Raw genomic sequence first — 55,754 nt, 5'->3', positions numbered from 1 at the left:
ACGCCTGGCTGACGATCGGCCTGCGCGAGGGCAAGAACCGTGAGGTCAAGAACATCCTCGGCGCCCTCGGCCTCGACGTGACGCGGCTGATCCGCATTTCCTACGGGCCGTTCCAGCTCGACGACTTGCCCGAGGGCCATGTGCTGGAGATCAAGGGCCGCGTGCTGCGCGACCAGCTCGGCGAGCGTCTGGTCGAGGAGTCCGGCGCCAATTTCGACGCCGAGATCACCAAGCCGTTTTCCAACAAGCCGGTGCGGCGGACGGAACCGCGCCCGGAGGAAACCGAGCGGCCGAAATTCACCCGCGACGGAGAGCGTCGGCCGATCGGCGAGGGCGGCCTGATCAAGAATCGCAAGCGCCGCGAGGGCACACGCGACGAGGCGCTGGGCAAGCTGTCGACAAGGCCCGACAGAAGCTTTGGGCCGGAAAAGAGCTTCGGCGATCGCGGCCCCAAGCCGGAGCGCGGCGGCTTCGGCGATCGCGGGCCGAGGCCGGGTGGCTTCGGCGGCAAACCGGGCGGGAAGAAATCCGAACGCGAGCAGCGGGCGATCGAGCCGCCGGGCCAGCGCAAGGCCAATGTCTGGATGGCGCCGGGCGCGCGGCCGATCGGCAAGGGCAGGGCGGAAGCCGATGCCGCCAAGGCAGCTGAAACCAAGGCGCGCAAGGCCTCGTTCAAACCCCACGGCAAATCAGGTGCAAAGCCGTTCGGCAAGCCGCGTAATGATCGTCCAAATTCCGTCAACAGCGACGGCAAGGGCGGCGAGCGGCCGCGCGGCGGCCCGAAGGGTCCAAGGGGAAGCAATGCGGATCGTCGGCGGTGAGTTTCGCGGGCGTCCGCTGGCGACGCCGCGCAGCAATGCCATCCGCCCGACCACCGACCGCACCCGCGAGGCCGTCTTCAACGTGCTGGCGCATCGCTTTCCGAAAAACCTCGAAGGCGCGCGCGTACTCGACCTGTTCGCCGGCACCGGCGCGCTCGGCCTCGAAGCACTGTCGCGCGGTGCATCCTATGGCGTCTTCATCGAGGAATCGGCGGAAGGGCGCGGCCTGATCCGCACCAATGTCGAGGCCTTCGGCCTGACCGGACGCACCAAGATATTCCGCCGCGACGCGACCCAGCTCGGCGACGCCGGCACGCTCGCCGCCTTCGGCCTGGTCTTTGCCGATCCGCCTTACGGCAAGGGCCTGGGCGAACGCGCTCTGCGCTCGGCCAGCGCCGGCGGCTGGCTCTCGCCCGGTGCGCTCTGCGTTATCGAGGAAGCAGCAGTGGCGCCTTTCGACGCAGGGCCTGGCTTTTCGGTCGTCGACGAGCGCGGCTATGGCGAGACGGTCATCCGGTTTATCGAGGTTGCCTGAGTTCTGATTTTGCGATTCCGGCGCGCTTCGCGGCCACCTCTCTCCCCACTTCGCGGGGGCGAGGAAAAAGCGGCTGCGGCGATTTCGCCTCTCCAGGTTAGGCCAGCGCCATCATTTGTCCGAAACGATCGCCCAGAATGACCAACAAATCACTTTGCCTCGACCAAGAACCTTGCCTATCGTCCAGCCATGACAACCGGAGCCATCGATGAAACTTCAGTCTGACTGGCTGCGCGGGACACTTGCTGCGATTGCGCTGGCCCTGGTGACAACGGCTCCGGTTCTGGCCGCCACGGACGACGGCCATGTGGCGGATTTCCTGCTTGACAACGGCATGGAGGTCGTCGTCATCCCCGATCACCGTGCCCCGATCGTCACCCATATGGTGTGGTACAAGATCGGCAACGCCGACGAGCCGCCCGGAAAGTCCGGCATTGCCCATTTCTTCGAACATCTGATGTTCAAGGCGACCACCAACCATGCGGCCGGCGAGTTCGACCGCGCCGTCTCCGCCATCGGCGGCTCCAACAACGCCTTCACCTCCTATGACTACACTGCCTTCCACGAAACGGTGGTGCCGTCGGCGCTCGGAGAGATGATGGGCTTCGAGGCCGATCGCATGCGCAATCTCATTCTCAACGACGATGTCATCAAAACCGAGCGCGACGTGATCCTCGAGGAGCGCCGCTCGCGCATCGACAGCGATCCGCAGGCAGTGCTCGACGAGGAGGTCGACGCCACGCTCTGGCAGAACCAGCCCTACCGCATTCCGGTGATCGGCTGGATGCAGGAGATGGAGAAACTGAACCGCACCGACGCCAAGGCCTTCTACGACAAATATTACACGCCCAACAACGCCGTGCTGGTGGTTGCCGGCGACGTCGAGCCGGAGACGGTGAAGGCGCTGGCCGAGAAAACCTATGGCAAGGTCGCTCGTGGTCCGGACCTGCCGCCGCGCATCCGCCCGGTCGAGCCGGAGCAGAACACCAGGCGCACGGTGACGCTCACCGATGCCCGCGTCAGCGTGCCGGGTTTTTCGACGCAGTGGGTGGTTCCGTCCTATCACACGGCAAAGCCGGGCGAGGCCGAGGCGTTGGACCTGCTGGCCGAGATCCTCGGCGGTGGCAACCGCAGCCGGCTCTACCAGGAGCTTGTGGTCAAGCAGGGCATTGCCGCCGAGGCCGGCGCCGTCTTCCAGGGAACCATGCTCGACGCAACCAACTTTACCGTCTATGCCGCGCCGCGCGGCGAGGCCAGGCTGGCCGATGTCGAGGCGGCGGTCGATGCCGAGGTCGCCCGTATAGCTAAGGACGGCGTCACCAGCGACGAGTTGGAGAAGGCCAAGGACCGTTACGTCCGCTCGGTGATCTTCGCCCGCGACAAGCAGGACGACATGGCCAACATGTACGGCTCGACGCTGGCCACCGGCGGCAGCGTGCAAGATGTCCTGGAATGGCCGGACCGCATCCGCAAGGTCACCGTCGACGAGGTCAGGGACGTCGCCGCGCGCTATCTCGATCTCGACCATTCGACGACTGGCTATTTGCTGCCGCAAACCCAGGCGGAGAATTGATGATGACGAGCTTCATGCGCCGCCCGATCTTGCCTTCTCCCACGGGGGGAGAAGGGAGAGCCGCGCCAGGCTCCCTGCTGATGATCCTGTTCCTCTCCATCCTCTTCCTGATCCTGCCGGCGCTTTCCGCCCGCGCGGCGATGAACATCCAGGAGGTGACCTCGCCAAAGGGCATCACCGCCTGGCTGGTGGAGGATTATTCGGTGCCGGTCATTGCCATCCGCTTCGTCTTCGACGGCGGCACGACGCAGGACCCGCCCGGCAAGGAAGGGCTTGCCAACCTGATGACCGGCCTGTTCGACGAAGGCGCCGGCGATTTCGACAGCGAGGCCTTCCAGATCAAGCTCGACGACGCCGGCGCCGAGATGAGCTTCGATGCGGCGCGCGACGGCACCTACGGTTCGATGCGCATGCTGGCCGAGCAGAAGGACGCGGCGTTCGACCTGTTGCGGCTGGCGGTCACGCATCCGCGCTTCGACCAAGCACCGATCGATCGCATCCGTGCCCAGGTGCTGTCCGGCATCATCTCCAACGAGCGCGACCCCAACACCGTCGCCCAGCGCAAATGGCTGCGAGCGATCTATGGCACGCACCCCTATTCCAGGCCCGACCAGGGCACCAGGCAGAGCATCGCAACGATCACGCCGGCCGATCTCAGCGCCTTCCACAAGGCGAACTTCGCCCGCGACGGCCTGCATGTGGCGGTGGTCGGCGCTATCGATGCCGAAACTTTGAAACAGAAGCTTGACGCGGTCTTCGGCGGCCTGCCTGAAAAGCAGGCGCTCATCCCGGTCGCCGATGTCGAGCCGAAACTGGGCCAGCAGCTCGAGGTCAATTACGACCTGCCGCAAACCTCGCTGCAGCTCGCCTATCCCGGCGTCAAGCGCAGCGCGCCGGATTTCTTCGCCGCGGTGCTGATGAACGAGATCCTCGGCGGCAGCACCTTCACCTCGCGCCTCTATGACGAAGTGCGCGAAAAGCGCGGCCTGGCCTACGGGGTCAGTTCCGATCTGGTCGACCACCAGCACGCCGACGCTCTCGTCGTCACCACGGCGACACGCTCTGATCGGGCCGCCGAGACGCTGGCCCTGGTACGCCAGGTGGTGAAGCAGATGGCCGAGGAGGGACCCACCGAAGCCGAACTGGCGGCGACAAAGAGATACATGATCGGCGCCTACGCCATCAACAATCTGAATTCCTCGGGCGCGATTGCAGCGACGCTGGTCGAGCTGCAGCTCGACAGGCTCGGCATCGACTACATGCAGCGCCGCGCCGCCCTCATCAACGGCGTGACGCTGGACCAGGTCAAGGCGGCTGCGAAAAAGCTGCTCTCCGTCGAGCCGGCCGTCATGGTCGTAGGGCCGGCGGCGGGAGGCAAGGGATGAGCCCGACCTTCGGTATCGCCTTTGGCGGCGGCGGTGCCCGCGGGCTGGCGCATATCCATGCCATCGAGGCGCTGGACGAGCTGGGCATCAAGCCCGTCGCCATTGCCGGTTCGTCGATCGGCGCCATCATGGGCGCCGGCATGGCGTCGGGCATGACCGGCAAGAACATCCACGCCTATGCCCGCTCGATCCTTGGCCGCCCCGCCGAAGTGGCGACGCGCATGTGGCGGGCGCGGCCCGGCACCTTCACCGAGGCGCTGCAGGGCGGGCTGAGGGTCAGCCAGTTCAATGTCGAGCGCATCCTCAGGGCGTTCCTGCCCGATGCCATCCCCGAAAGCTTCGCCGAATTGAAGATACCGCTGAAGGTGACGGCGACGGATTTCTTCGGCCACAAGCTCGCCGTGTTCGCCGACGGCGACCTGCATTCGGCGCTGGCCGCCTCGGCGGCGATCCCGGCGGTGTTCCGCCCGGTGATGCGCGACGGCAGGCTGCTGATCGACGGTGGCATCTACAACCCGGTGCCCTTCGACCTGATCGAGACGGACGCCGACATCATCATTGCCGTCGATGTGGTCGGCGCGCCGACCGAGGCCGAGCGCAAGCACCCGACCTCCGTCGACCTGATGTTCGGCGCCACGCAGCTGATGATGCAGTCGATCATCGCCAACAAGCTGAACCAGTGCCAGCCCGACATCCTGATCCGTCCAGCGGTATCGAAATACCGCGTGCTCGACTTCATGAAGATCGACGCCTTGCTGGCCGAAACGGCCGACATCAAGGACGAGCTGAAGCGGGAGATCGACAGGGCGATCGAGGCGTATATCGGCGCCGCCAAAGCCAAACGAAGCAAGCAGTTGAGTGGGTGAGGGTGGTTGGATTTCCGCTGGTGCGCTGAAGACTGAGGTTGCGTTATCTGCGTTGTCAAACAGTCCAGACGCGGCTGAAGCGTCGAATTGACAGATCACCGCTTGCAAATTGGCCGCTGCTGTCTTTTGCTCGCGCGACAGTTGTCCCTGACTTTCAACGGTTGGCGAACGGATGAACAAAATCGATCGGCGACGGCCAGAGTCCGAAATGGACGCCACCGTAAATGCCGCCCGGCTTGGAACGCGCTTGCGCCTTGCCCGCCAGACACGTGGCATGACGCTGAAGATGCTGGCCACTGCTGCGAACTGCTCTGAAAGCCTTTTGTCCAAGATCGAGAACGGCAAGGCTTCACCGTCGTTGCCTACGCTGCACCGTCTGGTCGAGGTTCTGAATACCAATATTGGCTGGATGTTCGAGGAGGTCGACGACGACGAGGCGATCGTGTTTCGCGCCGGCGAGCGGCCGTTGATCACGCTCGACGCGTTGAGGCGCGGCGAGGGTATTTCGCTCGAGCGCGTTATTCCGTATTCGCCTGGCCACCTGCTGCAGTGCAATATCCACCATATCGAGACAGACGGCGAAAGTGAAGGTCCCATCCAGCATGTCGGCGAGGAGGTCGGCTATGTGCTGGCTGGCCGGATCGAGTTGATTGTCGACGGGAAGAGCCATGATCTCGCCACTGGCGATGCGTTTGTGTTCAGGTCGGAACTGCCGCATCATTACCGCAACATCGGCAAGGAACGAGCCAGCATTTTCTGGGTCAATACGCCGGCGACTTTCTGATCGATGTTCTGTTTTCAAACGCATTGACAAATATTCAAGTGTCTTGAATTGTGCCTCGTGCCTGTAGCACCAATGGGACCAGCCGAACGAGGTTTGGCCCGCAAGCAAGGGGAACCGAAATGCGTCTGTTCAAACTTCTCGTCGGTTGCGCCGCTGTCGTTGCCATGTGCTCGACAGCCCTGGGGTCAGCGCTCGCCGATACGTTCGCTCTCGTCAACATCAACCAGCAGGCCCTTTTCTTCAACCAGATCAACGAGGGCGCGCAGAAGGCGGCCGATGCCGCCGGCGCCAAGCTGGTCATCTTCAATGCCAACAACGTGCCGAGCGCGCAAAATGACGCGATCGAGAACTACATCACCCAGAAAGTCGACGGCATCATTTTGGTCGCTATTGATGTGAACGGCGTCAAGCCTGCAATCACCGCCGCCAAGGCGGCCGGCATTCCCGTCATCGCCATCGACGCGCAGATTCCCGACGGCGACAACGTTGCGTTCATCGGTGTCGACAACACCAAGGCCGGCGAGGATATTGGCAAATTCTACGCCGACTATGTGAAATCCGAGATGGGCGGCACTGCCAAGATCGGCATCGTCGGCGCGCTCAATTCGTTCATCCAGAACCAGCGGCTCGACGGCTTCAAGAAGGCGGTCACTGACAGCGGCCAGGCGATCACTTTCCTCGATACGGTCGACGGCCAGAATGTTCAGGAGACCGCGTTGAGCGCTTCGGAGAATTTGATGACCGCCAATCCGGACATGACGACGCTGTATGCGACTGGCGAGCCGGCATTGCTCGGCGCTGTTTCGGCTGTAACCAGCCAAGGCCGCACCGGCGACGTCAAGGTGTTCGGCTGGGACCTGACCAAGCAGGCGATTCAGGGCATCGACGATGGTTGGGTGGTGGCGGTCGTCCAGCAGGATCCGGCCGGCGAGGGCAAGGCCGCGGTCGAAGCGCTGGCCAAGCTCAAGAAGGGCGAAAAGGTCGAGCCGATCATCAACATTCCGGTGACGATCGTGACCAAGGAGAATGTCGACCAATACCGCGCGATGTTCAAGTAAACTGCGCCGATGACCGATCCGCGGCGCCGCTCGAGGCCGTGCCGCGGACGCTTTGCACACCCCGTGGGATCCAATGATGAGCAGTGGCGAGACCTATCGGGTGCGGATGAGCGGCATCTCGAAGCACTACAACGCCATCCAGTCGCTCGATGACGTGTCCCTGACGCTGAAGCCTGGCGAGGTCCTGGGGCTGGTCGGCGACAATGGTGCGGGAAAGTCGACGTTGAGCAAGGTGCTGTCGGGAGCGGTAATCCCAGACGCCGGCACAATCGAGATTGACGGAACGCCGGTGACCTTCAGCTCGCCGGCAGACTCGCGTGCAGCGCGCATCGAGATGGTCTATCAGGACCTGTCGCTCTGCGACACGATCGATGTCGCCGGCAATCTCTTTCTCGGCCGCGAGCCGCGCCGGCACATCGCCGGCATCTCCTTTCTCGACAAGAAGCGTATGCACGAGCAAACGCGCCAGATGCTCGACCGCCTCGGCATCGTTATCGCCGACACGCGGCTCAAGGTCGAAAACCTGTCCGGCGGGCAGCGACAGTCGATCGCGATCGGCCGCGCCGCCTCTTTCGAGCCGTCGGTGCTGATTATGGATGAGCCGACAGCAGCGCTTGCCGTCACCGAGGTCGAGGCTGTGCTGGACCTGATCCGCACCGTGAGCGCGCGCGGCGTCAGCGTCATTCTGATCACCCACCGCCTCCAGGATCTGTTCCTCGTATGCGACCGTATTCAGGTCATGTATGAAGGACGCAACGTCGCCGAGCGGCTGATCGGCGAAACCAATATCGAGGACGTAGTCAACCTGATCGTGGGCCGCAAGTTCAGCGCTCGTTCCGCCGCTAGTCGATATCGCGATGGAGCGCTGTCATGAGCGAAGCGACTTCAAACCACTCGGCTCAGTCGCGAAAGGTGCGGAAAGGCACATGGCGCGATGCGATGCTCGCCAATGGCAGCGTCGTGTCTATTGCGCTGTTCTTTCTTGTCGTTTGCATCGTCTTTTCGGTGGCGACGAACGCCTTTCTGACATCGCCCAATCTCTTGAACATCCTGCGGCAGTCGGCGCCGCTGCTGATTGTCGCCGCGGCGATGACGTTCGTCATCACCACAGGCGGCATCGATCTTTCGGTCGGGTCCGTGCTGGCGCTGGTGGCAACGCTGTCGGCGACACTGCTGCAGCTCGGCCTGCCGTGGCCAGCGGTCCTCCTCGCCATGCTCGCGCTGGGTGCCCTGCTCGGCGCGGTCCAAGGCTATTTCGTAGCCTATGAGGGCATCCCGGCCTTCATCGTCACGCTTGCCGGGCTTTCGGTGATCCGTGGCGTGGCGCTGCTGATCACCGGCGGCTACTCCATCCCCGTCGAGCCGGGAAGCCCTTTCACGGTGATAGGCCGCGCCTGGTTCCTTGGCGTGCCGGTGCCGGCGCTGATCGCGCTGGCGATCCTGGCGATCGCTTATCTGGCCTTCAATGGGACGCCGTTCGGCCGCTATGTGACCGGCATCGGCGCCAACGCCGAGGCGGTCAGACGCGCCGGCGTGAACACGCGGCTGATGACACTTTTCGTTTATGTGATTTCCGCCACCGCGGCGGCGCTTGCGGGGATTATCATTGCTGCCCGGCTCGGGTCCGGCTCCTCGAATGCAGGGCAAGGCTTCGAGCTTGAAGTGATCGCTGCCGTGGTGCTTGGCGGCACCAGCCTCTTCGGCGGCCGCGGAACAATCATCGGCACGGCGCTCGGCGCGCTTACCGTGGCCGTCATCGGCAACGGCCTGATCCTGGCGCATCTGTCGCCTTTCCTGACGCCGATCGTGACCGGAACGATCATCCTGATTGCCATCTGGCTGAACTTCCGCCTGTTCCGCGGCGCCGTGCGGAGCCGTTGAGCCCATGAGCAACCTCTTTGATGACACGCCTCCCAGGCAGCGGCTGGAGATCGGGGTTGAAACCGGCCATGTGATGACCGTGCTCGGCCCCGTTCCGGTCGAGGAAATGGGAATTACCCTGATGCACGAGCACATCTTGCTCGACGGCGCGCGCACCTGGAAATGTCCCTGTCATCCGGACGATATGGCGCTCGCCGAACAGCCGGTGAACATCGAGATCATCGGCGAACTGCGCATGAACCCTTACGTGAATCGCGACAACGTTTCGCTCGACGACACTGACCTGGCGCTGTCGGAGCTGCAACGCTATCGCGCTCTGGGTGGCCACACCGTCGTCGACGCGACCAATATCGGTATCGGCCGCGAGCCGGAAAAGCTCGCCCGCATCAGCCGCATGTCCGGCCTGAAGATCGTCATGGGCACCGGCTTCTATCTCGAGCACACCCATCCCGAATGGCTGAAGGCGATGGATGTCGATGCGGTGACCGAGTTCATCGTCAACGATGTCGGCGGTGGCGAGACGCAGCCGCCGATCCTGGCCGGCCTGATCGGCGAGGTTGGCATCAGTAGGGACTTCACTCCCGAGGAGCGAAAGTCACTGAAAGCTTCCGCGCGAGCCTCACGCATCACCGGTGTGCCGCTGTCGATCCATCTGCCAGGCTGGGAGCGCCTGGCGCACGAGGTGCTCGATGTCGTGGAGGCCGAGGGCGCCGATCTCCGGCACACCGTGCTCTGCCACATGAATCCCAGCCATAACGATCCCGACTATCAGACAAGCCTCGCCCGGCGCGGCGCGTTCCTCGAATACGACATGATCGGCATGGACTATTATTATGCCGATCAGGACGCGCAATCACCCTCCGATGAAGAGAATGCGCGAGCAATCGCGGCACTTGTCGAAGCGGGCTTCGGCGACTGCTTGCTGCTCTCGCAGGATGTCTTCCTCAAGATCATGCTGACCCGCTTCGGCGGCTTCGGCTACGGCTATATCCTGAAGCATTTCGTACCGCGTCTGAAACGGCATGGCGTCGACCAGCCGGCCATCGACAGCATGCTGATCGCCAATCCGAAGGCCGTGTTCTCGCGGCAGACATGAGCAGCCCAGACTTGCTGCGGCCTAGACCTACGACGGAGTTCAAATGTCTAAGAAAAAGATCCTGCTGGCCGGTGAATCCTGGGTGTCGACCGCGACCCATATCAAGGGTTTCGACCAGTTTCCGACGGTCACTTACCACACCGGTGCGGACGAATTGCTGAACGCGCTGAAGGCGACCGAGTTCGACGTTACCTTCATGCCGGCGCATGAGGCGCAGCGCACCTTTCCGCAAACGATTGAGGCCCTTTCGGCATATGACGCGGTAGTGCTCTCCGACATCGGCGCCAACACGCTGCTTCTGCATCCCGACACCTGGGTTCACTCGAAGAGAACGCCGAATCGCTTGCGCCTGCTGCGCGACTATGTGAGCGCCGGCGGCGGGCTTTTGATGTTCGGCGGCTATTACAGCTTTCAAGGCATCAATGGCGGCGCGCGCTACCGCAAGACGCCGGTCGAGGAGGTGCTGCCGGTGAACTGCCTTGCGGTCGACGACCGCATCGAGGTTCCGGAAGGCTTTGCGCCGGTGCTGAAAGGCTCGTCCAGCCATCCCATCCTGAAGGGTCTCGGGTCGGACTGGCCGATCCTGCTTGGCTTCAACGAGGTGACCCTGAAAGAGGGGTCGGAAGTTCTGGCCACCGTGTCGTCGGAATACGGATCACTGCCGCTGCTCGTCACCGGCCACTACGGCAAGGGCCGCACCGTGGCCTGGACATCCGACGTCGGGCCGCATTGGCTGCCACCGGAGTTCATCGCCTGGAAAGGTTACAAGACTCTGTTCGAGCAGATGCTTGGCTGGGCCACCGGTGAGAACTGAGCGATGCACGTCCACGTCGTCGGCAATGCCTGTGTCGACACGACGTTTCGCCTTGCCCGCTTCCCTGCCGTAGGCGAGACTTTGAACGCTACGACCTATGCTGACGGCCTCGGTGGCAAGGGTGCAAACCAGGCCGTCGCGGCCGCTCGCACGGGCGCGGCGGTGACGCTATGGACGGCGCTCGGCAAAGACGCCGCAGGCGCATGGATCAGGAGCCGCCTCGACATGGAGTTGTCCGACGTCCAAGCGAACGAATTCGACCTGCCGAGCGATCGCTCGACCATCGTCATCGATGCTGGCGGCGAGAACTTCATCGTCAGCGGCGTCGCTTGCAGCGATGCATTCGATCCGATTGCGCAAACCGCGCTTGCGCGCCGGATTGCGCCGGGCGACATCCTTGTCTGCCAAGGAAACCTGCGAGGCGCCGTGACAAATGCTTGCTTGCGGGCAGCACGGGAAAATGGCGCGCGCACCGTTCTGAACGCCAGCCCTATCGATGCGGCGGCTTTGCCTGACTTCGGTCTGGCGGAGGTGTTGGTGGTGAATCAATCCGAGGCGAAAGCATTGACCGGCCTGGACGATATGGCGGCTGCGGCCGGCGCACTCGCGGTTAAAGGCACCGCAACGGTCGTGATCACGCTCGGCGCCGAGGGGTGTCTCGTGCTTGGCCCGGACCGGGCAGGAACACTTCGTTTGCCGGCGCCACATGTCGAGGCGCTCGACACCAGCGGCGCCGGCGACGTGTTCTGCGGCTGTCTGGCCGGCGGGCTCGCCAGGGGAATGCCGGTTACATCGGCGCTGAAGCTCGCGCTGGCGGCCGCAGCAATGGCGGTGACACGGCCGGGCACATTGGCATCCTGTCCTTCCGCGCCTGAAATGGCGGCGCTCATCGATCAAACGGAGCTCTCATGACCCAGCCCTCGATCGGTCAATCAGGCGGCGACGCACTCGTCCAGCTTTTCGGCCGCACCAAGGTAGTGATCGGCGTCGTGCACCTTGCACCGCTTCCTGGCGCGCCGCGCTATGGCGGCGAGGCAATAGAGGCGATCTATCAGCGCGGGCTCGACGATGCGAGGGCCTATCTCGACGGCGGATGCGACGGCGTGATCGTCGAGAACCACGGCGACATCCCCTTCGCCAAACCAGACGACGTCGGACCGGAGACTGCGGCCTACATGGCGGTTGTCTCCGACCGTATTCGCCGCGAGTTCGGCAAGCCGATCGGCATCAACGTGCTCGCAAACGCCGCGATTCCGGCGCTTGCGATCGCCAGTGCCGCTGGCGCGGGGTTCGTGCGCGTCAATCAATGGGCGAATGCCTATGTCGCCAATGAGGGCTTTGTCGAGGGCGAGGCGGGCCGCGCAGCACGCTACCGCGCCAGACTGCGCGCCAATGGCATCCGCGTTTTCGCCGATGCGCATGTCAAGCATGGCGCGCACGCCATCGTTGCCGACCGCCCGGTGGAGGAACTGGTCAAGGATCTGGTCTTCTTCGACGCTGACGCCATCATCGCGACGGGTCAGCGCACCGGCCACGCCGCGGATCTGAGCTACATCCGCATGATCAAGGAGGCCGCCGGCCTGCCGACGCTGGTCGGCAGCGGTGTCACCCCCGACAACGCCAACGACATCCTTGGCATCGTCGATGGCGTCATCATCGCCAGCGCGCTGAAGCATGACGGCGTCTGGTGGAACCAGGTCGACCCCGCGCGGGTAAAGACGTTCATGGCCGGGCTGAGGCGATGACCTAGCCGGCAATAAATGCCGAACGCATCGAGGTCGCCAATGCCGGGAAAGCGCTCAGGGAGAAGGCTGTCCTGCGGGCGGAACGATCTGCATGACGAGGCGCATCAGATCGGCCTGGCGGGAGACGCCGGTCTTCTGGAAGATATTGTCGAGGTGCGTCTTCGTCGTTGTGGTGGCGATGTGGAGGCTGGCGGCGGTCTCGGCCAGGGTGTGCCCGGCGAGGAGGCTGGCGAGCACGCGGGTTTCGGCCAAGGTAAGCCCGAAGGCAGTCGCCAGCATGTCGGCGGCGTCGTGCTCATCCGGCGCATTGCCGATGAACACTGCGGCAACCGCCGCGGGTTCCATGCCGGCGCGCAACTCGCCGCCGGCCATCGGCAGCACGCGGGCGAAGACCGGCGGCAGGTTGGGTTCGGTGAGGCGGACGGCAAGCCCTGTCTTGCCGATGCTTGCCTCATCCTGAGCCGCAAGCATGATGGCGCTGTGAAGCTCCTTGGAAGCCGACGGAATTGTCGCCTGCAGAATGTCATGCACATCCTGGATCGGGCCGCCGCTCTGCAGCATGTGCGTGGCCGAGCGGTTGGCGTGCAGGATGGCGCCACGGTCGTTTGTGAGGACCACGGCGCATGTGAGTGCATCGAGCGCCTCGGCCATCCGTGCGCGTTCGATCGTGCTGATGTCGAGCATGTTGCTGATCATCACCGAACGGCGCACATGCGGCAGCAACAGTCGGCCAAGCTCGATTTCGCGCTCGGTGATAATGCCTTGCCGCTCGTGTCGGGCAACGGCGAAGCCGGCAAGGCGGGTAGGAGTGTGGATGAGGAAAAACGACATGACATCGACCAGGCCCTGCGGCTTCAGGCACTCCTGAAAATATCGGGAGGTTTCCAGATAGCCTGGAGGTATGTGGCGTGAGACCACATGCGGCACTTCGAGCGATGGCCAAGCCGCCAGATCCTCGATCAGCCGGGCATGGATCTCGGGGATATGTTTCGCCTGCTGTTCCAGCCAGTACGGCTCTATTCCCACGGTCCTGTAGATTAGCAGCCGATCGTGACTGAGGTCGTCCAGGTGCAGCACGGCTGTCTGGGCATTGAGCGCATCCCTGATCCCGGCAAGCGCGTCCTCCCACCGCTCCGGGTCGAGTGCGCAATCGTAGATCGAGCCGATCAGCTTCGACAGTCTATGTCGCGACAATGCCTCGGCCATGAATGGACCCCCGCATGTCAGCAGCGCGTGTGGTGCGGAAAGTTGTGCGCTCCCAGAGGTGCTCTCGCTTCGGCAGATTACGCGCGGACAGTCGACCAGCGACGCAGCGGACCTGCACCATAACCAGCCCTCCAACATTAGCGATCGCTCAATTTTCGAGTATCTCCCCCAAACAGGGGATGCGCAAGCACCCGGGCGGTGAAATGCTCGCTCTAGAAGAAAAGGGTCGCGCTTGGTTGTGACGACCGGTGGGGCTCAGCGCGTTCCCGGCTCGCGGGCTTTCGCCGATGTGAAGAAGCCGGGGGGCTTATCCTGAATTCTTCCTGTGTGCGCCGATTGTTTCGGCGCGCGATTGTCTATTGGTGAAATCCTAAGCCGGGCTCGACCCCGGACAATCCGAGAGGGAGCAGCATAATGCGTAGGTACATTACTCTTGTAGCACTTTGCATAGCGGCGATCCCCGCGCATGCCGGCGAGCTTGGAGCCATGAAGGCTGAAAGCATCGATCTCGGCGGCTTCCTGGGTGTCGTCTATTACACGCCCGAGGAGGACGGTTATCGGGTGGTCACTACAATCGCGCAAGGCGAGGCTGGCTTGCCCGTGCGTTTCGTGGCGATACTGACCGAAAACCAGACGGTCGCAGTTTCCGTGCCAGGCAAGCTGGGAGAGTCTGACCAGATCGTCGAGATATCGCGTGTCGGCGGCAAGCTGGTCGTCAGCTCGAATCCAGATATAGACGGAATCATAGTTGCTTCTCCGGCGGCAGCCGTCGAGTGATCCAAGGGCATGCACGTTGTGGCGGCGCTGGATGAGCCTGCAGCGTGGGCGACAGACGATGTCTCCCTGGCTGCAACTCATCCTGCCGTCTGTCGTCGTCTTTACCCTCGCCTCCGGATTCGGCGCGTCTTCGCAAGATGACCTGACCACGGGCAAGTTCTACAAGGTCGTCAACGGCAAGGTCGATGCGCGAACCTATAACGGCTTTCGCCGCTACCACGGCGGCTGCAGCCACTGCCACGGCCCCGACGGCGTCGGCTCGACATTCGCCTCGGCGCTTGTCGACCGATTGCCCAGCATAGAGCTGTTCCGGCTCACCGTTCTCGGCGGCCAGCGCAGCGGCGCTTCAGTCATGCAGGGCTTCGCCGACGATCCCAACGTCGCTCCTTACATCGATGACATCTACGCCTACCTGCAGGCCCGCGCCGACGGTGCGCTTGGCCGGGGCCGGCCTGGGAGGCTTGAGCGTTAATGCATGCGCCCAAAAGTGCGCAGCGCCGGGATAACGACATGCATAAAAACAAGGACTTGCTGCAGGTTGTTGAACTGGCGGCTTCACCAATGGACAGCGAGACGGCTATCGTTCCCGAGCGCGATATGAGTGCCGAAAGGCGAGCTCTCGCGCTCGAGCATGGCCGCGAGCCAGGCGGCATCTTCGGGCGAGGCGCGGTTTAGCCGGAACTTGCGGAGCTGGAACGGCACGAGCTCAAGCGAGACAAGCCTGCCCTCCGGCATGGTGAGCCGTGGCAGATACATCAGCGCAAGCTCACCGCGAAAGAGTTCGTGCCCCGTGATTCCTTCATAGTCGGTGAGGAAGTCGCCGCATCCATAGAGGATCAGCCGGCCGTCATGGATTTCGATCGGCTTGGGATGGTGGGAGGAGTGCCCATGCACGAGGTCGAAACCTGCGACGTCGATGAGGGCGTGGGCAAGCGCGCGTTCTTCCGCGCTGACTTGGTAGCCCCAGTTGCCGCCCCAGTGGACCGAGGCCACCGCGAGATCGCCAGGCTCTCTCATGGCCTCCACGGATCGGGCGATACGCTCGAGCGACCGCGCCGAGGCATCCGCCAACAGATTGACCCCTGGCTTGTGAGCTCCGGCTGCCCATGAAGGCGGAACGCCGCTGGTCTTGAGCGCGAACCCGAAGACGAGCACGCGGCCTCCGCCGGCCAGTTCGATGACGGCAGGCGCCGCTGCCTCATCCGCGTCACGCCCGGCCCCGGTATAGGCGAGGCCGGCATGCCGGAGCGTATCGAGGGTTTCGACGAGCCCAGGCTCATCCCAATCGAGCACGTGGTTGTTGGCGAGCACGCAGCAGCTCACCCGCGCCGCCGCCAGGCAGCCGATGTTTGCCGGGTTCATCTTGTAATTGATCCCCTTGGGCGCCAAGGAACGGCTGGTGGTAATGCTGGTCTCGAGATTGATGATCCGCAAATCGGGAGCTTCGCGGTCCAATTCGGCAAGCGCATCGCCCCAGACATATTGATCGTCGGCCTTTCTCGGGATCGGCCCATGGATGCGTTCGGCAAGCTCGACATAGGTCGTCGCGGATTTGACATAGCGCTCGTAGAGGTGCGGATCGCCCGGATTGGCGAGGATCTGGTCGATCCCGCGCCCGAGCATGACATCGCCGCACAGGAACAGCTTTGCGCTGCTTCGGACGGGCCGCCCTGCGGCGGCATTGTTCGCGAGCTGCGGCATCGGTCCTGGAACTCCTCCGTGCCAACACCCTGTGACGCCGAGGGTTCCAGCCCCAATTTGTGCATGGATCAGATCGCGCGCCAAATCGTTGAGGCAGGAAGAAGTCGCTAACGCAGGAGAACCGACCGCCGAGGCCCACAATGACCGACACGGCCTTTTCCTTCATCCCGCGCGCCGCGCGCTCAGCCAAGCCGCTTAAGACGGCCTGACCGAGATTCGCGGGCCCTACTACAGCGCCTATGGGCCGCGCCATCTGGCCGACCTCTTGGAAACCATGGGCCACTGGATCGACGGCATCAAGTTTGCCGGCGGGTCGTTCGCTCTGATGCCGCCCGAAGCGGTGAAATCGATCAACAAGCTGGCGCACGATCATGATGCCTATGTTTCGACGGGCGGCTGGATCGAAAATGTCCTGCGTTTCGGCCCGGACGCCGTTGACCGCTACATCGAGGAAGCCAAGGCGCTGGGGTTCGATGTGATCGAGATCTCCACCGGCTTCATCAGCCTGCCCACCGAGGCGCTGCTGCGCCTGGTCGAAACCGTGAAAAGGGCAGGGCTCAAGGCCAAGCCCGAGCTCGGCATCCAGTTCGGCGCCGGTGGTGACACGTCGGCCAAGGAGCTCGAAGCCGAAGGCACCAAGGATGTCGGCTGGCTGGTCGCGCAGGCCAGGCGTGCCCTCGATGCAGGCGCCGATATCATCATGATCGAGAGTGAAGGGATCACCGAAAACGTGACGTCCTGGCGCACCGACGTGGTGGCCCGCATCATCAACGAGCTCGGGCTGGAGGCGGTGATGTTCGAAGCCGCGGACCCGGTGGTCTTCGAATGGTACGTCAAGAACTACGGCAATGAGGTCAATCTGTTCGTCGACCACAGCCAGATCGTGCAGCTCGAGGCGCTGCGCTCCGGCATCTGGGGAACCAAGAGCACCTGGGGGCGGATTCAGAATATCGCGTGAGGGGCGGTCGGGCCGATGTTATGAATTGCCGCGTCGGGTAGCCGCCGACATCGTCATCGCCGCCAATCGGCGCACCGGGCGAAGTTGAGCGCAAGCAGCCGACTTCCGGTGACCTGATGCTCGGCGCCTGATGATGCAGTCGATCATCGCCAACAAGCTGAACCAGCCCGACGTCTTCATCCGCCCGGCGGTGTCGAAATACCGCATGCTCGATTTCATGAAGATCGATGAGCGAGACGGCTGACATCAAGGACGCGCATATCGAGGTGGCCGGCGGCGGTGATTCAGGGAGCGTCCGGTCGCCTGGTCATTCATTGATTCGGATCAATGCGTTTCAAGATTCGGACACTTATTCTACCGACGGTCAGATAGAAGATTCGATCATGTTCAAACGTAACGCGATCTTAAGGCCACTTCCTATCCGCGCATTTCTGCCGATCGCGGCTTTGGCCATCGGAGTGGCGACGGCGAGTCCATCCCAAGCCGCAGGGACGGTGGTAAACGCATCGCTTTGGGACAAGGGAGTAGAAACGGCTATGGCGACCGACCTCGGGTTTCCCGCGGCCGGCAAGGATATGTCGAAGGTGACGATGGGCATTGCACTGAGCGTGGAGACCGTCAAAGCTGGCGAGATAACGTTCGAGGTTCTCAACTCATCGAAGGACACAATCCACGAGATGATCATCACGCGGCTCAGGGATTTGTCGAGGCTGTTTCCATACAACAGCAGCGAGAGTAGGGTCGACGAGGATAAAATGCCGGATATTCTAGGCGAAGTCTCCGAGCTCGATCCGAATAAGACTGCCGCCCTGCGGCTTGATCTAAAGCCGGGCACGTACCTTCTCTTCTGCAACATTCCAGGTCACTTCACGTCCGGGATGTGGACGATCTTCACGGTCAAGTAGTCGTTCGTGTATGGTGGGCTTCGCGCGCGCCGCACACGCGCATTAGGATTCGACCGAAATCCGGCGTCATCGCGCTTATCCGAAATTCAGCCCTCCATCACGATTGCCGCCGGAGCCCGCGAAAATCGGCACTCGCAAGTCGACGGTGACATTTTCTGTCTCCGCAGGACCTTCGGGTGCCCCCGAAGCCGGAACTCGGCATCCAGTTCGGCGCCAGCGGTGACACGTCGGCCAAGGAGCTCGAAGCCGAAGGCACCAAGGATGTCGGCTGGTTGGTCGCGCAGGCCGGCGTGCCCTCGATGCCGGTGCCGACATCATCATGATCGAGAGTGAAGGGATCACCGAAAACGTGACGTCCTGGCGCACCGACGTGGTGGCCCGCATCATCAACGAGCTCGGGCTGGAGGCGGTGATGTTCGAAGCCGCCGACCCGGTGGTCTTCGAATGGTACATCAAGAACTACGGCAATGAGGTCAATCTGTTCGTCGACCACAGCCAGATCGTGCAACTCGAGGCGCTGCGCTCCGGCATCTGGGGAACCAAGAGCACCTGGGGCGGATTCAGAATATTGGGTGAGGGCGACGCGGGCTGATTTTGTGAATTGCCGTGCCGAGCATGCCGCCAGAAGTGGAAAGAGAGTGAGGGCGCTTGGCGTTTGAGGCGACCGCGAAGGGCGATCACTCCAGGTTTGCGCCGCCCCTCATCGCCCTGCCGGGCAGTACCCCTTCTCCCCGTATAGTGACGGGGAGAAGGGGTACTGCCGCAACCTCAGCGCTCGTCCTGCGATGTTGGCGATTGGCGAAATCTTCGACGAGGGCGTCCTTCTCCCGTCACTATACGGGGAGAAGGTGCCGGCAGGCGGATGAGGGGCGGCGCGACGTCGACAATTTGCGGCCGTTCTCCTCCGATGATGATCCTTCGCAGGTGGCCCGGATCAGATCGAGATTGGCGCTCATCTCAGCCCCACTTCATCTCGCCGGTGGCAACCTTGGAGCCGATGTCGAGCGCAACCCCCATGCCGAGGCCGGGGAAGCGGGCTTCCATGGCGCCTTTGAGCGCGGCCGCGTCCTTGGCCTTGGGCAATTCCTCCTCGAAGGCAGTGAGATAGACCCTGGTGTGCTCGACGCCGGAGAGGTCGGTGGCGGCCTGCGGCGTCATGTGGCCGGGCACGACGATGGCCGGCTTGGCGGCAGCGATCTTTTCGAGATTGGCGAGCCAGGCGGCGCGCTGCTCCTTGCTCGGCGTGTCGGCCGTCCAGACATGCACGCCGGAAAAAATGATCACTCCGCCGAACACTGCATTCAGTGACGGCACGAAGAGATAGCGCCTGTTGGCGAGGCCTTCTGCGTCGACGATCTCGATCGTCTCGCCATCAACGGTGAGCGTCTTGCCGTCGAAGATCTCGGGAATGACGATATCGGCGAGCGTCTGCGGACCATTCTCCTTGAGCTGCGGCCCCCAGGCGGCGAGTTTCTTTTCCACATTGGCGTTGATGGCGGTCACCGTCTCGGACGCGGCGATCACCCGTGCGTCGGGAAAAGCCTCATTGATCGGCTTGAGGCCGAAATAATAGTCCGGGTCGGACTGGCTGACATAGATGGCAGTGAGCGTCTTGCCCGTCGCCTTGATCGCGTCGGCCACGGCGCGGCCGTCGGTATAGGTGAACCCGCCGTCGATCAGCAGAACCTCGGAAGCGCCGGTGATGAGCACGGGGGCGCGAAAGAAGCCGTTTTCCCCGGCCGGGAAGTGCTTCCAGGAAAGCCAGGCGGCCGCATGGCCAAGCCCGGCGGGAGCGAAGACGGCAGCTGCGCCGGCGGCGAGGGTGGTTTTCATGATGGTTCTCCGTGTGAACATGAATATCTCCTGGGGACTTCGGGTGAGCCGGGCGACGCATCTTTGCGCTCGCGCTGCGATTGCACGGAAGATGGCAAAGCCGGAATGCATATTGAAGACCAACAAAAAAGACGTAATGTGTGCCATTGACTGACAATGGGTGGAGAGCCGATCACCGATGGTTGACGCATGAACCTCAACCGACTGGCCTACTTCGCGGCGGTAGTCGATGCCGGCTCGTTCACGCGGGCGGCCGAGCGGTTGGGTATCACTAAGGCGGTTGTCAGCCAGCAGGTTGCACGGCTGGAGCAGGACGTCGGAACGACGCTGCTGATCCGCACCACACGGCGGGTGCAGCCGACCGAGGCGGGCCGGATATTCCATGCTCGCTGCCTGCTGATCCTGCGGGAGGCGGAGGATGCCTTTGACGAACTCGCGCAGGCTGCCGCCGAGCCGACCGGCACCCTGCGCATCGCCGCGCCTAACGACTACGGCACGTCGGCGGTCGTGCAGGTAGTCACTGCCTTCAGCGCGCGCTATCCCGCCTGCCGGGTGGAACTGACGCTGGGCGACGAGAGCATCGACCTCGTTTCCGGCAGGATGGACGTGGCGATTCGCGTCGGCTGGCTGACCGATTCAAGCCTGCAGGCGCGACGCATCGGCACTTTCCGGCAGTTAATGGTGGGCGGCGCGGACTTCGCCGGGCGGATCACCGCTACTGAACCGGAAGACCTTGCCAGGCTGCCCTTCATCGCCAACATGGCGCTGCGCGAACCGCTGCTGTGGCAATTTTCGCGCGGCGACCTCGAGCGTCGGGCCGTGCAGATGCATGCAACGATCTCGATCGATGCGACGCCGGCAGTGTTGGCGGCCGTCCGCACCGGCGCCGGGCTGTCGGTCCTGCCGGATTTCCTGGTGAGGGACGATCTGACCGCGGGGCGGCTCATCCACGTCCTGCCCGAGTGGCGGCTGCCTTCCGGAGGCATCTATACGGTCTACCCCGCCGCGCGCTTCCGTCCGCCCAAGGTGAGCAGTTTCGTCGAAATGCTCATTGCCGCCGAGCAGAGGGGCTCGATCGCGGAAGCGCAGGGACCCATGCCGTAGGCAGTGCCGCCCCCGTCCGTGGCTCGATGTTCTTTCGTTCTGGAGTGGTGAACAGGCCCTTGGCATGAGCATGCCAACCCACTTGCCATACCCGAATCTTCGTCATAGTCTCTCCTTTGAGAAAACCTTTTCCCAAGCTTTGCAGCGTTCGTCCGCCACCCCGATCGACACGCTACCGGCCTGTAAGAGAAAAGCTTTTCCCAAATGGGAGGATCAAAAACCGAATCATGGCGTCCGACGCGCAGCCAACGCCTGTTTTTGCCAAGCCAGTCACCTTGCGTGAGGTGGCGGCCACGGCTGGCGTCAGCGTGGCGACGGCGTCGAAGGCGCTCAACGGGCAGGGGCGGATGACTGCCGAGACGCGCGAGCGCATTCGCGAGACGGCGCAGCGCCTCGGCTTTCGCCCGAACAGCCTGGCGCAGAGCCTTTTGCGCCGGCGCAGTTTTACCGTCGGCCTGTTGACCAACGATACCTATGGCCGCTTTTCGCTGCCGCTCATGGCCGGTGTTTCCGATGCGCTGGTCGACGCCGGCGTCTCGGTGTTTCTCTGCAATGTCGAGGACGACCCGCGCCTCGGCCAGCTGCATGTCGATGCCATGCTCGACAAGCGCGTCGACGGCATCATCGCCACCGGCAAGCGCATCGACCGCCATCTGCCGGTCGACCTGTCCAATCTCGGCATTCCGGCGATCTACGCCTTTACCCAGCCTGATCCCGGCGCCATCGCCTTCGTCTCGGATGACGCCGGCGGCGCGCGCCTGGCGGTCGAGCATTTCTGCCGGCTCGGGCGCCGCCGCATCGCCCATGTCACGGGACCAGCGAGTTTTGCCGTGGTGCATGCGCGGGCGCAGGCCTATCGTGACGTGCTGGCCGAGAACGGCTTGCCGGCCGCCGAGCCCCTGCTGGGCTCGTGGTCGGAAGCGTGGGGCCACGAGGCGGTCGGGACGCTCTTCGATGGTAAGCGCGAGGCGCCCGATGCGGTGTTCTGCGGCAACGACCAGATCGCGCGCGGCGTCATCGACGCGCTGCGCGAACGCGGCATTGATGTGCCGGACGAGGTCGGTGTCATCGGTTTCGACAATTGGGAGATCGTGGCCGAGGCGACGCGCCCGCCGCTGACCTCCGTCGACATGAACCTGGCCGCACTCGGACGCGAGGCCGGCCTCACATTGCTTTCGCTCGTCGGCGGCCAACCCGCCGAGCCGGGCCTCCGAAAACTGCCGTGCCGGCTGGTGGTACGTCAGTCATGCGGCCGTCCACTGGGCGGCTGAAACCAACGGCTGAAACCAAACGTGCCGCCCAACCCAATCCTCGGGGAGCGCGGCCGAAGAAGGAGGAGAACCATGAGGACCATCATTACCGGGCTCGCTTTTGCCGCGAGCATTCTGTGCATACCGGCAACAGTGTGGCCTGCCGCGGCCGCCGAAACCGCCAACATCTGGGTTCGCGCCGACGGCTCGAACTTCATGCCGCGCGTCGTCGACGCGTTCAACAAGGGCCATGAGAACCAGATCAAGCTGGACATCATCCCCAACGCCGAGATCATTCCGAAATACGGCGCCGCTGCCGCCGGCGGCACCGCGCCGGATGCGCTGTCGCTCGACCTCATCTACACGCCGTCCTTCGCGGCCGCAGGCCAGCTCGAAGACATCACCGACTGGGCGAAATCCCTGCCTTACTTCGCCAGCCTGTCGCCGGCGCACGTCAAGACCGGCACCTACAAGGGCCGCATCTACGGGCTGCCGTTCTCGGCCGACAGTTCGGTGCTGGTCTGGAACAAGAAGCTGTTCAAGCAGGCCGGCCTCGACCCTGAGAAAGGCCCGACCAACTGGGCCGAAATCGAAACCGACGCCGAAAAGGTCAACGCGCTCGGCGGCGACATCAAGGGCTTCTACTTCTCAGGCAATTGCGGCGGCTGCAACATCTTCACCTTCACGCCGCTGATCTGGGCATCGGGCGGCGATATCCTCACCGAGGATGGCTCGAAGGCGACGCTGGACAGCCCGCAGCTGCGCGGCGCCATCGACCTTTACCGCTCGATGATCAAGAAGGATCTGGTGCCGGCAGGCGCGCAGACCGACACCGGCTCCAATTTCTTTGCCGCCTTTGCCACCGGCAATATCGGCATCTCGCCGTCCGGCGCCTTCGCCATCGGCGCGCTGAACACGCAGTATCCAGATATCGACTATGGCGTCACCTTCCTGCCGGGCAAGGATGGCGGCTGGTCGTCTTTTGCCGGCGGCGACAACTTCGTCGTCACCAAGGGCACCACGAAGATCGCGGTGGTGAAGGAGTTCCTTGATTTCGCCTATTCGCTCGAAGGCCAGACCATCCTGGCGAAATATGGCAGCCTTCCCGTGCGCGGCGATATCGCCAAGGAGGCGCTGAAGGATCTCGATCCGCGCTATCAGATCGCGGCCGAGGCCATGGCCAAGGGCCGCACGCCCTATACCGTGGTGTTCAACGACCTGATCAACTCCGCCAACGGCCCGTGGACGCAGATGGTCAACGAGGTCTTCTTCGGCGACGACGTCGACGGCGCCATCGCCAACGCGCAGGAGACCATGCAGTCGATCATCGATCAGGCGCCGCAGAAGTAGGCTGGCGCCGGCCATACCTCCCCTCGAGGGGAGGTCGGACTGCAGGTCCGGGTGGGGTCATCTCGGAAGTGCTCGACGTTTTTCTGTCGGCGCGCGTCGGGGAGGACCCCACCCCCGGCCTTCGGCCGGACCCTCCCCTCAAGGGGGAGAGGGACGGCGCACCAACGGAAGAGCACGCATGACCTCAATCGCAGCAGCAACCTCGGCACCCGCCCGCGCCAGAAAACTCGTCGGCACCGGCCGCCGGCAGTGGATCGGCCTGCTTTATGTCGCGCCGGCAGTCGCCCTGGTCGTCGTCTTCTTCATCATACCGCTCGGCATGACGGCGTGGATGTCGCTGCACAACTGGCCGCTGATGGGCGCGCACTCCTTCATCGGCCTCGACAATTACTGGGCGATCCTGCGCGATACCAGGTTCTGGAACGCGCTGCGCTTCACCGGCTATTACACCGTGGTGGTGACGATCGCGATCTTCGCCGTCGCCTTTCCGTTGGCGCTTTTCATCGAAAGGCCCAGGCAGCTGACCGGCTTTTACCGGACATCCTTCTTCATGCCGGCGGTCATCGGCTTCGCCTCGGCCAGCCTGCTCTGGTCGTGGCTGCTCAACGTCGATTCCGGCCTGTTCAGCCCGGCCGCCTTCGACCTCGGCCTGACCGCAAAGAAGTTCAACCTGCTTGCCACCTTCCAGCCGGCCTTCTGGTCGATCATCGCCATGGTCGTCTGGAAGGTGGCGGGCTTCACCATGATCATCCTGATGACCGGCCTGCAGTCCATTCCGTCGGAGCTGCAGGAGGCGGCGATGATCGACGGGGCAGGGCCGTTTGCACGGTTCCGGGCCATCACCTTGCCGCTGATGCGCCGCACGCTGGCGCTGGCGCTGATCCTGTCGGTTGCCGGCTCGATCCTGGCCTTCGACCAGTTCTACATCATCCTGCGCGGCGGGCCGCGCAACCAGACGCTGACCGCCGTCTACTGGATCTTCAACCAGTCGTTCGTGTCGTTCAAGCTCGGCTACGGCGCGGCACTTTCGATGATCCTGCTCGTCATCCTGGTCGCGCTCAGCCTGATCCAGCTGCGGCTGCTGCGCCAACCCGAGGGGATCGACTGATGGCGCAGGCAATGGGCCGCAAAAGCCGCATCGGCATGCAGATCGCCGAGCACTCGACGGGCATCATCGCGTCCATACTGTTCCTGGCGCCGATCGTCTGGACCGTGCTTTCGGCCTTCAAGCCGGCGCAGGAGGCACGCCAGCCGCCGCTGCCGCCCTGGCCGACATCAGGCTTTTCCATCGAGAACTACGCCACGCTCAACACCTTCGGTGACGGCCTGTGGCTGCCGGCGCGAAACAGCATCTATGTCTCTGCGATGACGGTGCTGCTGTCGGTCATCGTCAGCGTGCTGGCCGGCTATGGCTTCTCGCGCTTCCGCTTTCCGCTGAAGAACCTGCTGTTCGTCGTCATCCTGTCGACGATCATGATCCCGTTCCAGTCGATCCTGACGCCGATCTTCCTGGTGCTGACCAAGATCGGCCTGCACAACACGCTGACCGGGCTGGTCTGCGTCTATGTCACGCTGCAGCTGCCGTTCTCAATCTTCATGATGCGCAACGCCTTCGACGCGGTTCCGCGCGAGATCGAGGAAGCCGCCCGCATGGACGGGGCCAATAACGTCACCATGCTGCTGAGGGTGATGCTGCCGCTGGTCTGGCCGGGCATCGTCACCATTGCGCTGTTCGCCTTCCTCGGCGCCTGGAACGAGTTCCTGGCCGCACTGGTGCTGATGACGGACCAGTCCAAATTCACGCTGCCGATCATGATGACGGCGCTGCAGTCGGGCCGCTTCGGCGCCATCGACTGGGGCGCGGTGCAGGCGGGCGTCACCGTGATGATGGTGCCGTGCCTGGTGCTCTTCCTGCTGCTGCAGCGCTTCTACATCCGCGGCCTGATGGCAGGGGCCGTGAAGTGACCAAATCGAATTGAACGGAGTAAGTTGATGACTGCATCGCAATCCGCCAATCAGGGCATCACGTCGAGCCAAACCGGCAAGTCGGGCAAGCCGAAGCTCGCCTTCCGTCCGCTCCCCGTGCCGCAGGTCGATGTGCGCGGCTTCTGGGGCGACCGCGTCGACGCCGTCGCCACCAGGACCGCCGGCATCCTGTATGACCGCTGCGTCCAGGCGCGTATGCTCGAGCAGATCGACCCGGACCGGCCGTCGCCGGGCGTCGTCATTCCGTTCCATTCGCCGTCGCCCGACGAGGCATCCACCGCCGGCAACGAGTTCACCGGATCGACGGTGACGACCCAGATGTTCTGGGACTCCGATTGGGGCAAGACGATCGAGACCGCGGCCTACTCGCTCTACCGGCGCCGCAATGACGAGCTGGAGAAGAAGATCGACGCCGTCATCGACATGTACGGGAAGCTGCAGCAGCCCGACGGCTATTTGTCGAGCTGGTACCAGCGCATCCAGCCCGGCCTGCGCTGGACCAATTTGCGCGATTGCCACGAGCTTTATTGCGCCGGCCATCTGATCGAAGGCGCGGTCGCCTACTACCAGGCCACAGGCAAGCGCAAACTGCTCGACATCATGTGCCGCTACGCCGACCATATCGCCGAGACATTCGGCCCCGAGCCGGGCAAGAAGAAGGGCTATTGCGGCCATGAGGAGATCGAACTGGCGCTGGTCAAGCTGGCGCGGGCGACAGGCCAGCAGAAGTACATGGACCTCGCAAAATACTTCATCGACCAGCGCGGCCAGCAGCCGCATTACTTCGACGAGGAGGCGCGTGCCCGCGGCGCCGACCCCAAGGCTTATCATTTCAAGACCTACGAATACAGCCAGTCGCACAAGCCTGTGCGCGAACAGGACAAGGTCGTCGGCCATGCCGTGAGGGCGATGTATCTCTATTCCGGCATGGCCGATGTCGCGACCGAATATGGCGACGACACGCTGCGGGTGGCGCTCGACCGGCTGTGGGACGATCTCACGACCAAGAACCTCTACATCACCGGCGGGCTCGGGCCGTCGTCGCACAATGAAGGTTTTACCGCCGACTACGACCTTCCCAACGAAACCGCCTATGCCGAGACCTGTGCCTCCGTCGGCCTGGTGTTCTGGGCCAGCCGCATGCTCGGCATGGGTCCCAATGCGCGCTACGCCGACATGATGGAGCGGGCGCTCTACAACGGCTCGATCTCGGGCCTGTCGCTCGATGGCTCGCTGTTCTTCTACGAAAATCCGCTGGAGAGCCGCGGCGCCCACAACCGCTGGAAATGGCATCGCTGCCCGTGCTGCCCGCCCAATATCGGGCGCATGGTCGCCTCGATCGGCAGCTATTTCTACAGCCTGTCGGACGACGCACTGGCCGTCCACCTCTATGGCGACAGCACCGCCCGCTTTGAGATATCAGGCCGGCCGGTAGGCCTGACCCAGACCAGCCGCTATCCATGGGATGGCACGGTGTCGATCAGCGTCGAGCCAGAGGCGCCGACCGAGTTCACCTTGCACCTGCGCCTGCCGGCCTGGTGCCGCAAGGCGACGCTCAGGGTGAACGGCGCGGCGCTCGACCTGAACAGCATCACCAGCGACGGCTATGCCGCAATCCGGCGCGAGTGGCGCATGGGTGACCGGGTCGATCTCGATCTCGAAATGGTCGTCGACCGCCTCTTTGCCAATCCGGAGGTGCGGCAGGATATCGGCCGCGTCGCGCTGTCGCGCGGCCCGCTGATCTACTGCGTCGAGGAGACCGACAATGCAGGTCAGCTGCATCGCATCGCCTTGCCGCAGGCGGCAAGGATCGAGGCGCATGAGGAGCCGAACCTTCTGGGCGGCGTCGTGACCCTTTCGGCCGTCGCCAAAAAGGAGGCTTTCGAAAACTGGGAAGACGGGCTCTACCGCGCCGAGCCGCCGGCGGTGGAAGAGGCGAAGGTCAAGGCCGTTCCCTATTTCGCCTGGGACAACCGCGACCCCGGCGAGATGCTGGTGTGGATCAGAAGCGCGGGGTAGCCGATAAACATAGGAGAACCAAGCGCATCGGCGGCCGAGTGGTTGGCGACATGCACTAAAAATGTTGGCGCGTATGTCACACTGGCAGGTCCTGCCTCGTCATGATGTCGTAACCAACAGAAGGAAACGAACCATGACTGCCAACGATCTCTTTGCCGCGGCCCCCGAACTCATGAAGAAGTGGTACGCCACTTCGGCCGCCGTCGCTTCGAGCCTTGAACCGACCCTCGTCGGGCTCGTGGAAATCCGCGCCTCCCAGATCAACGGCTGCGCCAACTGCCTCAATATGCATACAGCGGATGCGCGCGCGAGGGGAGAGACCGAGCAGCGCATCTACCTGCTGTCGGCCTGGCGCGAGGCCCCTTGCTACACCGACCGCGAACGCGCCGCGCTCGGCTGGACCGACGCGCTGACGCGGCTCTCCGAAGGGCATGCGCACGAGAGCGCCTACGAAGCCCTGAAGGCGCAGTTCACCGAGGAGGAGCAAGTCAAGCTCACATTGATGATCAATGTCATCAATGGGTGGAACCGCATCGCGGTCGGCTTCGGCATGTTTATTGATCCGGCGGACGCAAAGTCCGCCGTCAAGGCGGCGGCCTGATGGCAGGCGTCACGCACGAGAATGCAGCGGCCAGTTTCGATCCGCTGCGTCCAAAGCTCATGCGGGTTGCTTACCGCATGCTCGGCTCTGTGGCCGACGCCGAGGATATGGTGCAAGAGGCCTTCATCCGCTGGATGGGGGCCGACCGCAGCGAGGTGCGCGAACCAGAAGCGTTCCTGCGCCGCACGGTCACGCGCCTCTGTCTCGATCAGCTCAAGTCAGCGCGACGCCAGCGCGAGACCTATGTCGGCCCCTGGCTTCCCGATCCTGTGCTCGAAGAGGAGGAAGAGGAGGATGTCACCTTGCCGCTGATGCTTGCGCTGGAGCGTCTTTCTCCGCTCGAGCGGGCGGCCTTCCTGCTGCACGATGTGTTCGGACTGCAATTCGAGGAAGTCGCAGCCACCATCGGGCGTGACCCGGCTGCCTGCCGCCAGCTCGCTGCCCGGGCGCGCACTCATGTGCGCGAGGCGAGACCGCGCTTCCAGGTGGAGAAACAACATGGCCTCGAGCTTGCAAGGGCTTTCTTCACCGCCTCACGCGGCGGCGATATGAAAGCGCTTGGTGCAATGCTGGCGGCCGATGTCAGTGTTCATGCTGATGGTGGGGGCAAGCGTCCGGCAGCCATAGAGCCGATCGTCGGCTTCGATGCCGTCATGGAAGTTCACGAACAACTGGCGGCTCGGTTCCACGAAAATGGTTCGAAACTTGTTCGTACCGGTTTTGTCAACGGATTGCCCGGTTTCATCACGCTGGAAGCCGATGGCGAACTTCAGACGACGGCGCTCGAAATCGAGGACGGAAAGGTCACAGCAATCTATGTGGTGCGGAACCCTGACAAGCTGAGGCATCTGCATTAGGTCGACTGCCAAGCCGAAGCCCGAGCAACGCCCTCCTAATCCTTCGCGCGCTCGACATAGGCTCCGTCCGCCGTCATCACCACCACGCGGGTGCCGGCGCTGATGTGCGGCGGCACCAGCGTGCGCACGCCGTTGGACAGCGTCGCGGGCTTATAGGAGGAGGACGCGGTCTGGCCCTTGGTCACCGGCTCGGTCTCGACCACCTCGAAGGTCGCGCGCTGCGGCAGCACCAGCGAGATCGGCACGCCGTTGTGCTGCGACACCTGCACCGCCATGCCTTCGATGAGATAGGGCGCCATCTCGCCGATCACGCTTTCTGGCACCGCGACCTGGTCGTAGCTTTCCGGGTTCATGAAATGAAAACCTTCGCCGTCGCTATAGAGGAAGGTGTGCTCGCGCTCCTCGACATAGGCGCGCTCCACCTGCTCGGTGGTGCGATAGCGCTCCGAAACCTTCACCCCGTCGGAGATGCGGCGCATGTCCAACTGGGTGACCGGCGTGCCCTTGCCAGGATGGATGTTTTCGGCAAAGAGGACCACATAGAGCTTGCCGTCCTTATCGACGACGTTGCCTTTGCGTAGGGAACTGGCGATGACTTTCACCACGGGCTTAAATCCTGAAACAGTTGATCGGCGCAAATCGGCTGCAGCAGCCGTGCCGTGCGCCCTAGCGCATCTTGGCCGCAACCGCCAGTCCTGCGCGCGATTCCATCGGCCATGACCAACAACACTTCGCCCTGGTGGACGCCGCATGTCCATGCCGACCGCCGGCCGCGGCTGATGCTGCGCAATGCTATCGCCGCCGCGGTGCGCGGCTGGTTCGCCCGCCGCGACTTCATCGAGGTGGAGACATCGGCCCTGCAGGTGTCGCCCGGCAACGAGGCACATCTGTCGGCCTTCGCCACCGAGGCGATCGGTCTGGACGGGTCGCGCCATCAGCTCTACCTGCACACCTCGCCGGAATTCGCCTGCAAGAAGCTTTTGGCCGCCGGCGAGCAGCACATCTTCAGCTTTGGTCCGGTCTGGCGCAACCGCGAGCGCGGCGCCTTGCACCATCCGGAATTCACTATGCTCGAATGGTATCGGGTCGGCGAGACTTATGAGAGCCTGATGCGCGATTGTGCCGGGCTGCTGGCGCTCGCGGCCGAGCGGGCGGGCGCAAAACGCTTCGGCTTTCGCGGCCGCGAGGCCGACCCATTCGCCGAGCCGGAACGGCTGAGCGTCGCCGAGGCGTTCATGCGCCATGCCGGCATCGACCTTTTGGCCACGGTGGCCGCGGATGGCAGTACCGACCGTGCGGCACTCGACAATGCCTTGATCAAGGCGGGGCTGCGCACGGCGCCGGACGACAATTGGGCCGATCTGTTCAGCCGGGTCATGGTGGAAAAGATCGAGCCGGCGCTGGGGCGGGGGCGCGCCACCATCCTCTACGGCTATCCAATCTCGGAGGCCGCCCTTGCCCGGCCGAGCGCCGATGATCCGCGCGTTGCCGAGCGCTTCGAGCTTTATTGCTGCGGTGTCGAGCTCGCCAACGCCTTCGGCGAGCTGACAAATCCGGCTGAGCAGCGCCGGCGCTTTGCCGCCGAGATGGACGAGAAAGAGCGCGTCTACGGCGAGCGCTATCCGATTGACGAGGATTTCCTGGACGCGCTGGCCATCATGCCGCAGGCGAGCGGCGCCGCGCTTGGCTTCGACCGGCTAGTGATGCTGGCAACGGGAGCGACCAGGATCGAGGACGTAATCTGGACACCGGTTGCCGCGCCGTGAAGGATGTGAGCCGAAACTGAACCCGAAGGCCGCGCCCTCCCGCCTCAATGCGCGAAAACCTGCTCCAGCGAGCGAAAGCCCTTGAATTCCAGGGCGTTGCCGAAAGGATCGCGGATGAACAGCGTCGCCTGTTCGCCGGGCTCGCCCTTGAAGCGCACCATCGGCCGTTCTAGCCAGTCGATGTCGGAACGCGCCTCCAGCCGCGCGGCGAGCCGCTGCCATTCGTCCATCAGCAGCACCGCGCCAAAATGCGGGATCGGCACCAGGATGCCGTCGACCTTGCCGTCGCTGGCGGCCTGGGTCGCCTCAGGCCGCAAATGCGCCGACATCTGATGGCCGTAGAGATCGAAATCGACCCAGGTCGCCGACGAGCGTCCGATGGCGCAGCCAAGCACATCGCCATAGAAAGCACGGGTTTCATCGAGATCACGAACCGGAAAGGCGAGGTGGAAAGGCGTCATGGCTGGTGCTCCGAAAAGTCTGCGAGGCTTCGATCGGTCGTGCCGGTCCGACTGGGCAGAATCGGGCCGGCACATTTTAGCCCGATGCATCTTGATTGCCGCTTCTCCCATTGCACAAGCCGCAGTGGAACAATAGATGGTGCACCAGCGGCCGATCGCGCAGCTGACAAAAAAACAGGATCACACGCATGACCGACACGCTCGACGCAGCGAAATTGACCGATCGCGTCGCGGCCCTGGTCGAGGCTGCAAAAAAAGCCGGTGCCGACGCCGCCGACGCGGTTGCGGTGCGCGGCCGTTCGACCAGCGTTTCGGTGCGGCTCGGCAAGGTCGAGGCCACCGAGGCTTCCGAGAGCGAGGATGTCTCGTTGCGCGTCTTCGTCGGCAACCGGGTGGCGAGCGTTTCTGCTACCGCAGCATCGGACCCGAAGATGCTGGCCGAGCGCGCCGTTGCCATGGCCAAAGTGTCGCCCGAGGACCCCTATCAGGGGCTCGCCGATCCGGCCCTGCTGGTCGGCAAGCCGCGCGATCTCGACCTGTTCGACGCCACCGAGGTTTCGGCCGATGAGCTGAAGGAGGCTGCCCTTGCCGCGGAAGCGGCAGCGCTTGCCGTCAAGGGCGTCACCAATTCGGCTGGAAGCAACGCCAGTGCCGGGCTTGGCGGGCTGGTCCTTGCCACCTCGCATGGTTTCCTCGGCCAGTATGTCGCGTCGCGCTTTTCGCGTTCGACCAGTGTCATTGCCGGCGAAGGCACCGGCATGGAGCGCGACTATGAGTTTTCCTCACGCCAGCATTTTGCCGATCTCGACGCGCCGGAGGATATCGGCCGCAAGGCCGGTGAACGCGCCGCGCGGCGTATCGGCGCCCGCAAGGCGGCCACTGGCCCGGTCGACGTGGTGTTCGATCCGCGCGTCGCCCGCGGCATCGCCGGCCATCTTGCCGGCGCCATCAACGGCGCCGCTGTGGCGCGCAAGACCAGCTTTCTGCGCGACATGATGGGCAAACAAGTCGCCTCGTCCGAGATCACCGTTACCGACGAGCCCCTCCGGCGCCGCGGCCAGGCGTCGCGTCCGTTTGACGGCGAAGGCGTCGAGGGCGAAAAGCTGCTGATGGTCGAAAAAGGCGTTTTGAACCACTGGTTCCTGTCGACCTCGGCCGCGCGCGAGCTTGGTCTCGTCACCAACGGACGCGGCTCGCGCCATGGCTCCTCCGTCTCGCCATCGTCGACCAATCTCGCCATCGAGCCGGGCGAAAGGACGCCGGAAGACCTGATAAAATCACTGAAGCGCGGCTTCTACGTCACCGAAGTGTTCGGCCAGGGCGTCGATATGGTGACCGGCGAATACAGCCGCGGCGCGTCCGGCTTCTGGATCGAGAATGGTGAGCTCGCCTATCCGGTTGCCGAGGTTACCATCGCCTCAAACCTGAAGACCATGTTCCTGAAAATGGTTCCGGCAAGCGACCTCGACCGAAATTTCGGCACCGCGGCGCCCACTCTGCTGATCGAAGGCATGACCCTTGCCGGAGATTGATACGACCATATCCGCTGCGGCGGGCGAGGATCTGTCGCTGCTTCGCGACGCGGCCCGCGAGGCGGGCGTCATCGCCATGCGCTATTTCGGCAAGGACCCGCAGGTTTGGATGAAGGGCGGCACCTCGCCGGTCAGCGAGGCCGATCATGCCGCCGACGCCTATCTGCGCCAGACTTTGCTCGCGGCGCGGCCGGATTATGGTTGGCTGTCGGAGGAGACGGTTGACGACCAGGCAAGGCTTTCGGCGCGCCGCACCTTCGTCGTCGACCCCATCGATGGCACGCGCGGCTTCCTCCAAGGCCATCGCTCATGGTGCGTCAGCGTCGCCGTGGTCGAGGACGGCCGCACGCTTGCCGGCGTGCTCGAATGCCCAGCTGTGAATGAGACCTATTGGGCGCTGCCCGGCGAGGGCGCGTTCCTGAACGGTCAGCGCATTGCCGTGCGGCCCCTGGCAGACAGGGCCGAAGTCGCCGGACCGAAGCCGTTGATCGATCTGATGCCGGAGGAATGGCAGAGCCGGCTCAACCGCGTGCCCTACCTTCCCTCGCTTGCCTACCGGCTGGCGATGATCGCCGGCGGCGTACTCGACGCGACCTTCGTCAAGGCCAATGCGCATGACTGGGACATCGCAGCCGCCGACCTCATCCTGCGCGAGGCCGGCGGTGCCCTGCTCGACCGGCACGGCCGTGCGCCCCGCTATGCCGGCGAAGTGATCCATCACGGCGCGCTGGCCGCCGGCAGCGGCGAACTCCTCGCCGTCCTCGCCGGCGTCATTGCCGGGCTAGATGGTTGAACACATCATCAATGGTTCCAAAGTCGGCGGCTTTGGTCTAGACCTGTCGCAAATTCACGATTTATGAAGGATCGACATGGCCGCTGACGACGGAAAGAAACAGCTTTTGCACCTGGTGTTCGGCGGCGAACTCAAGAAGCTGGGCGGCACCGAATTCCGCGATCTCGACGCGCTCGACATCGTCGGCATCTACCCCGATTACAAATCCGCGCACGCGGCGTGGAAAGCCAAGGCGCAAGCCAGCGTGGACAATGCACATATGCGCTATTTCGTCGTTCACCTGCACCGCCTGCTCGACCCCGAAAACAAGGTTGCCGGTTGATACCGATGGAGCATGAAGCGGTGAAAGGGCCGGCCACGAGGTCCGCCGTCAGAAGCAAACGCGGCGGCACGACCCGGACGTTCTGGCGCAGGATTCGCGAACCGCTGGCGCAGTCGCGATTCGTCAAGAACGCCATCGCCAGCCTGTTCGCGCAGTTCGTCCGCCTGGTGCGCCTGACCAATCGCCTGGTCGACGGATCGGCGCGGTTTTCGGGCGGCGCCTATGCACATCTCGAACCCGGCATCATTGCGCTCTGGCACGGCCAGCATCTCCTGACCCCGGCCTACTATCCCGCAGGTCGGCCGCTGGTCGCCATGGTGTCGCGCAGCGCCGATGCCGAGCTCAACGCGCTGATGATCGAGAAATTCGGCATCGAGGCGGTGCGCGGCTCCGGCGGGCGCGAAAGCTCGAAGCATCTCGACAAGGGCGGCGCCAAGGCGCTCATTGCCCTGAAAAAGTCGCTCGGCGCTGGCAAGAACGTCGCCATGATCGCAGACATTCCTCACGGCACGCCGCGCGACGCTGGGCTTGGCGTCGTTCTTCTGGCGCGTCTTTCGGGCCGGCCGATCCTGCCTGCCGCCATCGCCACCAGCCGCCGCAAGGTGCTGGAGAAGAGCTGGGACAAGACCACCATCAACCTGCCTTTCGGCCGCTCTTCGATCGTCGTCGGAACGCCGGTGTTCGTGCCGGCCAATGCCGACGACGCCGAAATGGAGCGTAAGCGTCAGGAGCTCACGGCCTCGCTCAACGCAGCGACTGCCGAGGCCTACCGCCTCGTGGATGGCCTGAAATGAGCGAGCGCTGGGCGCGCACCTTCCTGACGGCGTACCGGTTCGCAGGGGCAATTGCCTATCCGCTGATCGGACCCTATGTCGCCTGGCGTACCTCCAAGGGCAAGGAAGACCGCGTTCGCCGTCGCGAGCGCTATGGCGTCGCCGGCCGTCCGCGTCCCGAAGGGCCGTTGATCTGGATCCATGCGGCGAGCGTCGGCGAGACCATCGCCGTCGTGCCGCTGGTCGAGAGCATCCTCGACTATGGCGTCAACATCGTGCTGACAACCGGCACGGTCACCTCCGCGCAGGTTGCCGACGAACGGCTCGGCGCCCGCATCATCCACCAATATGTGCCGCTCGACCTCAAGCCGGCGGTCAGCCGCTTCCTCGATCACTGGCAGCCGGATCTGGCGATCATCGCCGAATCGGAGATATGGCCGATGACCATCCTGGAACTTGGAGCCCGCCGCGTGCCGCAGGTGCTGGTCAACGGCAGGCTGTCCGACCGCTCGTTCAAATCCTGGAAGAAGCGCGCAAACATCGCCGAAGCGCTGTTCGAGAACCTTGCCCATGTCGTCGCCCAGTCGGACGTCGACGGCGAGCGCTTCCGCTCGCTCGGTGCCCGCCCGGTCACCGTGTCGGGCAATCTCAAGGTCGACACCTTGCCGCCGCCGGCCGATGAAAGGGCGCTCTCTTTGTTGAAGCGCCAGATCGGCGCCCGCCCGACCTGGGCGGCGATCTCGACCCATGACGGCGAGGAGGTGGTGGCCGCCGAGGTCCACGCCATGCTGTACAAACGACACCACGGCCTTTTGACGATTGTCGTGCCGCGCCATCCCGACCGTGCCGAAGCCCTGGCTGCGCAGATTTCCGGCATGGGACTGAAGCTCGCACGGCGCAGCACGGGCGACAGGATCACGGCCGACACCGATATCCTGCTCGGCGATACGATCGGCGAGATGGGGCTTTATCTCAGGTTGACGGAGATAGCCTTCGTTGGCCGCTCGCTCACCTCCGAGGGCGGCCAGAACCCACTGGAGCCGGCCATGCTCGAGACGGCGGTGCTGGCCGGCCGCAATGTCCAGAATTTTCGCGAGGCCTATCAGCGCTTGCTCGACAGAGGCGGCGCCAAGCTGGTGCGCGACCGCGACATGCTGGCTGGCGCCGTCAATTTCCTTTTGACCAACGAGGCGGCCCGTCACGAGATGATGGCGGCGGGCACGGCGACCGTCGACGAGATGCGAGGTGCGCTGGCGCGCACGCTGAAGTCGCTCGAGCCCTACATCCAGCCGCTGGTCGTCAAGTCGCGCCTGAAAGGCGCCAACGGGCGCTAGGGTGACTTCGGAAGCACCGCCCTTCTGGTGGGAAGAGCCGGACTGGCGTGTGCTGGCGCTGTCACCGCTGTCGGCGATCTATGCGCTCATCGCCGGCCGCCGCATGCGGAAGGCGGTCCGCGAAAAGGTCGAGGCGCCGGTGCTGTGCGTCGGCAATTTCACCGTCGGCGGCACCGGCAAGACGCCGGTGGCGATCGCGCTGGCCAAACAGGCCAGGCGCATGCAGCTCCAACCGGGCTTCCTGTCGCGCGGCCATGGCGGCTCGTTTGCGCAGCCGCATGTCGTCGATCCACATCACGATGCCGCCAAACATGTCGGCGACGAGCCGCTGCTGCTGGCCGAGCACGCGCCGGTCGCGGTGACGCCGAACCGCGCTGCCGGCGCCAGGCTTCTCCTGGAAAAACACGGCTGCGATTTCCTGATTATGGACGACGGCTTCCAGAGCGCACGCATCCACATCGACTATGCGCTGGTCGTCGTCGACGCGCGCTACGGCATCGGCAACGGCCGCGTCATTCCGGGGGGGCCGCTCAGGGCAAACATCGTCGACCAACTGGTCTTCACTGACGGGCTCCTAAAGATGGGCGAGGGCACAGCGGCCGATGCGGTCGTGCGCCAGGCGGCGCGCGCCGGCCGGCCGATCTTCGAGGCGCATACATGCCCAAGCGCCAAGCAACGCTTTGCCGGCAAGCGCTTTCTGGCCTTTGCCGGCATCGGCCATCCTGAAAAATTCTTCGACACAGTGCGCGAAGCTGGCGGCGAGGTCGCGCTGGCTCGGCCGTTTCCGGACCATCATTTCTATGCCGACGACGAACTTGCCGAACTGGCAGCGACCGCGAGCCGCGCCGGGCTTGGCCTCGTCACCACCGCCAAGGACGCTGCCCGTCTGCGCCAGGGAGCATCCCCCGATTTCCTCGGCCGGCTCGACGTGCTGGCGATCGACACCGTGTTCGAGCTCGACCACGTGCCGGAGCGCATCATCAATGAGACGCTGGATGCCTGGCGCCAGCGCAGGCTGAGAGGGTGATACAAAGACTTTCGAGCACCCGCGACGGTGGAGAGCTGTTTGACGCCGGCAGGACGGGGGCGCGAAGGATCGCTACAAAACGGCTTTCGTTCTGCGCCGGACTACCGCCTGCTGCGCAGTTCCGGATGTGTTTCGATCTCGCGGCGCAGCGAGGCGGCGGCGTTGACGTAAGGCTCCTGCCTGGCGACGCTCCAGTATTTTAGCTCGTCCAGAGGGATGCTCTCGCCGGTGACCGCGCAGCGCACGAATGCGCCGGGGCTGGTGACCTGGAAGTCGCCGTCGAGATAGCGGATCCGGGCTTCCCTGCCGCCAGGGCCTTCGAAGCGGTTCATGATGGGATGACGCCAAGGTTCATGACGATGTCATCGCCATAAATTGCCGGCAAGGTCAAGCTTGACGCAATGATGATGGCCGCTCCGGCCGGTTTTGTGTCGCTGCACTGAAGTCGGGATCGCTCGGCCCTATTCTTCGGCCTCGAGGAACGCCTCCATCTTCTCCATCGCCAGTCCCGCCTGGGTTGCGATGCGCCGGGCCAGTTCGGCAGCGGCGGCGCGCGGCCGACCCAGCGGCCGGTCGAGCCAGTAGGACACCGGATTGAGCGCGATGCGGTCGTCGACAGCGACGATGCGGCCTGATTTCAGCTGATGCTCGGTCAAGGGCGGGCGCGCCAGCGCGATGCCCAGCCCGTAGGCGGCGGCGTCGAGCACCAGATTGTAATCCTCGAAGCGGCGGTCGTGCGTGCGCGGACGGTAGTCCATGCCCTGCGCCGCAAACCAGGCGCGCCAGGCCGAGGCATCGGAATCGTTGATCAGCGGAAATTTGAGCAGCCGGGCAGGGTCGCCGCGGCCGATCTCCTTGGCGAGCTCCGGCGACGCGACCGGGAACACATATTCCTCGAAAAGCTGCACCGAGATGCGACCGGGAATGCGGCCGCGCCCGCAGCGGATCGACAGATCGATGCCCTCGTCGGCAAGGTCCGCCTGGCGGATGTCGACGTCGAGCACTATGCGCAGCTTGGACGGGTTGTTTTCCAGCGCCGCCATGCGCGGCATCAGCCACAACCCGCTGACCGACGGGATCGAAGTCAGCCGCACCACGGCGGTGCCGCGCGGCTCGACCCAGCGGTCCGAATTGCTTGATATCAGCGCAAAAGCCTCGCTGGTGCGCAGGTGCAGGCGGTTGCCTTCGATCGTCAGCGAGACGCCGCGTGCGCCGCGGTCGAACACCTTTAGCCCGAGCCAGTCCTCGAGCTTGGCGATCTGCCGGCTGACGGCGCCATGGGTGATGTTGAGCTTTTCTGCCGCCGCCGAAAAGCTGCCGGTGCGCGCCGCGGCGTCGAAAGCGCGCAAGGTTTCAAGCGGAAGCATCGGCTCTGAGCTGTGATCCATGCTCACAGGTGATTCTCGATTTGGTCGTTTGTCAACCGGGCCGCTATGGCGTCTAGTCTCTTTATGCCATTGAAGAACGAGGACATTGCGATGAGCGCCTACACCGGCACGTTGAATCCGACACAGCGCATGGACACCACCGCGGCCGTTGCGGTAGCGCTGACAGTGGTCGGCTGGGCCTCAGCTTTTCCCGCGATCCGCGCCGGCCTCGCTGCCTTCGGGCCGCTGGAGCTCGGTGCGCTACGCTTTGCCATTGCCGCGGTGCCGGCGGCGATCTTCCTCGCCGTCAAGCGCCCGGCGCTGCCTAAGCTCGCCGAGTTGTGGCGCTTCGCCGTCGGCGGCGCCGTCTTCGTCGCGCTCTATACCGCTATGCTCAATTTCGGCGAACAGACCGTTTCGGCCGGTGCCGCCGGCTTCATCATTAATGTCAGCCCGATCTTCACCGCCATCATGGCGATGGCGCTGCTTGGCGAACGCTTTTCGGCCCTCGCCTGGGCCGGCACGTTCCTGTCCTTCGCCGGCATCGGCATCATTGCCATGGGCGAAGGGCAGGGTCTGCGCTTCGACAATGGCGCGCTGCTTGTGCTCGGTTCGGCGCTATGCTCGGCCGTTAACACCATCGTCCAGAAGCCGCTGTTTGCCCGCCACCACCCGCTGACCATCTCGGCCTCCAACATGGTGCTCGGCGCGCTCTGCCTGTCGCCGTTCCTGCCGAGCGGCCTGGCGCAGGCGGCGGTTGCAGACACGGCCGGGCTCGGCGCCGTCATCTTTCTCGGCATCGTGCCCAGCCTCATCGCCTACGCCGCCTGGGCGACCGCGCTGTCGCGCCTGCCGGCGGCGCGTGCTTCGAACTTCCTCTATCTCGTTTCGCCCGTGGCGACGCTGATCGGCTTCTTCTGGCTGGGTGAGGTGCCGACGCTGCTCGGCATCCTTGGCGGCGCGCTGGCGCTCGGTGGCGTCATCGTGGTCAATTTGAAGAGGTGAATCAGAGGTTGGCGCTATTTCCTGACTCGAAAAGAGCCGCCGTGAGGCGGCTCTTTTCGTACCCACCCCGCTGCTTCGCAGCACCCTCCCCACAAGGGGAAGGGCAAGGGCAAGGGCAAGGGCAAGGGCAAGGGCAAGGCTCCCACCTACCCCTTGTGGGGAGGTCGGACCGAAGGTCCGGGTGAGGGCCGCCCCATGCGAGCCCTTCACCGCCTTCCGAACAGCCTCTCAATATCGGTCAGCTTCAGCTCGATATAGGTCGGGCGGCCGTGATTGCAGGTGCCGGAGCCCGGCGTCGCCTCCATCTGGCGCAGCAGCGCGTTCATCTCCTCAGGCTTGAGCAGGCGGCCGGAGCGCACCGAGCCGTGGCAGGCCATGGTCGCGGCGATCCTGTCCAGCCGCTCCTTCAGCGTCTCGACCGTGTCGTTGTCGGCGATCTCGTCGGCGAGGTCGCGCACCAGCTGCTGAACATCAGTCTCGCCGAGCATCGACGGTGTTTCGCGCACGGCGACGGCGCCCGGGCCGAAGCGCTCGATGCCGAGGCCGAAACGGGCCAGTGTTTCCGAATGCAGAGCAAGCCGTTCGGCGTCCTCTTCCGGCAGGTCGACGATCTCGGGCAACAGCAGCATCTGCGACGGCACGGCGCGCGAATGCAGCGCGTTCTTCAGTGCTTCATAGACCAGCCGCTCATGCGCCGCATGCTGGTCGACGATAACAAGCGAATCCCTGGTCTGCGCGACGATGTAGTTCTCATGCACCTGCGCCCGTGCAGCACCCAGCGCCGTGCCAAGCAGCGTTTCCGCAGCTTCACTTAATCCGGCGCGCGTGTCGGCGCTGTGAAGCGGGCCGGCATCGAATGCCGCCTGATCGTCTTCGCCGAACCCACCATTTGCTAAACCGGTATCTTCAAAGCCCATATCGAGCGGTCGCTGCGGCGAGCGTGCCGGGTCGAAACCGGCGAAGCCGGAGGCACGGTAGGCTGCCTCGTAGCTGCGGTGGCCATTGGCCGGGCCGGGATGCGCATAGGATGCCGCGCCCGGCCGGAAGGCCGCCATCATGCCGGCAGCGCCGGTGGTGGCGGCGCGGATGCCGGCATTGGCCAGCGCCTCGCGGACGGCGCCGACGATCAGCCCGCGCACCAGTCCCGGATCGCGGAAGCGCACGTCGGCCTTGGCCGGGTGGACATTGACGTCGACGATGGCCGGGTCGAGCGTCAGGAACAGTACCGTCACCGCATAACGGTCGCGCGGCAGCACGTCGGCGAAGGCGCCGCGAATGGCGCCGGCGATCAGTCTGTCGCGCACCGGCCGGCCATTGACATAGGCATATTGCTGCAGCGCGTTGGCGCGCGTGAAGGAGGGGATCGAGACATGCCCGGTCAGCCGCACGCCCTCGCGCTCGGCATCGATGGCAATGGCATTGTCCGGAAAGTCGGCGCCCATCACCTGTGCAATCCGGCGCAGCCGCCCTTCCGGGCTGTCGTCGGTCGCCGGCAGTTCCAGCGTCGAGCGGTCGGAGCCGGCCAGCGTGAAGCGCACGGCGGGAAAGGCGATGGCGATGCGCTTGACCACGTCGCTGGTGGCCGAGCTTTCGGCGCGCTCACCCTTCATGAATTTGAGCCGCGCCGGCGTGGCGAAGAACAGGTCGCGCACCTCGACCGTGGTGCCGCGATTGGCCGCCGCCGGCTTGACGGCGGAGACGCGGCCGCCCTCGATGCTGATCTCGGCTGCACTGTCGCCCGACGCCGTGCGCGAGCGAATCGACAGCCGCGCCACCGAGCCGATCGAGGGCAGCGCCTCGCCGCGAAAGCCGAGCGAGCGGATGTCGTGAATGTTGTCGGCAAGCTTCGAGGTGCAGTGGCGGGCGATCGCCAGCGCCAGTTCTTTTTCCGGTATGCCTAAGCCGTCGTCGGTGACGCGGATCAGGTTCAGCCCACCACCGGCGGTGACGATCTCGACTCTGGCAGCGCCGGCATCGAGCGCATTCTCGACCAGTTCCTTGACCACGCTCGCCGGACGCTCGATGACTTCGCCGGCGGCGATCTGGTTGATCATCGTTTCAGAAAGCTGGCGTATCGGCATGAAGCCACTATAGGCGGATTCGTGGCCCGTGCGAGAGGGGCAGAATTGCGGATTGCTCCGCTGCGCACACCTTTGCACCTCACGCCTGCGCGGCCAGCCAGTCCCGCACCTTGCGGGCGTTGTCGCTGAGCTCGCGGTTCTTCGGCCAGATGACGTAGAACGCCTTGCCGGTGGTCATGACGTGATCCGTTGCGCGCACCAGCAGCCCCGAAGCCAGCAGCCGCTCGGCAAGGTGGCGCCAGCCGAGCGCGATGCCCTGGCCTTCCATGACCGCCTGGATCACCAGCGCGTAGTCATTGATGCGCAGGCCGCGCCCGGCATCGCCGCTCAGGCTGGCGCCGGCCGAAGCGAACCATTCGTCCCAGCTTGCCGCCTCGCGGAACGGCTCCTCGAGATGGATGAGGCGGTGCGTCGCCAGTTCCTCGACGGTCTCCGGCTTCCCGAACTTCGCCACATAGCTTGTGCCAACGACCGGGAAGATTTCCTCGTCGGCGAGGGGCAGCGCATGATAGTCTGCCCATTCCTTCGGCTCGCCACCGCGTACGCCGAGCGGGATACCTTCGGCAATGATGTCGAGGTCACGGTCGGCGGTCTGGATTCGCAGATCAATACCCGGCAGTTCGTCGCGGAACTGCTGCAGGCGCGGCATCATCCAGAAGGAACCGAAAGCAGTCGACGCGGCAAGCGTCACATGGCCGCCGGTCGTCTGCAGGCGCAGATCCTCGGCCGACTTGCGGATGTGCGAGAGCCCGAGCGAGACGTCGGCGTGGAAGCGCTCGCCAGCCTCGGTCAGGCTGACCTGCCGGTGGCGGCGCTGGAACAGCTTGGCACCGAGCTGTTCTTCCAGCGCGCGCACCGCATAGGAGACGGCGGCCTGCGTCATGCCGAGCTCGCGCCCAGCGGCGGTAAAGCTCGACAGCCGCCCGGCCGCCTCGAAGACGATCAGGCTGCCGGCCGAGGGCAGCAGCTGGCGCAGGTTTCGCATAAGCTGAACTTATACAAAAGATCAGAATTTTCCAGCGTCACACTTGCATTTTGTCTGGGTAGATTGGTCGCTATGAGAGGAATGGAGTTGCCATGAACGCACAGGCCGCTGAGGTGACCGAACACGCCAACCGTCGAGCGGGTGGCCGCTTGGGACGCAAGGCGCTGCGGGGAACTCCCATGGCGTCGTTTCCGACCCTAGTCCGTAAGATTCCGGTGTATCAGATGGTCCCGGATGAGGCGGTGGAGCTCATCCACCAGGAGTCGCTCAGCATCCTCGAAGAAGTAGGCTGCGAGTTCCGCGACGACGAAGCCATTGCAATGTGGAAGGCCGCCGGAGCGGATGTCTCGCAGACAAGAGTCCGGATCGACCGCGCCCTCCTGATGGAACTCGTATCGAAGGTCCCGTCGGAGTTCACGCTCAACGCGAGGAATCCCCAGCGTTCGGTGCGCGTCGGCGGTAACAACTCAATATTCGTACCCATGTACGGAGCGCCGTATGTGCGCGACCTCGACAACGTCAGGCGTTATGGCACGCTCGCCGACCTTCAGAATTTCCATAAGCTCGCTTACATGGCGCCAGCGTTGCACTCGTCGAGTTCGATCATCTGCGAGCCGATGGAAATCCCGGTGCCGAAGCGTCACCTCCACATCATCCATTCAGCGCTGAAGCACTCAGACAAGCCGTTCATGGGCATCGTGACGTCCAAGGAACGGGCGGAAGACACGATGGCAATGGCAGGCATCGTGTTCGGTGAGGACTTCGTCCGGGACAATTCGGTGCTGGTGGCGATCACCAACTGCAATTCGCCGCTCGTGTGGGATGCCACCATGCTGGACGCGATGAAGGTCTATGCGCGCCACAACCAGCCGCTGATCCTTGCGCCCTTCGCGCTCTGCGGCGCCTCGACTTCGGCCTCTGCCGTCGGTGCGGTCGCGCAAGTCAATGCGGAAGCGCTGGCGGGCGTCGCGTTCACACAGCTCCTGCGTCCGGGTTCGCCGCAGATCTATGGACAGTTCATGGTTACGGTCGACATGAAGACCGGCGCTCCCATGGGCGGCACGCCGGAGGCCGCCCAGATGATGTATCTGATGGGAGCACTGGCGCGGAAATACCAGCTGCCGTGGCGCACGTCGGGCTTCCATGTCGGGTCGAAGCTGAACGACGCCCAGGCGGGCTACGAGGCGAACATGCTGATGCATGCCGCCATCCTTGCCGGCGCCAACTACATCTGGCACTCCGCCGGATGGCTCGAGGCCGGCCTGACCTGCGGCTATTCAAAATTCGCGACGGACTGCGAACAGCTTGTTGGCTGGTACAAATATGCGGGCGGACTCCCGTTCGACGATTTCAAGGAGGCTATGGCGGCAATCCGCGAGGTAGGCCCCGCCGGCCATTTCCTTGGCACCCAGCACACGCTCGAACATTTCGAGTCGGCCTTCTTCATGCCCAGCATGATGGACTTCAATTCGTTCGAACAGTGGAAGGCTGAAGGGGCCAAGGACCACGACACGCGCGGTCGCGAGAAAGCGCGCAACATGCTCGCGGATTATGAGGAGCCGAAGCTCGATGAGGGTATCGCCGATGGTCTCAAAGATTTGATCGCGCTACGCGAGGAAAAGCTGCCAGACAGCGTTAGTTGAAGACGTGAGGGGAACAAAAGGGAGGAAAAAATGACACTCTTCAGAAGCAACGGTGATCGCGTACCGAGCGCCATCGAGACGATGGCTAGCGACGCGCGCGCAGGCCGAGTGGATCGACGCGAGTTTCTGGCGCTGGCAAGCGCCTTCGGGGCATCGACGGCCCTTGCCTACGGTATGATCGGTCTTGCTGTGCCGGAACGGGCTTTGGCCGAAGAGCCGAAGAAAGGCGGAACGCTGCGCGTATCGATGTCGGTGAAGGGACAGAAGGATCCGCGCACTTACGACTGGGTGGAGATGGCAAACATCACCCGCACCTGGCTGGAGCCGCTTGTCCGCTACACGCACCAATTCACATTCGAGCCGGTTCTGCTCGAAAGCTGGGAAATCAATGACGACGCTACCGAATACGTCTTGCATGTGCGCAAGGGCGTCACCTGGAACAACGGCGATGCTTTCAACGCCGATGACGTGGTCTACAATTTGACGCGCTGGTGCGAGAAAGCTGTTTCCGGCAATTCCATGGCCGCACGCGTCGGCGCGCTGATCGACGCAAAGACCGGCAAGGCCAGGGATGGCGCGATCACCAAGGTCGACGACAACACGGTCAAGCTTAAGCTGAACGAACCGGACATCTCGCTGATCCCGAACTTCACCGACTATCCGGCGCTCGTCGTCCACCGCAAATTCGATGCCGACGGCGCTGATCCGATCGCCAAGCCGATTGGCACCGGGCCATTCGAGCTGGTGTCTTATTCGGTTGGCCAGAAAGCGGTCGTCAAGCGTCGTGAAAATGGCAAGTGGTGGGGCGGTGAAGCCCCGCTCGACGGCGTGGAATTCATCGACTACGGAACCGACTTCAACGCCTCGGTGAATGCATTCGACTCCGGCGAAATCGACCTCAACGCCGAGACGCCCGCCGACTTCATCGACATTCTCGACAAGATGGATCTGGTGAAATCGGAGGTCGCGACGGCGACGACGCTCGTTGCCCGCACCAACATCACCCACAAACCCTATGACGACAAGCGGGCGCGCAACGCCCTGCAGATGGCCGTCGACAACAATGCGGTGCTTGAACTTGGCTATGCCGGGCGAGGGACCGTCGGTGAGAACCACCATGTCAGCCCGATTCATCCGGAATACTACCCGCTGCCCAAGAAAACGCGCGACGCCGCTGGTGCCAAGAAGCTGATGGCGGACGCCGGGCAGGCTGACTTCGAGCATGAGCTGATCACTGTCGAGGACGATTGGCAGAAGAACACCGGCGACGCCATTGCCGGCCAGCTGCGCGATGCCGGGATCAAGGTGAAGCGCACGGTGCTGCCGGGTTCGACCTTCTGGAACGACTGGACGAAATATCCCTATTCCCTGACGATCTGGTACATGCGCCCGCTTGGCGTTCAGGTGCTGGCGCTTGGCTATCGCACGGGCGAGGCCTGGAATGAAACGGCGTTCTCGAATCCTGAGTTCGACGCCAAGCTCAAGCAGGCTCTCTCGCTCGTTGACGTGGAGAAGCGGCGCGAGGTCATGAAGGACGTCGAGCAGATCCTGCAGGATTCGGGCGTCATCATTCAGCCGTTCTGGCAGAAACTGTACTGCCACATGAACAAGAAGGTGAAGAACTACAGTATCCACCAGACCTTCGAGATGGATCTCCAGAATGTCTGGCTGGACGCGTGAGTGAGCTGCCGGGGCGGTGATCTGTGCCAGCGCTCGGGGATTTATGGGCCGCAAAAAAGCCGGGTTACAGGATTCGTGGTATTGAACGGTTCCCACCACGAAAGCCTGGAGATTAACGGATGAGACTGACTGTGCTTGCCGCCGCCCTCTCGATCGCAGCGCCCGCGGCCGCCTTGGCCGGCCCGGCCTCCAACGCCGTGAAATTCTTCTACGTTCCGGCGGTCAAATTCGAGGCCGACGCCAAATACCGCGACCGTTTCACCGAACCGGTAACGAAACTGTTCGATCTCAACGACCAGGTGCAGAAGGCGAAGCCCGACGAAGTGCCCTGCATCGATTTCGCTCCGGGTCTCGACGCGCAGGACTTCGACCAGAAGACGGTGGCGAAAACGCTGAAGCTCGCCGAGGCCGTCGACGGCGACAGCGCCGAGGTGACGGCGACGTTCAGCCTTTTCCCGGAAGGCGATGATTCCAAACGCGAAATGGTCTGGTCGCTGAAGAGAGTCGACGGCAAGTGGAAGATCGCCGACATCACCTCGAAGACCAGCGGCTGGACGCTGAGTGCGCTCGAATGCCTGGCCGGTCAGGCCCCGGAGTGATGCGATGGCCCGCCCCCGCCTCGTGGCGCTCTCGGTCGTGTGCCTGCTGACAGCGGGCGGCGCCGCCGCCCAGGGCTTGTTCGGCGCGCCACCTGCAAACGCACCGGCTGAGAGTGCTGCGCCCGCAAACCCGCCGGCTGCTTTGCCGCCGGCAGAAAGCGCGCCGGCCGCACCGGTGCAGCCGGGTTCGCCGACGGCGATGGTGAAGCCGTTCTACGAACATGCCGGGCTTGAGCTCGATCCGGCTCAGCGCAGCCATTTCGTCGATCCGGCGAAGTCGGTGCTCGACAAGAGCGATGCGCTGCGGAAATCGGGGCAGGGCGAATGCCTCGATCCCAACATGGCGCTCGACAATGCGGAGTACGAGAAGGCTGAGATCGACAACAGCCTGAAGACGATTGAAGCGGTCAAGGGCGACGAGGCCAAGGTCGTCGTCGCCTTCGTCGCCGCCGGCAATCCGCACCGCCTGGAGTGGAAGTTCAAGAAGGTCGACGGCGACTGGAAGATCATGGACCTTCTGTCGGTGACCGGCGAATGGGCGCTCAGCCAATATCAGTGCGAATAGGCAAGCGATGAAGATCACCAATATCCGCGTCACCCATGTCAATGTCCCGTTCGATGCCCCGTTCTGGTGGACGGCCGGCCTCTATGGCGGCGCCTCGAAGTCGATCATCGAGGTCGAGACCGACGAAGGCGTGGTCGGCCTGGGCGAGGCGCCATGGTGGCATTTCGGCGAGGTGATCAAGGCCGAGATCGCGCCGGCGCTGATCGGCGCCGATCCACTCGACATCGCCGATTGCGAGGCGCGCTGTGTGCCGCCCTGGCAGATCACTGCCAACACTGGCGAGAATGCAGCCTCCGTGGCGTTCGGCGCCGTCGAGCTGGCGCTGTGGGATATCAGAGGCAAGGTGTTCGGCATGCCGCTCTACAAGCTGCTTGGCGGTGCGGTGCGCAAGGACATTCCGTTTTCGGAATATTTCGCCTTTCGTCCCGCGCAGGGCGGGGCGGGTGGCGAGATGACGCCCGAAGCGATCGTCGACTACTGCCTGAAGATGCGCGAGCAGCACGGCTCGACGATCTTCGAGGGCAAGCTGATCATGGGCGATCCCGAACTCGAAATCAGGACAGTCCGGATGCTGCGCGAAACGCTGGGCGAAAAGGCTGAGATCAAGCTCGATTCCAACATGCAGTGGTCGCTGACCACGGCGCGCTGGGTGCTGCGCGAGATCGAGCCATTCAACATCCGCAACTACGAGGATCCGGTCGCGACCTTCGAGGAGATGGCGGCGCTGCGCCAGCATTCGCGCATTCCGTTTTCAACCCACATTCCCGACCTCAGACGAGCAGTCGCGCTCGGCGCCCCGGATTATTTCGTCTGCAATTTCGCGGCACTCGGCGGCCTGTCGAAAACCCTGAAATTCATTGCCGCCTGCGAGGCGATGGGCAAGGGGTTCTGGTGCTATTCGAACGATCTCGGCATCATGACTGCGGCTTATCTGCACGTCGTGGCGGCGACGCCGTGGATCACCGAAGCGTCGCAGTCGCTGTTTAGATGGCAGATCGGCGATGTCATCAAGGACGGTCCGTTCCGGCAGACCGGCAACACGGTGCGCGTGCCGGAGGGCAACGGACTGGGCGTCGAACTCGACCCCGCTGCGATGAAGCGCTGGGCCGGGCACTTTGCCGAGCACGGGCCGATGGGCCATTTCAATGACCCGAACAATCCCGGCCGTTACCGGCGGCTGCCGCTCAACTGATGCAAAATCAAGTGTTTGGACGTCCTTGTTCACCCGCGCCCGCGATAGGGTGCGACCCCTGTGTCAGGCAGCCAGGCGCCTTCCGGTGGCGCGCCGGTCTGCCAGAACACGTCGATCGGAATGCCGCCGCGCGGATACCAATAGCCGCCGACGCGCAACCACAGCGGCTTGGTCGCGGCGACAATGCGACGGCCGATCATGATGGTGCACTCTTCGTGGAAGGCGCCATGGTTGCGAAACGAGGTCATGAACAGCTTGAGCGACTTCGATTCCACCAGCGCGGCGTCGGGCGCATAGTCGATGACGATATGGGCGAAGTCCGGCTGGCCAGTGACTGGGCAGAGCGAGGTGAATTCCGGGCAGGTGAAGCGGACGATCGCTGGCGGGCCGTCGCCGCGCTCGAACGGCACGGTCTCCAGGACTGCTGCATCGGGGCTCTGCGGCGTCTCGACCTTGGTGCCGAGCTGGGTAAGGTTTTTGGTTTCGGTCATGAGCGGGATCCTTGAATTTTTGTCGCTCATTAGCACAATTTGAAACAGCAGGAAGACGATGACCACCAACGATCCGCTTCTCCAGCCCTATCAGCTCAAACATTTGACGCTGAAGAACCGGGTCATGTCGACCAGTCACGAGCCGGCCTATTCCGAGGACGGCATGCCGAAGCAGCGCTACCGGCTCTATCATGCCGAAAAGGCCAAAGGCGGCATGGCGCTGACCATGACCGCCGGCTCGGCTATCGTCTCGCGCGACAGCCCGGCTGCCTTCGGTAACCTGCATGTCTATGACGACAGGATCGTGCCATGGCTTGCCGAGCTGACTGACGCCTGCCACGAGCATGACTGCAAGGTGATGATCCAGATCACCCATCTCGGCCGCCGCACCGGCTGGAACAAGGCCGACTGGCTGCCGGTGCTGTCGGCCTCGCCGGTGCGCGAGCCGGCGCATCGCGCCTTTCCCAAGACCATCGAGGACTGGGACATCGAGCGCATCGTCGCCGACTACGCCGCAGCCGCCCAGCGCTGCCAGGCCGCCGGCCTCGACGGCATCGAGTTCGAGGCCTACGGTCACCTAATGGACGGCTTCTGGTCGCCGGCCACCAACCAACGCGACGACGATTTCGGCGGCTCGCTCGACAACCGCTTGCGCTTCACCGGCTTGGTGCTCGATGCGGTGAGGGCGGCGGTCGGCCAGAAATTCGTCGTCGGCATCCGCATGGTCGCCGACGAGGATTTCGAGAAAGGCCTGTCGAAAGAGGAGGGCGTCGAGATCGCCAAGCGGCTGGCGGGTTCCGGCAAGGTCGATTTCCTCAACATCATCCGCGGCTCGATCGAGACCGATGCGGCGCTAACCAGGGTCATCCCGGTGACCGGAATGCGTTCGTCGCCGCATCTCGACTTTGCCGGCGAGGTGAGGGCGGCGACGAAATTCCCAACCTTCCACGCAGCGCGGATCTCCGACGTTGCCACCGCACGCCATGCCATCGCCACCGGCAAGCTTGACATGGTCGGCATGACCCGCGCCCACATCGCCGATCCGCACATCGTCAGGAAGGTGATGGAGGGCCGCGAACACGAGATCCGACCGTGCGTCGGCGCCACCTATTGCCTCGACCGTATTTATGAAGGCGGCGAGGCGCTGTGCATCCACAATGCGGCGACCGGTCGCGAGGCTGATATCCCGCATATCATCCCGAGGACCGAAGGGCCGAAGCGGAAGGTGGTCGTGGTCGGCGCCGGTGCCGGCGGGCTGGAGGCGGCGCGCGTCGCCGCCGAGCGCGGACACCAGGTGACGGTGCTGGAAGCATCGAGCCAGGCCGGCGGCCAGGTGCGGCTGGCGACGCAGAATCCGCGCCGCAAGGAGCTGATCGGCATCATCGACTGGCGGTTGGCCGAGCTCGACCGGCTCGGCGTCGAGATCCGTTACGACACCTGGGCTGAGAAGGACGACGTGCTGGCGCTGTCGCCGGACGTGGTGGTGGTCGCCACCGGCGGCCTGCCGCAAAATCCGCCGCTGGCGACGGGCGACAATCTCGTCACCTCGAGCTGGGACATCATAGCAGGCAGCGTCAAGCCGGCCGAAAACGTGCTGCTCTATGACGACAATGGTGGCCATCAGGGCATGGGTGCCGCCGAGCTCATCGCAAACAGCGGGGCAAGGCTGGAACTGGTTTCGCCGGAGCGCTTCTTCGCCCCCGAGATGGGAGGCATGAATCACGTGCCTTATATGCGCGCCTTCCAGGAGAAGGGCGTCACCATCACCATCAACACACGGCTGCGGTCGGTGCGGCACGAGGGCAATCAATTGGTCGCCGAGCTTGCTTCCGACTTCGCCGACGGCTGGCGCGGCGAGCGGCGGGTCGACCAGGTGGTGGTCGAGCACGGCACGCTGCCGCTCGACGACCTCTATCTGGCGCTGAAGCCGCTGTCGAAGAACGGCGGCGCGGTCGATTACGAACGGCTGGTCAGCGGCGGCGACATCTTCCCCGAGCGCAATCCGCAAGGCGGTTTCGTGCTCTTGCGCATCGGCGACGCGGTGGCCTCGCGCAACATCCACGCCGCCATCTATGACGGCATCAGGTTTGGCTTGCGGATCTGACGATCGTCACCGCTCGATTGGTGGCGCGCAGTCGAACCTCGGTGCGGAGAGCCACCAGGCACCTCAGTCCGGTCTGCGCGCCGCGCACGCCGCCGGCCTGCGGCCGGACACCGTACGATCTGTCAATTGCGATTGTGGCAGGCCGCTCAAAACATCCTGGCGGTGGCCATGCAGAGCACAGTGATGACCAGCAGCCCGCCGGCGATGCGTTCGCCTCTTGTCATCTTCGCGCGCAACTGGGTTTGCGTCGCCGCATCAGCGCCGGCAAGCTGCCGGCTGGCGGAGCCGACCAGCGCGCCCTGAACCCCGGCGGCGATCAAGGCTGTCAAGATGCCCAGCGCCAGGACCTGCTCCATCGAGCCGAAAGAGCCGTTGTGGAAGAAATACCAGAGCAGCAAACCGGTGAGGAAAACCAGGCCGGCCGCGCCCATTTGCGGCCGGAAGAAACGTTCCGCCCGAATCTCCGGTTCGCGGGCAACCGCGATGGTCGTGCCGGCCCAGAACACACCCGCCATGACGTGAAGGCCGAGGACGATGATGTAGACATATTGCATGACCGCATTTCCTCTCTTGCCCACCGCTAGCTATATAGATAGATATCAAATGATTAGATGTCAATGTATAAGCTCGAACCAGTTCCATAGGCCTTGGCCTTGTTCTAGTGTCGGATCATGACGCTCTTTGACCGCCCGCCAATCGGGATGAATCTCGCCCGCACCGCCAAGCTGGTGGCTCAGGCCTTCGACGCTGCCCTCGTCGAGGCCGGCGGCACGCTGCCGGTCTGGGTCACTCTGCTGTCGGTCAAGTCGCGGGAACTCGCCAACCAGCGCGAGCTCGCCGGCATGATCGGCATTCGGGGCGCAACGCTGACCCACCATCTCAACGCCATGGAGACGCAAGGCCTGCTGACGCGGCGCCGCGATCCCGAGAATCGCCGGGTCCACCAGGTGGAGCTGACCGAAGCCGGAGAGGCGCTGTTCCTGAAATTGCGTACCGCCGCGTTCGCCTTCGACAAGCGGCTGCGAAAGGGATTATCCGACGACCGGCTGGCGGAGTTCGCGGAGGTGCTGGCGGCGCTGCGGGCCAATGTTGAAGGCTGATCAAGCGTCTTGTTCTACAGGGTCCGCAATGCTATATGACCACAATGGTCATAAGTTAGGACGCAGCATGCGCGAAATTCAATTGAAGGATGCCAAGGCCACGCTTTCAGCGGTGGTCGATCAGGCGGTCGCGGGAGAACCTGCCATCATCACACGTCACGGCCGCAAGCAGGCCGTGATCCTGTCGTTCGAAGACTATCAACGGCTGTCGCGGGTACCGAGTTTCGGACAATTGCTGGCGGCATTTCCCGGTGACAAAGGCGATATTCCGCCTCGTTCCCGCAAACCTGTTCGCAAGGTTGCGTTGTAAAGCGGTCGATCAGCCCTGATGTTTCTGCTGGACACGAACATCATCTCCGCAATCGCTCCGGCCAGGAAGGTTGATCGGGCGGCGCTGGCGATATGGCTCGATAAAGCGAGCGAATACCTGTTCCTGTCCGTTGTGACCGCGTCTGAAGTTGCCGCCGGGATAGCGAAGGCCGAGCGCGACGGCGCGACGACCAAGGCGGCTTTGCTGCGCGACTGGTGGCAAGCAGTCGAGCATCTTTATGGAGAAAGGATTCTTCCCTTCGATTTGCGCGCCGCACATGCCGCCGGGTTCATCCTCGATCGGGCAAGAGCCCATCGGCCGGGGTTCGAAGACATAGCGATCGCCGCTACGGCCGAGGTCCACGGTTTGACGATACTGACTGACCACGAGCGTCATTTTGCGCCACTTGGGATACCAATGCTCAATCCGCTGAAGCACTTGCCGACATTGCGATAGTCACGGCAAATCGGCCCCATCTCGCTCTAGGCCAGGCTTCCCTGCAGCACCTTCAGCCTGGCCTTCTTCGGGCTCCGCGCCATCAGCCATTCGCGTGCCTTGTCCTGCGGCATCGGGAAGGCGATGGAATAGCCCTGCACCTGATCGCAGCCGATCGCCATCAGCGAATCGAGCTCGGCCTCGGTCTCGGCCCCCTCGGCGACGATCGAGATCCCAAGGCCGCGGGCAAGCTCGGTGATGGCGCGCACGATCTTGCTGTTGTCGCCGTTCTCGTTGATGTTCTGGACAAAGCGGCGGTCGATCTTCAGCCGGTCGATTTCGTTCGGGTTAACGTGGCTGAGCGAGGCATAGCCGGTGCCGAAATCGTCGAGCTCGAGATGCACGCCGGCGGCGCGGATGTGCCGCAGTTTGGCCGCGATCCCGGTCTTTTCGTCGTCGAGAATGACAGATTCGACGATTTCCAGCGACAGTTTCTGTGGCGCAAGGCCGGCCTTCTCCAGCGTCTCGAACAGGAATTTGTCGAAATCTGGCTCGCGCAGTTCAGTGCCGGAGACGTTGACGGCAAGCCGCCCGAAGGCGATGCCGGCGCGATCCCACTCGGCTGCTTCGTTGATCGCCTTGGCGATGACGATACGGCCGATGTCGGGCATGAAGCCGCATTTTTCGGCAACCGGGATGAATTCGCCCGGCGAGATCATGCCGCGCTCGGCATGTCTCCAGCGCACCAGCGCCTCGATGCCGCTGATCGTGCCGTTGGTCAGCGAAACCTGCGGCTGGAAATAGACCTCGAACGCCTTTCCCGAAATGGCGACGCGGATGTCGTGCTCGAGCTGCTTGCGGTAGTCGAGTTCGCGCCTGAGCTCTTCGGAGAAGAACGAGAAGCTGCCGCCGCCCAGCTTCTTGGCCGAGTAGAGCGCCAGATCTGCGTGGACGAGCAGGTCCTGCGCATTGTCGGCGTCGACCGGATAGACGGCAATGCCGGCGCTGGCGCCCGGAAGAATAGTCGTGCCCTGGAAGAGGATCGGCTCGTTGATCTGCTCCAGGATGCGCCGGGCAAGCATATGGATGTCTTCGGTGCCACCGGCGCCGTTGAGGATCATCACGAATTCGTCGCCGCCGAGCCGCGCGCACAGATCCGAGGCCCGGCAGGAATCGCGCATGCGCTGCGCGGTGATGACCAGCACATAGTCGCCGGCGGCGTGGCCGAGCGTGTCGTTGATCTGCTTGAACCGGTCGAGGTCAAGCTGGATCACCGCCAGGCGCTCGCGCCGACGGTGCGCCCCCTTGATCAGCGTGTCGAAATGATCGGTCAGGAAGGTGCGGTTGTGCAGGCCGGTCAGCCCGTCATGCACGGCGATGAAGGCCATGGAGTTGCGGGCATCGATCAGTTCGTGCGTCTTGCGCAGGATGGCGTTCGACATCGGCCGGAAGATGAAAAGCGCCACCAGCACGATGACGCCGATGGTGGCGTAGAACAGTGTGCGGTGGAGATCGAGTAGTTTCTCCGACCGCTCGTTGGCAAAGGCGCTGATGCGCTGGCCAAGTGCTGCATAGCCCGACAGTGTTGCATTGGCGACGGAGGCGTCGAGGTTGACGCGCTCCTCCCCACCCTTGTAACCGCCAACGGCTGTCATGTTGAGCCGGGACTCGAACGACGAGACCAGGCGTTCGCCGTTGGCAATGAGCCCTTCCGAAAAATAATCAAGGTGGAACGGCTTGGCGAAAAGCACGCTCTCGATCGATCTCGGATCGGACCGTGCCGGCGACATCGGATCGGCCCCCGTCTGCTTGAGCAGCAGATCGTAATTCGTCTCGAACTCCGCGGTTGCCTGCTTGAGTGCGGCAACCAGCGCCGGCTGCTTGTCGCGCGAGGTAGCACCGGTTGCACCCGCGAGGAAGACGATGCGTTGCGACAGCGCCTTTTGCGTGCTGACGATATTGAGCAGCGTATCGTTGTGCTGTTGGGCGGCCATCATCTGCTGCAGCAGGATGAAGGAGGCTATCACCATGGCCGCGATGATCAGCAGTGCCAGCCAGTAGCCGCTCTTGATCAGCATTATGAGCTTGCGCGAAACGCTTTGCACCGGCTGCTGCGACATTTCTGGGTGACCCCTCCGGTCAACGGATTCCTGCCATGGACTCCTGGCGAGAAGACCATTGACTTGAAAGAGTTAACAGGTTTGGAAGCCGGGGGAGCGGCCACGCCGGCAGCCAAGGAAAGCTGGCGAGATGGTTATCGCGGTCTTTCGCTGCGAGCCCGCATTTGAGCATCCGCCGGCAGCGGCACCCGTCATGCATGTCGCCGAACGGTTGTATTGCTTTGCTGCTGATCTCTGCCGCGCCACCGAAGCGGTCGCTTTTGCGATGGATTTTTCGTCCGCGCGGGGCGACAGTCCTCGTCAATCCAAACAGGATCGGATCATGACCTCGGCATTCCTCTCTCATATCGACAGCGAGCTTCAAGGCCTGAAATCGGCGGGGCTCTACAAATCCGAGCGGGTGATCACCTCGACGCAATCGGCCGAGATCGAGGTCGGCGGCGACAAGGTGCTGAACTTCTGCGCCAATAACTATCTCGGCCTCGCCGACAGCGCAGAACTGCGCGAGGCGGCCAAGCAGGCACTCGACCGCTACGGCTATGGCATGGCCTCGGTGCGCTTCATCTGCGGCACGCAGGAAGAGCACAAGCAGCTCGAGGCCACGATTTCCTCTTTCCTTGGCATGGACGACACCATCCTCTACGGCTCATGCTTTGACGCCAATGGCGGCCTATTCGAGACGCTGCTCGGCGAGGAGGATGCGGTCATCTCCGATGCGCTCAACCACGCCTCGATCATCGACGGCGTGCGGCTGTCGAAGGCCAAGCGTTTCCGCTACGCCAACAACGACATGGCCGATCTGGAAGCGCGGCTGAAGGAGGCAAGGGATTGCCGCTTCCGGCTGATCGCCACCGATGGCGTGTTTTCCATGGACGGCATCATCGCCAATCTGAAGGGCGTCTGCGATCTCGCCGACAAATACGACGCCATGGTGATGGTGGACGACAGCCATGCGGTGGGCTTT

57 protein-coding genes and 1 pseudogene (2 of these 58 cut by a window edge) are annotated in these 55,754 nt (G+C 63.7%); 46 read left to right on the top strand and 12 right to left on the bottom strand.

Going from position 1 to position 55,754, the window contains the following annotated elements; all coding sequences use genetic code 11:
• The 13 genes from EN859_RS13140 to EN859_RS13080 all read left to right on the top strand — a co-directional run.
• Positions 1-821 carry the 3' portion of a pseudouridine synthase gene (locus EN859_RS13140; protein WP_127854519.1) on the top strand. The gene continues 1,318 nt to the left of window position 1, outside the view, so only the last 821 of its 2,139 coding nucleotides appear in the window; the start codon falls outside the window, past its left edge; its stop codon occupies positions 819-821.
• Complete coding sequence (rsmD, locus tag EN859_RS13135; RefSeq protein WP_127854518.1) at positions 802-1,356, top strand: 16S rRNA (guanine(966)-N(2))-methyltransferase RsmD; 555 nt, start codon at positions 802-804, stop codon at positions 1,354-1,356. The genes EN859_RS13140 and rsmD overlap by 20 nt, the downstream gene beginning before the upstream one ends.
• A gap of 208 nt (positions 1,357-1,564) precedes the next feature.
• Positions 1,565-2,929, top strand: coding sequence for a pitrilysin family protein (locus EN859_RS13130; RefSeq protein ID WP_127854517.1), 1,365 nt, complete (start codon positions 1,565-1,567; stop codon positions 2,927-2,929).
• Positions 2,929-4,314 carry a pitrilysin family protein gene (locus EN859_RS13125; RefSeq protein ID WP_127854516.1) on the top strand — a complete coding sequence of 462 codons (1,386 nt, stop codon included), beginning with the start codon at positions 2,929-2,931 and terminating at the stop codon, positions 4,312-4,314. The genes EN859_RS13130 and EN859_RS13125 overlap by 1 nt, the downstream gene beginning before the upstream one ends.
• On the top strand, positions 4,311-5,180 hold the full coding sequence (locus EN859_RS13120) for a patatin-like phospholipase family protein (RefSeq protein ID WP_127854515.1): 870 nt from the start codon (positions 4,311-4,313) through the stop codon (positions 5,178-5,180). The genes EN859_RS13125 and EN859_RS13120 overlap by 4 nt, the downstream gene beginning before the upstream one ends.
• A gap of 172 nt (positions 5,181-5,352) precedes the next feature.
• Complete coding sequence (locus tag EN859_RS13115) at positions 5,353-5,964, top strand: cupin domain-containing protein (RefSeq protein WP_127854514.1); 612 nt, start codon at positions 5,353-5,355, stop codon at positions 5,962-5,964.
• Between the two features lie 119 nt (positions 5,965-6,083).
• On the top strand, positions 6,084-7,022 hold the full coding sequence (locus EN859_RS13110) for a substrate-binding domain-containing protein (RefSeq protein WP_127854513.1): 939 nt from the start codon (positions 6,084-6,086) through the stop codon (positions 7,020-7,022).
• A 73-nt stretch (positions 7,023-7,095) separates the two neighbouring features.
• The gene (locus EN859_RS13105) at positions 7,096-7,896 is read left to right on the top strand and encodes an ATP-binding cassette domain-containing protein (protein WP_127854512.1); all 801 of its coding nucleotides are present in this window, start codon (positions 7,096-7,098) and stop codon (positions 7,894-7,896) included.
• Positions 7,893-8,903: an ABC transporter permease gene (locus tag EN859_RS13100; RefSeq protein WP_127854511.1), complete on the top strand. Its 1,011-nt coding sequence runs from the start codon at positions 7,893-7,895 to the stop codon at positions 8,901-8,903. The genes EN859_RS13105 and EN859_RS13100 overlap by 4 nt, the downstream gene beginning before the upstream one ends.
• Positions 8,904-8,907: 4 nt before the next feature.
• Positions 8,908-9,999 (top strand): phosphotriesterase, encoded by a 1,092-nt coding sequence (locus EN859_RS13095; protein ID WP_127854510.1) that lies wholly within the window; start codon positions 8,908-8,910, stop codon positions 9,997-9,999.
• A 43-nt stretch (positions 10,000-10,042) separates the two neighbouring features.
• On the top strand, positions 10,043-10,813 hold the full coding sequence (locus tag EN859_RS13090; protein ID WP_127854509.1) for a glutamine amidotransferase: 771 nt from the start codon (positions 10,043-10,045) through the stop codon (positions 10,811-10,813).
• Positions 10,814-10,816: 3 nt separating this feature from the next.
• Positions 10,817-11,725 (top strand): PfkB family carbohydrate kinase, encoded by a 909-nt coding sequence (locus tag EN859_RS13085; protein ID WP_127854508.1) that lies wholly within the window; start codon positions 10,817-10,819, stop codon positions 11,723-11,725.
• Complete coding sequence (locus tag EN859_RS13080; protein WP_127854507.1) at positions 11,722-12,558, top strand: BtpA/SgcQ family protein; 837 nt, start codon at positions 11,722-11,724, stop codon at positions 12,556-12,558. Before EN859_RS13085 ends, EN859_RS13080 begins: the two co-directional genes overlap by 4 nt.
• Before the next feature lie 54 nt (positions 12,559-12,612).
• Here EN859_RS13080 and EN859_RS13075 read toward each other — a convergent pair whose 3' ends face one another.
• A complete protein-coding gene (locus tag EN859_RS13075; RefSeq protein WP_189501920.1) occupies positions 12,613-13,764 on the bottom strand; it encodes a helix-turn-helix transcriptional regulator in 1,152 nt (383 codons plus the stop codon).
• Between the two features lie 414 nt (positions 13,765-14,178).
• On the opposite strand from EN859_RS13075, the gene EN859_RS13070 reads away from it, so the two are divergent.
• Positions 14,179-14,541, top strand: a complete 363-nt coding sequence (locus tag EN859_RS13070; RefSeq protein ID WP_127854505.1) for a hypothetical protein — start codon at positions 14,179-14,181, stop codon at positions 14,539-14,541.
• Positions 14,542-14,599: 58 nt separating this feature from the next.
• Entirely contained in the window at positions 14,600-15,013 is a 414-nt protein-coding gene (locus EN859_RS13065; RefSeq protein ID WP_127854504.1) for a cytochrome C, read from the top strand.
• 83 nt (positions 15,014-15,096) lie between these two features.
• Here the strand turns inward: EN859_RS13065 and EN859_RS13060 are convergent, their stop codons facing one another.
• Complete coding sequence (locus tag EN859_RS13060) at positions 15,097-16,242, bottom strand: CapA family protein (RefSeq protein WP_127854503.1); 1,146 nt, start codon at positions 16,240-16,242, stop codon at positions 15,097-15,099.
• A gap of 205 nt (positions 16,243-16,447) precedes the next feature.
• Between EN859_RS13060 and EN859_RS13055 the strand changes: the two genes are divergently transcribed.
• The 5 genes and pseudogenes from EN859_RS13055 (at position 16,448) to EN859_RS13040 (ending at position 18,697) form a co-directional block, all read left to right on the top strand.
• A complete protein-coding gene (locus EN859_RS13055; protein ID WP_210237693.1) occupies positions 16,448-17,200 on the top strand; it encodes a phosphosulfolactate synthase in 753 nt (250 codons plus the stop codon).
• Positions 17,201-17,243: 43 nt separating this feature from the next.
• Positions 17,244-17,454: pseudogene (locus tag EN859_RS13050) on the top strand (patatin-like phospholipase family protein); the annotation flags it as partial.
• A 129-nt stretch (positions 17,455-17,583) separates the two neighbouring features.
• Positions 17,584-18,105 (top strand): sulfocyanin-like copper-binding protein, encoded by a 522-nt coding sequence (locus tag EN859_RS40465; protein WP_127854545.1) that lies wholly within the window; start codon positions 17,584-17,586, stop codon positions 18,103-18,105.
• 176 nt (positions 18,106-18,281) lie between these two features.
• Positions 18,282-18,428, top strand: a complete 147-nt coding sequence (locus tag EN859_RS38655) for a hypothetical protein (RefSeq protein ID WP_210237690.1) — start codon at positions 18,282-18,284, stop codon at positions 18,426-18,428.
• Positions 18,425-18,697 (top strand): phosphosulfolactate synthase, encoded by a 273-nt coding sequence (locus EN859_RS13040; protein ID WP_245525552.1) that lies wholly within the window; start codon positions 18,425-18,427, stop codon positions 18,695-18,697. The genes EN859_RS38655 and EN859_RS13040 overlap by 4 nt, the downstream gene beginning before the upstream one ends.
• 365 nt (positions 18,698-19,062) lie before the next feature.
• On the opposite strand, the gene EN859_RS13030 is transcribed toward EN859_RS13040, so the two are convergent.
• Positions 19,063-19,959, bottom strand: coding sequence for an MBL fold metallo-hydrolase (locus EN859_RS13030; RefSeq protein WP_189501918.1), 897 nt, complete (start codon positions 19,957-19,959; stop codon positions 19,063-19,065).
• A gap of 168 nt (positions 19,960-20,127) precedes the next feature.
• Here EN859_RS13030 and EN859_RS13025 point away from each other — a divergent pair, with 168 nt between their 5' ends.
• From EN859_RS13025 to EN859_RS12990, 8 genes are all read left to right on the top strand, one after another.
• The gene (locus EN859_RS13025; RefSeq protein ID WP_127854501.1) at positions 20,128-21,042 is read left to right on the top strand and encodes a LysR family transcriptional regulator; all 915 of its coding nucleotides are present in this window, start codon (positions 20,128-20,130) and stop codon (positions 21,040-21,042) included.
• 227 nt (positions 21,043-21,269) lie between these two features.
• On the top strand, positions 21,270-22,313 hold the full coding sequence (locus EN859_RS13020) for a LacI family DNA-binding transcriptional regulator (protein ID WP_127854500.1): 1,044 nt from the start codon (positions 21,270-21,272) through the stop codon (positions 22,311-22,313).
• Between the two features lie 72 nt (positions 22,314-22,385).
• Positions 22,386-23,642, top strand: coding sequence for a sugar ABC transporter substrate-binding protein (locus EN859_RS13015; protein WP_127854499.1), 1,257 nt, complete (start codon positions 22,386-22,388; stop codon positions 23,640-23,642).
• A gap of 178 nt (positions 23,643-23,820) precedes the next feature.
• Positions 23,821-24,750 (top strand): sugar ABC transporter permease, encoded by a 930-nt coding sequence (locus tag EN859_RS13010; protein WP_127854498.1) that lies wholly within the window; start codon positions 23,821-23,823, stop codon positions 24,748-24,750.
• On the top strand, positions 24,750-25,607 hold the full coding sequence (locus tag EN859_RS13005) for a carbohydrate ABC transporter permease (RefSeq protein ID WP_127854497.1): 858 nt from the start codon (positions 24,750-24,752) through the stop codon (positions 25,605-25,607). The genes EN859_RS13010 and EN859_RS13005 overlap by 1 nt, the downstream gene beginning before the upstream one ends.
• 27 nt (positions 25,608-25,634) lie before the next feature.
• On the top strand, positions 25,635-27,647 hold the full coding sequence (locus EN859_RS13000; protein ID WP_189501916.1) for a glycoside hydrolase family 127 protein: 2,013 nt from the start codon (positions 25,635-25,637) through the stop codon (positions 27,645-27,647).
• A 133-nt stretch (positions 27,648-27,780) separates the two neighbouring features.
• Positions 27,781-28,248 (top strand): carboxymuconolactone decarboxylase family protein, encoded by a 468-nt coding sequence (locus EN859_RS12995; RefSeq protein WP_127854496.1) that lies wholly within the window; start codon positions 27,781-27,783, stop codon positions 28,246-28,248.
• A complete protein-coding gene (locus tag EN859_RS12990) occupies positions 28,248-29,105 on the top strand; it encodes a sigma-70 family RNA polymerase sigma factor (protein ID WP_127854495.1) in 858 nt (285 codons plus the stop codon). The genes EN859_RS12995 and EN859_RS12990 overlap by 1 nt, the downstream gene beginning before the upstream one ends.
• Positions 29,106-29,140: 35 nt before the next feature.
• Here the strand turns inward: EN859_RS12990 and efp are convergent, their stop codons facing one another.
• Positions 29,141-29,710, bottom strand: a complete 570-nt coding sequence (gene efp / locus EN859_RS12985; protein WP_127854494.1) for an elongation factor P — start codon at positions 29,708-29,710, stop codon at positions 29,141-29,143.
• Positions 29,711-29,821: 111 nt separating this feature from the next.
• Here efp and epmA point away from each other — a divergent pair, with 111 nt between their 5' ends.
• Complete coding sequence (gene epmA / locus EN859_RS12980) at positions 29,822-30,871, top strand: EF-P lysine aminoacylase EpmA (protein WP_127854493.1); 1,050 nt, start codon at positions 29,822-29,824, stop codon at positions 30,869-30,871.
• 44 nt (positions 30,872-30,915) lie between these two features.
• Here the strand turns inward: epmA and EN859_RS12975 are convergent, their stop codons facing one another.
• The gene (locus EN859_RS12975; protein WP_127854492.1) at positions 30,916-31,332 is read right to left on the bottom strand and encodes a VOC family protein; all 417 of its coding nucleotides are present in this window, start codon (positions 31,330-31,332) and stop codon (positions 30,916-30,918) included.
• Positions 31,333-31,520: 188 nt separating this feature from the next.
• On the opposite strand from EN859_RS12975, the gene EN859_RS12970 reads away from it, so the two are divergent.
• The 6 genes from EN859_RS12970 (at position 31,521) to lpxK (ending at position 37,113) form a co-directional block, all read left to right on the top strand.
• Complete coding sequence (locus EN859_RS12970; protein WP_127854491.1) at positions 31,521-32,864, top strand: TldD/PmbA family protein; 1,344 nt, start codon at positions 31,521-31,523, stop codon at positions 32,862-32,864.
• The gene (locus EN859_RS12965) at positions 32,851-33,657 is read left to right on the top strand and encodes a 3'(2'),5'-bisphosphate nucleotidase CysQ (protein ID WP_127854490.1); all 807 of its coding nucleotides are present in this window, start codon (positions 32,851-32,853) and stop codon (positions 33,655-33,657) included. Before EN859_RS12970 ends, EN859_RS12965 begins: the two co-directional genes overlap by 14 nt.
• 76 nt (positions 33,658-33,733) lie before the next feature.
• A complete protein-coding gene (locus EN859_RS12960; protein ID WP_127854489.1) occupies positions 33,734-33,979 on the top strand; it encodes a DUF4170 domain-containing protein in 246 nt (81 codons plus the stop codon).
• 5 nt (positions 33,980-33,984) lie between these two features.
• Positions 33,985-34,773 (top strand): lysophospholipid acyltransferase family protein, encoded by a 789-nt coding sequence (locus tag EN859_RS12955; RefSeq protein ID WP_127854488.1) that lies wholly within the window; start codon positions 33,985-33,987, stop codon positions 34,771-34,773.
• Positions 34,770-36,086 (top strand): lipid IV(A) 3-deoxy-D-manno-octulosonic acid transferase, encoded by a 1,317-nt coding sequence (waaA, locus tag EN859_RS12950; RefSeq protein WP_127854487.1) that lies wholly within the window; start codon positions 34,770-34,772, stop codon positions 36,084-36,086. The genes EN859_RS12955 and waaA overlap by 4 nt, the downstream gene beginning before the upstream one ends.
• A 1-nt stretch (position 36,087) precedes the next feature.
• Positions 36,088-37,113: a tetraacyldisaccharide 4'-kinase gene (gene lpxK, locus EN859_RS12945; protein ID WP_127854486.1), complete on the top strand. Its 1,026-nt coding sequence runs from the start codon at positions 36,088-36,090 to the stop codon at positions 37,111-37,113.
• A 101-nt stretch (positions 37,114-37,214) separates the two neighbouring features.
• On the opposite strand, the gene EN859_RS12940 is transcribed toward lpxK, so the two are convergent.
• Entirely contained in the window at positions 37,215-37,448 is a 234-nt protein-coding gene (locus EN859_RS12940) for a DUF2093 domain-containing protein (RefSeq protein ID WP_127854485.1), read from the bottom strand.
• Positions 37,449-37,574: 126 nt separating this feature from the next.
• Complete coding sequence (locus EN859_RS12935) at positions 37,575-38,480, bottom strand: LysR family transcriptional regulator (protein WP_189501913.1); 906 nt, start codon at positions 38,478-38,480, stop codon at positions 37,575-37,577.
• Between the two features lie 111 nt (positions 38,481-38,591).
• On the opposite strand from EN859_RS12935, the gene EN859_RS12930 reads away from it, so the two are divergent.
• Complete coding sequence (locus tag EN859_RS12930) at positions 38,592-39,485, top strand: DMT family transporter (RefSeq protein WP_127854483.1); 894 nt, start codon at positions 38,592-38,594, stop codon at positions 39,483-39,485.
• Between the two features lie 206 nt (positions 39,486-39,691).
• Here the strand turns inward: EN859_RS12930 and mutL are convergent, their stop codons facing one another.
• Both mutL and EN859_RS12920 read right to left on the bottom strand, forming a co-directional pair.
• On the bottom strand, positions 39,692-41,566 hold the full coding sequence (mutL, locus tag EN859_RS12925) for a DNA mismatch repair endonuclease MutL (RefSeq protein WP_127854482.1): 1,875 nt from the start codon (positions 41,564-41,566) through the stop codon (positions 39,692-39,694).
• Positions 41,567-41,645: 79 nt separating this feature from the next.
• Positions 41,646-42,551 (bottom strand): LysR substrate-binding domain-containing protein, encoded by a 906-nt coding sequence (locus EN859_RS12920; protein WP_127854481.1) that lies wholly within the window; start codon positions 42,549-42,551, stop codon positions 41,646-41,648.
• Between the two features lie 92 nt (positions 42,552-42,643).
• Between EN859_RS12920 and EN859_RS12915 the strand changes: the two genes are divergently transcribed.
• The 5 genes from EN859_RS12915 (at position 42,644) to EN859_RS12895 (ending at position 48,230) form a co-directional block, all read left to right on the top strand.
• A complete protein-coding gene (locus EN859_RS12915) occupies positions 42,644-44,194 on the top strand; it encodes a trimethylamine methyltransferase family protein (RefSeq protein ID WP_127854480.1) in 1,551 nt (516 codons plus the stop codon).
• A 30-nt stretch (positions 44,195-44,224) separates the two neighbouring features.
• Positions 44,225-45,874 (top strand): ABC transporter substrate-binding protein, encoded by a 1,650-nt coding sequence (locus EN859_RS12910; RefSeq protein WP_127854479.1) that lies wholly within the window; start codon positions 44,225-44,227, stop codon positions 45,872-45,874.
• 119 nt (positions 45,875-45,993) lie between these two features.
• Complete coding sequence (locus tag EN859_RS12905; protein WP_127854478.1) at positions 45,994-46,473, top strand: DUF3828 domain-containing protein; 480 nt, start codon at positions 45,994-45,996, stop codon at positions 46,471-46,473.
• Between the two features lie 4 nt (positions 46,474-46,477).
• A complete protein-coding gene (locus EN859_RS12900; protein ID WP_127854477.1) occupies positions 46,478-47,038 on the top strand; it encodes a hypothetical protein in 561 nt (186 codons plus the stop codon).
• 7 nt (positions 47,039-47,045) lie between these two features.
• Positions 47,046-48,230, top strand: coding sequence for a mandelate racemase/muconate lactonizing enzyme family protein (locus tag EN859_RS12895; protein WP_127854476.1), 1,185 nt, complete (start codon positions 47,046-47,048; stop codon positions 48,228-48,230).
• A gap of 29 nt (positions 48,231-48,259) precedes the next feature.
• On the opposite strand, the gene queF is transcribed toward EN859_RS12895, so the two are convergent.
• On the bottom strand, positions 48,260-48,721 hold the full coding sequence (gene queF, locus EN859_RS12890) for a preQ(1) synthase (RefSeq protein WP_127854475.1): 462 nt from the start codon (positions 48,719-48,721) through the stop codon (positions 48,260-48,262).
• Positions 48,722-48,779: 58 nt separating this feature from the next.
• Between queF and EN859_RS12885 the strand changes: the two genes are divergently transcribed.
• The gene (locus tag EN859_RS12885; protein WP_127854474.1) at positions 48,780-50,825 is read left to right on the top strand and encodes an NADH:flavin oxidoreductase; all 2,046 of its coding nucleotides are present in this window, start codon (positions 48,780-48,782) and stop codon (positions 50,823-50,825) included.
• A gap of 146 nt (positions 50,826-50,971) precedes the next feature.
• Here the strand turns inward: EN859_RS12885 and EN859_RS12880 are convergent, their stop codons facing one another.
• The gene (locus tag EN859_RS12880) at positions 50,972-51,379 is read right to left on the bottom strand and encodes a hypothetical protein (protein WP_127854473.1); all 408 of its coding nucleotides are present in this window, start codon (positions 51,377-51,379) and stop codon (positions 50,972-50,974) included.
• 117 nt (positions 51,380-51,496) lie between these two features.
• Here EN859_RS12880 and EN859_RS12875 point away from each other — a divergent pair, with 117 nt between their 5' ends.
• The 3 genes from EN859_RS12875 to EN859_RS12865 all read left to right on the top strand — a co-directional run bounded on the left by EN859_RS12875 (position 51,497) and on the right by EN859_RS12865 (position 52,691).
• Positions 51,497-51,925, top strand: a complete 429-nt coding sequence (locus EN859_RS12875; protein ID WP_127854472.1) for a MarR family transcriptional regulator — start codon at positions 51,497-51,499, stop codon at positions 51,923-51,925.
• A 67-nt stretch (positions 51,926-51,992) separates the two neighbouring features.
• The gene (locus EN859_RS12870; protein ID WP_127854471.1) at positions 51,993-52,235 is read left to right on the top strand and encodes a type II toxin-antitoxin system Phd/YefM family antitoxin; all 243 of its coding nucleotides are present in this window, start codon (positions 51,993-51,995) and stop codon (positions 52,233-52,235) included.
• Between the two features lie 18 nt (positions 52,236-52,253).
• Positions 52,254-52,691: a PIN domain-containing protein gene (locus tag EN859_RS12865; protein WP_127854470.1), complete on the top strand. Its 438-nt coding sequence runs from the start codon at positions 52,254-52,256 to the stop codon at positions 52,689-52,691.
• A gap of 26 nt (positions 52,692-52,717) precedes the next feature.
• Here EN859_RS12865 and EN859_RS12860 read toward each other — a convergent pair whose 3' ends face one another.
• Entirely contained in the window at positions 52,718-54,790 is a 2,073-nt protein-coding gene (locus EN859_RS12860) for an EAL domain-containing protein (RefSeq protein WP_127854469.1), read from the bottom strand.
• A 322-nt stretch (positions 54,791-55,112) separates the two neighbouring features.
• Between EN859_RS12860 and EN859_RS12855 the strand changes: the two genes are divergently transcribed.
• A protein-coding gene (locus EN859_RS12855; RefSeq protein ID WP_127854468.1) for a glycine C-acetyltransferase crosses the window boundary here: on the top strand, positions 55,113-55,754 show its 5' portion. It continues 546 nt past the right edge of the window; only the first 642 of its 1,188 coding nucleotides appear in the window; it begins with the start codon at positions 55,113-55,115; the stop codon falls past the right edge of the window.

Source organism: Mesorhizobium sp. M00.F.Ca.ET.216.01.1.1 (genome assembly GCF_004010325.2).
GTDB lineage: Bacteria > Pseudomonadota > Alphaproteobacteria > Rhizobiales > Rhizobiaceae > Mesorhizobium.
Note: the sequence above shows the minus strand (reverse complement) of the source record. Positions and strands in the feature narration are given on the sequence as shown.

Bases quoted from the DNA above. Each gene is read 5' to 3' on its own strand.
- EN859_RS13000 (WP_189501916.1), top strand. From the start codon at position 25,635: ATGACTGCATCGCAATCCGCCAATCAGGGCATCACGTCGAGCCAAACC.
- EN859_RS13065 (WP_127854504.1), top strand. From the start codon at position 14,600: ATGTCTCCCTGGCTGCAACTCATCCTGCCGTCTGTCGTCGTCTTTACC.
- EN859_RS12955 (WP_127854488.1), top strand. From the start codon at position 33,985: ATGGAGCATGAAGCGGTGAAAGGGCCGGCCACGAGGTCCGCCGTCAGA.
- EN859_RS12860 (WP_127854469.1), bottom strand. From the start codon at position 54,790: ATGTCGCAGCAGCCGGTGCAAAGCGTTTCGCGCAAGCTCATAATGCTG.
- EN859_RS13015 (WP_127854499.1), top strand. From the start codon at position 22,386: ATGAGGACCATCATTACCGGGCTCGCTTTTGCCGCGAGCATTCTGTGC.
- EN859_RS12900 (WP_127854477.1), top strand. From the start codon at position 46,478: ATGGCCCGCCCCCGCCTCGTGGCGCTCTCGGTCGTGTGCCTGCTGACA.
- EN859_RS12875 (WP_127854472.1), top strand. From the start codon at position 51,497: ATGACGCTCTTTGACCGCCCGCCAATCGGGATGAATCTCGCCCGCACC.
- EN859_RS13130 (WP_127854517.1), top strand. From the start codon at position 1,565: ATGAAACTTCAGTCTGACTGGCTGCGCGGGACACTTGCTGCGATTGCG.
- epmA (WP_127854493.1), top strand. From the start codon at position 29,822: ATGACCAACAACACTTCGCCCTGGTGGACGCCGCATGTCCATGCCGAC.
- waaA (WP_127854487.1), top strand. From the start codon at position 34,770: ATGAGCGAGCGCTGGGCGCGCACCTTCCTGACGGCGTACCGGTTCGCA.
- EN859_RS13085 (WP_127854508.1), top strand. From the start codon at position 10,817: ATGCACGTCCACGTCGTCGGCAATGCCTGTGTCGACACGACGTTTCGC.
- EN859_RS13005 (WP_127854497.1), top strand. From the start codon at position 24,750: ATGGCGCAGGCAATGGGCCGCAAAAGCCGCATCGGCATGCAGATCGCC.
- EN859_RS40465 (WP_127854545.1), top strand. From the start codon at position 17,584: ATGTTCAAACGTAACGCGATCTTAAGGCCACTTCCTATCCGCGCATTT.
- EN859_RS13030 (WP_189501918.1), bottom strand. From the start codon at position 19,959: ATGTTCACACGGAGAACCATCATGAAAACCACCCTCGCCGCCGGCGCA.
- EN859_RS13070 (WP_127854505.1), top strand. From the start codon at position 14,179: ATGCGTAGGTACATTACTCTTGTAGCACTTTGCATAGCGGCGATCCCC.
- EN859_RS13080 (WP_127854507.1), top strand. From the start codon at position 11,722: ATGACCCAGCCCTCGATCGGTCAATCAGGCGGCGACGCACTCGTCCAG.
- EN859_RS13075 (WP_189501920.1), bottom strand. From the start codon at position 13,764: ATGGCCGAGGCATTGTCGCGACATAGACTGTCGAAGCTGATCGGCTCG.
- EN859_RS12865 (WP_127854470.1), top strand. From the start codon at position 52,254: ATGTTTCTGCTGGACACGAACATCATCTCCGCAATCGCTCCGGCCAGG.
- EN859_RS12905 (WP_127854478.1), top strand. From the start codon at position 45,994: ATGAGACTGACTGTGCTTGCCGCCGCCCTCTCGATCGCAGCGCCCGCG.
- EN859_RS13020 (WP_127854500.1), top strand. From the start codon at position 21,270: ATGGCGTCCGACGCGCAGCCAACGCCTGTTTTTGCCAAGCCAGTCACC.
- EN859_RS13105 (WP_127854512.1), top strand. From the start codon at position 7,096: ATGATGAGCAGTGGCGAGACCTATCGGGTGCGGATGAGCGGCATCTCG.
- EN859_RS12930 (WP_127854483.1), top strand. From the start codon at position 38,592: ATGAGCGCCTACACCGGCACGTTGAATCCGACACAGCGCATGGACACC.
- EN859_RS12960 (WP_127854489.1), top strand. From the start codon at position 33,734: ATGGCCGCTGACGACGGAAAGAAACAGCTTTTGCACCTGGTGTTCGGC.
- EN859_RS13125 (WP_127854516.1), top strand. From the start codon at position 2,929: ATGATGACGAGCTTCATGCGCCGCCCGATCTTGCCTTCTCCCACGGGG.
- queF (WP_127854475.1), bottom strand. From the start codon at position 48,721: ATGACCGAAACCAAAAACCTTACCCAGCTCGGCACCAAGGTCGAGACG.
- EN859_RS12970 (WP_127854491.1), top strand. From the start codon at position 31,521: ATGACCGACACGCTCGACGCAGCGAAATTGACCGATCGCGTCGCGGCC.
- mutL (WP_127854482.1), bottom strand. From the start codon at position 41,566: ATGCCGATACGCCAGCTTTCTGAAACGATGATCAACCAGATCGCCGCC.
- EN859_RS12870 (WP_127854471.1), top strand. From the start codon at position 51,993: ATGCGCGAAATTCAATTGAAGGATGCCAAGGCCACGCTTTCAGCGGTG.
- EN859_RS13115 (WP_127854514.1), top strand. From the start codon at position 5,353: ATGAACAAAATCGATCGGCGACGGCCAGAGTCCGAAATGGACGCCACC.
- EN859_RS13090 (WP_127854509.1), top strand. From the start codon at position 10,043: ATGTCTAAGAAAAAGATCCTGCTGGCCGGTGAATCCTGGGTGTCGACC.
- EN859_RS12975 (WP_127854492.1), bottom strand. From the start codon at position 31,332: ATGACGCCTTTCCACCTCGCCTTTCCGGTTCGTGATCTCGATGAAACC.
- EN859_RS12935 (WP_189501913.1), bottom strand. From the start codon at position 38,480: ATGCTTCCGCTTGAAACCTTGCGCGCTTTCGACGCCGCGGCGCGCACC.
- EN859_RS12895 (WP_127854476.1), top strand. From the start codon at position 47,046: ATGAAGATCACCAATATCCGCGTCACCCATGTCAATGTCCCGTTCGAT.
- EN859_RS13095 (WP_127854510.1), top strand. From the start codon at position 8,908: ATGAGCAACCTCTTTGATGACACGCCTCCCAGGCAGCGGCTGGAGATC.
- EN859_RS13025 (WP_127854501.1), top strand. From the start codon at position 20,128: ATGAACCTCAACCGACTGGCCTACTTCGCGGCGGTAGTCGATGCCGGC.
- EN859_RS12920 (WP_127854481.1), bottom strand. From the start codon at position 42,551: ATGCGAAACCTGCGCCAGCTGCTGCCCTCGGCCGGCAGCCTGATCGTC.
- EN859_RS13040 (WP_245525552.1), top strand. From the start codon at position 18,425: ATGATCGAGAGTGAAGGGATCACCGAAAACGTGACGTCCTGGCGCACC.
- rsmD (WP_127854518.1), top strand. From the start codon at position 802: ATGCGGATCGTCGGCGGTGAGTTTCGCGGGCGTCCGCTGGCGACGCCG.
- EN859_RS13100 (WP_127854511.1), top strand. From the start codon at position 7,893: ATGAGCGAAGCGACTTCAAACCACTCGGCTCAGTCGCGAAAGGTGCGG.
- EN859_RS12995 (WP_127854496.1), top strand. From the start codon at position 27,781: ATGACTGCCAACGATCTCTTTGCCGCGGCCCCCGAACTCATGAAGAAG.
- EN859_RS13060 (WP_127854503.1), bottom strand. From the start codon at position 16,242: ATGCCGCAGCTCGCGAACAATGCCGCCGCAGGGCGGCCCGTCCGAAGC.
- EN859_RS12885 (WP_127854474.1), top strand. From the start codon at position 48,780: ATGACCACCAACGATCCGCTTCTCCAGCCCTATCAGCTCAAACATTTG.
- EN859_RS12910 (WP_127854479.1), top strand. From the start codon at position 44,225: ATGACACTCTTCAGAAGCAACGGTGATCGCGTACCGAGCGCCATCGAG.
- EN859_RS13120 (WP_127854515.1), top strand. From the start codon at position 4,311: ATGAGCCCGACCTTCGGTATCGCCTTTGGCGGCGGCGGTGCCCGCGGG.
- EN859_RS13110 (WP_127854513.1), top strand. From the start codon at position 6,084: ATGCGTCTGTTCAAACTTCTCGTCGGTTGCGCCGCTGTCGTTGCCATG.
- EN859_RS13010 (WP_127854498.1), top strand. From the start codon at position 23,821: ATGACCTCAATCGCAGCAGCAACCTCGGCACCCGCCCGCGCCAGAAAA.
- EN859_RS12880 (WP_127854473.1), bottom strand. From the start codon at position 51,379: ATGCAATATGTCTACATCATCGTCCTCGGCCTTCACGTCATGGCGGGT.
- EN859_RS12915 (WP_127854480.1), top strand. From the start codon at position 42,644: ATGAACGCACAGGCCGCTGAGGTGACCGAACACGCCAACCGTCGAGCG.
- EN859_RS12990 (WP_127854495.1), top strand. From the start codon at position 28,248: ATGGCAGGCGTCACGCACGAGAATGCAGCGGCCAGTTTCGATCCGCTG.